We start from the raw sequence: 54,523 nt of genomic DNA, 5'->3' as shown, positions 1-54,523 counted from the left end.
CTGCGATCGTCATCTGCCGCTTGCCGTCGGCCCGGGTCATGGCCAGCGCTCCACCACCCCAGACGGTGCCGCCGTGGCCCCAGAAGGCGCCCTGGCCGGGACCCTCCATCGGGTGGAGGCCGAGGCCGTAGTCGATGGTCCTTCCCTCTTGGGAGACGACCGGGACGGTGCGTTGCATCTGTGCCAGTGACGACGGGCTGACGATCTCGCCGGCCGGCAGCATGCCGTAGAAGCGGTTGAGGTCCGCGACGGTCGATGTCAGCGCGGCCGCCGGTCCCACCCATGACATGTCGTAGACGCTGTAGTCGCGCGGCGGGTCGATCATGCCGAACCACTCCTCGTAGAGCCGGGAGTGCGGCCCGTCGACGTACGGTCCGGCGGGGAATGCGGTGTCCCGGAGCCCGGCGCGCTCGATGACGTTCCGGGTGATGTACCGCTCGGCCGTGGTGCCGGTCACCTGTTCCAGGAGTTGGCCGAGGAGCAGGTAGTTGGTGTTGGAGTACACCCCCGGAGTGCCGCCCGGGGCGCCGACGGCGGGTGCGGTGACGCCCATCCCGATCAGTTCGGTGGGGTGGAACCGCGTGAACCGGTTGTCGTCCAGGCTCTGGGGTCCGGTGTCCGCGAGGGCGGGGAACGCCTTGAGGGAGGGGTAGGCGTACGGGAGGTACTCGGCGAGGCCGCTGGTGTGGTTCATCAGCATCCGGACCGTGATCGCGTCACCGCGTTCTCCGGGGACCAGCTTCGGAAGGTACCGGCCGATCGGTGTGTCGAGACCGATCTGACCGTTCTCGACCTGTTGCAGGACCGCGGCGGCGGTGAAGGTCTTGGTGATGCTGCCGACCCGGTGCCGCATGTCGGCGGTGACGGGGCGACCGGTGGTGACGTCGGCGACCCCGGCGGCGCCGCGCCAGACCTGGTCGCCGTCACGCACCTCGGCGAACAGGCCCGGCATCCCGGCGCGGTGGACATGTCCGATGGCGGCGTTCAGCGCCGTGGGATCGAGTGGGTTCTTCACGTCATGCGTCCTTTCGTATCCTCCGGGGTGAGCTCCCCATCGGTCGCCGGACCCGGATGACAGGGCACGAGCGGCATGTCGGCCCGCCTCCGTCGGGCCGTCCGCATGCCCATGTCCTCACTTGCACGCGGTGCGTGCAACACCAAGCGTCGTCTCGGGCGGGGAGGGGGAAGGGCCGGTCGGGTGGCAGGCCGAATGTCCGGTGGAGGGCTGTCAGGTGTCCGCGGGCGATGCGGGCATGGCGGGCGTGGCGGACGGCCCGGGCGAGCTGTTCGCCGTCCATCGCCCCAAGCCGTTCCCGTGCCCCGGCGGCTGGCCCGGGATCGATGCCCTCAAGCGGTTCCCGGGCCCGGGCGCCTTCGTGCTCCCCGGCCGGGTTCGGCGCGTTGGGCGTTGGTGGTTCCCTGCCGGCCGGCACAGCGTCCGCGACGTCGGGGACGAGCGGCAGGACCGTCCACCCGGACCTGCGCACCCGCCCGACGAGCCCCACCAGTGCCCCGGTGCGCCCGGGGCACCCCTCTACTCCTCCCGGGGCTCGGGAGGGCACCATCGCAGCGACGACAAGGAGGTCGGCATGGACCATGACGGAGGCCACGGCGGCGGAGGATCGGGCGGCGGTGGCGGCGAGGGGGACGGGCACCCGGGCACCCCGTGGACGCCACCGTCCGACCCGCCGTCCCCTGACGGCACCACCCCGCCCGGCGACGGGGGACACCGCAAGTGACGCTCGCACCCGAGCAGGAGGACCGCCCCGCGCCGGGGCGGTCCTTCCCCGTCGCCGACGCGTGGGTGTCGGCCTTCGACGCCGTCCCGCGCTCGCTGTTCCTGCCGGACCTGATCTGGGCCCACGACATGGCCACCGGGAAGAGCCGGCCCGTCGACCGCACCGCCGACGAGGCCGGCTGGTCGGCGGCGGCCGCCGCGGACGTCCCGATCGTCACCCAGTGGGACGACGGCGAGCACCAGGGGGGCGAGCCCGGCACGGTGCCCACCAGCTCCGCCTCGATGCCCTCCCTGGTCGCCTCCATGCTGGACGACCTTCAGGTGGAGCCGGGAATGCGGGTGCTGGAGCAGGGCACCGGCACCGGCTGGAACGCCGCGCTGCTCTCGCACCGGCTCGGCGACGCGAACGTGACCACGGTCGAGATCGACCCGCAGATCTGTGCCCGGGCCCGCACCGCACTCGGGCGGGCCGGCTACCGGCCGACCGTCGTCTGCGCGGACGGTGCGCTCGGCCACCCACCCGGCGCCCCGTACGACCGGATCACCGCGACCTACGGGCTGCGGGAGATCCCGCAGGCGTGGATCGCGCAGACCCGTCCTGGCGGGCTGATCCTGGCGCCGTTCGGCACCCACTACTCCAATGCCGACGCCCTGGTACGCCTCACCGTTCAGGCCGATGGCACCGCGAGCGGCCCGTTCCTCCAGCCGGTGGAGTTCATGAAGATGCGCTCCCAGCGGCTGCGATGGCCGCGGAACCCGGCTGACGGCGGCACGGTCGCCGAGCACACCGCCGCCGCCGTCCTGCCGCCGCACGGCAAGTTCGACCCGTTCCCGTTCGCTGCCGGGCTGCGCCTGCCCGATGTCGTCCACGCCGTCCAGCCGCACGACGACGGCGCCCGCACCCTGTGGCTCTACTCCCTGACCACGCCGGGCTGGTCGGCGACGACCTTCCGAGACGGTGAGGACGAGCACCAGGTCCGTCAGTACGGCGGCCGCCGGCTCTGGGACGACTTCGAGCCGGCCCTCGCCTGGTGGCACCGGGCGGGCGAGCCGGGCGTCGACCGGCTCGGACTCACCGTCACCCCGGACGGCTGGCACGCCTGGCTGGACGACCCTGCCCAGCTGATCTGACCGTCCGGTCCGGCGCCGTGAGCCCACCTCACGGCGCCGGAGCCCTTGCCGAACACCGCCCGCTCCGGCGGGCGCACAACGGGAAGGGGGAGCGTATGGAGCGCCGGCCGATGGAAATGGCCTCCGACGGTGAGCAGTGAGCACGCCGGCACGGGCCCTGTTTCATCTGCCGCCTGCTCCGCGTTCGCCGGCGCCGCCTCGGCACGCACATGGTCCTTGGCGATGCCGGGTGTTGCCGGCGGCTCCCGCTGCCAGGTGATGGCCGTGTCGGTGTCCGTCGCGGGTGCCGGGCCAGGGTGTCCATCGCGGGTGCCGGGCCGGGGCGCTGGTGGTGGGGTGTCACACGGGAGGAGGCGGCAGGACACGGAGCCCGATTGCCTCGGCTGCAATGGTCATGGCGGCGTCGAAGTACGCGGGGTGGTCCGTGATCACCTCGTTCAGGTGGCCGAACAGCTCGAAGCTGATCGTGCCGATCAGGGAGATCCACAGGGTGAGCGACCGTTCCACCAGGTCCGCGTACGGTTCGGCCGGTGCCCCGCCCGCGCTGTCGAGCACCTGCCGGGTGACGAGTCTCGGTCCGGGGAGCGGTTGCGCGGGGGGGCGCAGGAGGCCCGAGGCGTGTGCCTCGACGACGAGACCGGCCATCAGGCGGGTGACCCGGGTGGCGGGGTCGACCGTGTCGGTGGGGGCCTGGTAGCCGGGGACGGGCGAGCCGTAGACCAGGGCGAACTCGTGCGGGTGGGCCAGGGCCCACTGGCGGACCGCCCGGCATGCGGCAAGCCACCGGGTGCCCGGATCGGCGGGAGCGGCGGATGCCGCCCCTGACTCCGCGGCCGCTCCGAGCGCGTTGAACGCGTCGATGATCAGCGCCGTGAGCAGTGCGTCCCGGCTGGGGAAGTAGCGGTACAGCGCCGAGGAGGCCAGGCCCAGGTCACGCGCCACCGCGCGGAGCGACAACGCGGCCGCCCCGGTCCCGGCGAGCTGGCGAGTGGCGGCTTCCTTGATCGCGCGAGTGAGTTCGGCGCGGGCCAGCTGCCGCGCGGTCTGGGATGCCGTCATGCCGTCCATCCTGTCATTCAAGAGCAGTGCACACAAACGAGAGCACTGCTCTTGACTTCTCCCCGCCACTGCGAGAACACTCATCAACGAAGAGAGCACTGCTCTCTCAGTTCTCCGGGAGGACCTGCATGGCACGGCACATCGTCATCGGCAAGGGCCCCGTCGGCGCCACCACGGCCCGACTGCTCGACGAACAGGGTCACGAGGTCGTCGTCCTGAGTCGCTCCGGCGGCGACGGGAGTACGGCGCTCGACGTCACTGACACAGCGTCACTCCGGCAAGCCACCAAGGGCGCCGAGGTGATCTACAACTGCGCGAGCCCGCTGTACCACCGGTGGCCCACCGACTGGCCGCCGATCTCCGACGCCCTCCTCGACGCGGCGGAGGCCGCCGGCTCGGTGCTGGTGACGATGGGCAACCTGTACGGATACGGCCCCGTCGACGCCCCCATCACGGAGGACCTGCCGCTCGCGGGCACCGGTCCCAAGGCCCGGGTCCGCATCGGCATGTGGCGCGACGCGTTGGCCTGGCACCGGGCCGGCCGGATCCGCGTCGCCGAGGCGCGGGCCTCGGACTTCTTCGGGCCCGGCGTCACCGAGGCCGGCCACCTCGCCCAGCGGATGATGCCCGCGCTCCTGGCCGGCCGTGCCGTCAGGCTGATCGGCAACCCGGACGCACCGCACAGCTTCACCTACATCCCCGACATCGCCCGTGCGCTCGTACGGCTCGGTACCGACGAGCGGGCGTGGGGACGCGCCTGGCACGTTCCCACCGCCCCGCCGCTGTCGACCCGGGAGGCGGTCCGGCACCTGTGCCGGCTGGCCGGTCTGCCGCCGGCCAGGGTCGGCCGCATTCCCTGGTGGCCACTCCACCTGGTCGGCCTGGTCAACCCCATGCTCGGGGAACTGCGAGAGGTGCGGTACCAGTTCGACCGGCCGTTCGTGCTCGACTCCCAGGCGTACACCGCGACCTTCGGCGAGGTGTCGACCCCGATCGACGAGGCGCTGGGGGCGACCGTCGAGTGGTGGCGGGCGCGGCTCAGCCGGTAGCGCCACGTGCGCGGCATCGGCCGTCGGGCTGTGCGGACCCTGCCGCGAAGTCAGGAGCGGGCCGAAGCCGCGTGCAGCGAATCGACTCCGAGCACAGCGTGGCGCAGAGCAACGCGGTGCAGTCCACTCCCCGAGGAAACGATGACGATCCGCCTCTGGCACCGCCCGCTGGTACTGCTCGCCGCCGCCATGGCGGCCCTCGCCCTGGCATCCGCCGTCGGCCTCGCGGTCGACGACCGGATCCTGGTCGGGGAGCCGATCTGGCTGAAGCCCTTCAAGTTCTCCCTCTCCATCGCGGTCTACTCGGTGACCCTCGCGTGGATGCTGTCCCTGGGCGGCACGGCCCCCCGCTGGGTCCGGTGGCTCGGGACGACGATCGCCGCCGCCAACGTGATCGAGATGGTGGTCGTCGTCGGCCAGGTGCTCCGCGGCAGACAGAGCCACTTCAACGTCGCCACACCGCTGGACGCCGGCCTCTGGTTCGCGATGGCCGCCTCGATCGTCACCTTGTGGCTGGCCAACCTCTCCATCGCGGCCAGGTTGTTCCGCCAACGGACCGGCGACCGCGCGGCCACCTGGTCCGTCCGGCTCGGCCTGCTCCTCGCACTGGTGGGCATGGCACTCGGCTTCCTCATGACCGGCCCGACCCCTGCCCAACTCGGGGCCATGCGCAGCGGGGCCGCCGTGGGCATCGTGGGGGCACACAGCGTCGGCGTCGCCGACGACTCGCCCGGCATCGCCATCACCGGCTGGAGCAGCACCGGCGGCGACCTGCGCATCCCCCACTTCGTCGGCATGCACGCGCTGCAGGCCCTCCCGCTCTTCGCCTGGCTGCTGATCGCACAGTCCCGCCGGTTCCCGCGGTTGGCCGACGAGCGGACGCGACTGCGCCTGGTCCTGGTGGCGACCGGGACCTACGCGGGCGTGCTGGCGATCCTGACCTGGCAAGCCCTGCGCGGCCAGTCGCTCGTCCACCCCGACGGCGCGACCCTGACGGCCGTGGCCCTGCTGGCCGTCGGCATGGTGGCGTCCGTCGTGGTCTGACGCCCCGGCAGGGGGCCGCCGGATCCCGTTCCGGCTTCAGCGGTGCTGCCGGCTCCTGCGGTGGCGGCGGGCCGTCAGCATCAGGGCGCCCACGACGCCGAGGACGGCGAGGAACCCGGCCGCCTTCCAGCGCAGCCGGACGTGGTGGGCGGCCGGCGCCGCCACCGGTGCGGCGGGCGGCGCGGCAGCTGCGGGTGCCGCCGGGGGTGCCTCCGGGAGCGCGGGCGGTTGGGGGGCCGTCTGCTGTCGGGGGTGGAGGGGGACGGGGCCGAATGCGGCGGGTTCGGGGCCGAGGTCGATGCCGTACTGGAGGAACGTCGCCTTCTTCACCCGTTCGTCCTCGGCGACGGTGAGATGAAACGTGAGGCTGAATTCCTCGCCCGCGTCGATGGACCGGGGGGTCGTGCACAGCGCGCCGATCCGACCGCTGTACATCTCGGTACCCGAGTGGGTGACGCAGTTGTCCGGTACCTCGATCGCTTTCTCCCCGGTCCCGCCCGGGACCCAGATGAAATCGCCGTACTGCTGGGCGGGGCCGCTGGGGTCGTCCACGAACGGAACCGGGCCGAGGTTGCGGTAGGTGACGGTGAGGTCGCCGGTGAGGCCGTCCGGTGACGTGGGCTTCCAGGACGCCTCCATGGTGACATCGGCCTGTCCGCCGGCCACCTGGTAGGTCTTGACGGCGCCGAGGCCCGGCTGTGGGAGCCCGTCGATCCGGGTCAGCCCGAGGGGGCGGCCGGTGCCCTGCCGGAAGGCGTGCAGACTGCGCCAGTTGACGGCCTCCGGGCCCTCCTCGGCGCCGACGGTGAACGCTGCCCGGGAGGAGTCGACGGCAGCCGTCACCTCCAGGGGGAGAGGGTCGACGGTGTAGGCCTCGCCGGTCCGCACCGTCCGCTCGAAGGTGCAGATGGCGTGCATGGCGTCGGGCCGCTCGCCGGAGGCGGATGTGTCGTCGGGGAACGCGGCGTACTCGCAGTTGGAGTAGGTCTCGGCCGGGGCGAGCCCGTCCATGGTGGTGAACGTGAGGACGACCTTCCGCGCCGGGGCGGTGCCGGAGTTCTCGAAGGCGGGCCGCGGGGTGACGGTGCTCCCGGGCACGGCCGCCACCGGGGCCAGGGGGGTGAGCCGCAGGGCCGGACTGCTGTCGGCAGCCGTCAGGACGACGTCCTTGGTCACCGGGGCGAGGCCGTCGGCGACGGCGGTGACGTGAATGGTTCCGGAGAGACCGCTCTGGAGCGGGCTGGTGAGCGCCAGGGCCCGGGTGATCGCTCCGTCGCCGTCTCCCAGCGGGAAGGTCCCGTCGCTGAAGCCGGAGAGGGGTAGTTCCCGTCCGCTGCCCGGGGCGGTGACGGTCACCCCGGTTCCCTTGGTGTCGACGGTGATCCGGGCCTGCTTGAGCGCGCCGCCGCTGCGACTGACCTCGACGGGCAGGAGGGTACGGATGTTCACGCCGCTCGTCACCGCGAGCGTGGACGGCACGGTGAGGACCAGCCCGCCCGCCCCGTCCGCACGGGCGGGGGCGGGGACGACGCCCGGGCCGGCGGCGGCCAGCAGGCCCACCGCGGCGAGCACCCCGGTGACCATCCGGCTGCGCAGGCGGGCGCGCGGACGGGGCCGCCCCTGCCCCGGTGTTCCTCCGTGAACCGACATGTGATGATCACATCCGACCTGACGGGCATACGGGAAGTGAGCACGTCAGTCGTTCCGTGATCGTGACCTACCGTCCGGGGGCTCAGCGCGACGTCACCCGTCCTGCCTGCTCCTGCGGTGGCGGCGGGCCGTCCTGTCGGACCGGGACTGGGCGACGGTGGCGCCGATCCGGGGCCGGTCGGCCGGTGCGACCCCGGCGGGTCCCCGGAGTTTGCCCCCGACACTGCCCCTGCGGTCCTTGCGCGGTGTACGGCGTCCGCCGTAGACCGGCATGGACACACAACGACCGCGGTGCGAACCGCCCGTCCAGGAGGTGGATGTGCACGCGCATGACCCGAAACCGCGGAGCGAGTCCGAGCGCCGCGACCGCGGCCGATCGACCGCACAGCGCCAGTCCGCGCCGCCGGACCCCCGCTCGCTCGCCGCGCTGCAGCGCAGCATCGGCAACGCGGCCGTCGTCCAACTGCTCGGGCGGCAGCTGGAGTCGGAGGAGGCGCAGGTCCAGCGCTCGACGGTCCACCAGGTACTGCGGTCGCCGGGCCGTCCGCTGGCCGACGGCGTGCGGACGGAGATGGAGGCCCGCCTGGGCGCCGACTTCGGCAGCGTGCGGGTCCACGACGGCCCCGCCGCGGCCCGCTCGGCGGCCGAGATGAGCGCCCGCGCCTACACCTCCGGCGAGCACGTCGTGATCGGCCCCGGCGGCGGCGACAAGCACACGCTGGCCCACGAGTTGACCCATGTCATCCAGCAGCGGTCGGGTCCGGTGTCCGGTACCGACCACGGGGACGGGCTGTCGGTCAGCGACCCGGGCGACCGGTTCGAGCGCGCCGCCGAGGCGAACGCCGTCCGGGCGCTGAGCGGGCCCGTGCCCGAAGCCGCCGTCCAACGGACCGCCCTGCGACAGGCGGCCGTCCAGCGGGCCGCCGCCCACTCCCCGTCCGCGGTGCCGGAGCTGCCGGTGCAGCGGGCGTTCACCGGCGCTCCGTACGTCAACTACGGCGGGGTGAACGGCAACGGCGTCGGCACCACCATGCACGCCGAACTCTGGCCGGGGCAGCTCGGGAAGGGCTCGACACCCCAGGAGCAGCCGTCCTGGTGGCCCAAGGGCGGCGCGACCGGCACCTGGTTCCAGAACTTCATGGTGCAGGGACACCTGCTCAACCACAACGTCGGCGGCCCCGGCGTCATGAAGAACATGACTCCGATCACCGCGTCCGCGAACTCGGCGCACCACGCCAAGGTCGAGAAGAGGCTCAAGGACGAGGTGCTGAACAAGGGCCATGTGGTCGAGTACTACGTGGAGGCCGACTACGGCACCCACCCCGCCGCGAAGGACTTCAAGACCGGCGACGCCAACGTGGACGCCGACATCGACGCCAACTACGCCGCCAAGCTCGCCGGCACGATCCATGCCGAGTACACCATCTACGACACCACGGGCAAGGAACTGGGCGACGACGCCTGGCTGATCGAGAACAACCGACTGAAGAACTGACCGCACCCGCTGGCGCCGCCGGAGGCGCCGAAGGAGACGTACGCCCGTGATCGACCCCCGTGCCCGGCTGTCCGCGATGATCAGCGACCTGGAGCGCAACCCCCGCGTGGAGCTCCTGGAGGCCACCGTCGCGCCACCGACCCCGCCCGCCGACCTGGAGCTCGCCCTCCGCCTGGCCGACGGCCCCCTCCCGGCGGGCGTCGAGGCCTTCTACCGCGAGGTCGGCGCGGTCCGCCTGATCTGGCGGCACACCGTTCCCGAGCTCCTCAACCACAACCTCTCGGACCAGGGCCTGATCAACCTGCTGCCGTTGCGCCAGGTCCTCGGCGACTGGGAGGGCATCATCTGGCACTCGGCGGAAGACCAGGAGTTCCGCGCCGTCCGGCCCTTCGACCGGTTCGTCCCCGAGGCCTGCGCGGCGCTCCTCCCGCCGAACGACTCCGTCCACTACCACTACCTCGGCCAGGAGCTGTACGACACCGGGTACTCCTTCGACGCCTACCTGGACCGGCTGATCGCCTCCCGCGGCTTCTGGTACTGGCCGCAGACCCTCTGCCGGGGCCTGGAGGACAGCACGGAGGTCACCGCGTTCCGTCGGGTGATGCCGGCCGTCTTCCCGGACTACGACGACACCCTGTTCCACCCGGCGCAGCACTGAGCCGGCCCCCTTGGGGCCCGCCACGTCGGCCGGGCCCCAAGGGGCTGGCTCGGTCGGCGACATCGACCGGGCCGTCTCCGTCGACTCCACGACCGTGCGGGCCCACCGGCGCGTAGGCACGCCAGACGGAAGCTGAGCACACGCCAGGAGTGCCCCCTGACAGTGCCTTCAGTTCTCCGTACCCTGCGGCCCGTCAGCCGCAGCGAGCAAGAAGTCGGCGAAGTGCTCCGTCAGCGGCATGCCCGTCAGCGGCTCGAGGAACAGAAACTGCCCCTGCGGGTTCACCTCAAGCCAGACCGGTTGCCCTTCCGGCGTCAGCTTGAGGTCCACGACACCCATGCGTAGCCCCAGCCGACTCAGTACGGTGCCCACAAGTCGGCGCAGGTCCTCGGGAACAGGCCATGGGGATATCGGTACTTGGAGGTCGGGGCGCCAGTCGAGTTCGTCGGTCTCGATGAGTGCGGCGTACATGCGCTCGCCGAAGCAGTTGAGCCTGATGTGTCGAGTGCCCTCGATGTACTCCTGGTGGCGGGACACACCTCGAACGACGTCGCCGGGATCGATTCCGGATCGTCGATCCAACGCGTCCAGAGCGAGGGGCCACGGGCGCCGACGACGGGCTTGACGATGGTTCGCCCGACCTGCCGTGTGAACGCGATGACGTCCTCGCGTGACTGCGAGATCAGGGTGCGCGGCACCCTGAAGCCGGCCTCGCGCGCCACCGCGAGTTGGTACACCTTGTCGGCGGCGCGGTCGGTCGCTTCGGGCGGCGAGATCCACTGGCCGTGAAAGGAGGAGGCAAGGATGCCGCCAAGCGCACCACGGCAGTCGTTGTTGACGAGACTGCGCTCATGGGTGCTGCCCGCATGCGCAGCGATCTCCTGATCAGCCCTGGGTCGGCGCCACCACAGGACAACGGCCTCACTGGGAGCGACGACGAAACCCTCGGAGGTCAGGACGGTCGCCGTAGCGGTACCGGAGCCCACGTCCTCGTCGTCGCTGTGTGAGCGCCAGGACAGGGCCTGCCTGCCCCCGATCGTGTCGCACTCCACGATGTGGAACTGGGTGTGGCCTCGGCTACGCGCCGCATGCTGGACGGCAATGACGTGGAGGTCGTCGTGCACCGTGACAGCCAGGATCACGCCAGTCCACAATCGTCGGAGTGGCTTGCCTCGCCGTACGAGCACCCGGTCTCGGAAGCGGCCCCGGCGAGATTGTCGGCCACGATCTCGAGCCCGGTAGTCTGCCGGACCGCTTGTTCCCAGGCCCTGAGTTGTTCAGGGGTCTTCAAACGCACGTAGCTGTCCGGCTGCGCGCGGAACACGACGGGAGGCGGCATCTTGACGACGTCATCCCCATACGCAGCCATCGGATCGCCAAGCTTGAACTCGGCCATCGTTCTCACCTCGGATTGGGAGTGTGACCGGCTCTTATCTCCACGAAACCACCGATGGGAATTCGGCGCACGTCGGCCCGTCGTGAGCCCCTGCCCGTCGTGAGCCCCTGATGGAGCCGGCCGCCGAGGACGGCAACCAGCCGCCGGAGCCGCTGCCGCCAGAGCTGCTGCCGCCCGGATACCGCGAGATCCAGGCCGCCATCGAGAAGGCCACGGACGGGCTCCGCGCCGAAGACGTCTGCCAGGCACTCGGGCTCGGCGCCGAACCACGGCATGCCGAAGGCGCCCGCGCGAAGCTCAAACGCCGGGTGACCCGCGGCATCCTCACCGAGCCCGAGCCCGGCCTGTTCGCCCTCGCCAAGCCGACACCGGGCACCCCGGAGGCCGACTCAGGCTGAGATCCGGCAAAGGCTGACCTCTGACGCAAGACCTCGACCGCTTGCCGAGAGGAGACGCGATCCGCCCGCTGGAAACAGCCCGCACACCCGCTGGATCCTCAGGAACCACGGAATCACCCTCGCCGGCCCCCCGGTTACCGACCTCGTCGACGCAGTGCCGGCCCAGGCCCTGCGCGAATCGATGCGCGAGATGCTGCCGGGCCTCATGGACGACCTCCATCGACAGGCCCACCGAACCTCCTGAGCCGGCACGCTGAACGATGCTCGGCCGCAGCCTCGGGCTCCAGGGCAGTTGCCGCGGCACGGCCGGCTTCATGTCGCTGACCTGAACGTGAGGGCTACGACACCTCACCGCGAGCGGAAATAGGATCGCCACGAGTGGAGTTGATCAGGGAAGTTTGCCGTTTCAGGAGGGGTCATGCGAGCGATTCAGATGTCCGAAGTGGGCGGTCCCGAAGTGCTGCGACTGGTCGATGTCGATCAACCGGCGCCGGGCCCGGGCCAAGCGGTCGTGGAGGTCGCCGCATCCGGGGTCAACTTCCTCGACGTCTACCACCGCGAAGGCCGGTACAGCGTCCCGCTGCCCTTCACCCCGGGCGCTGAGGGCGCCGGCACGGTCGTCGAAGTCGGACCCGGCGTCGCTGACGTCGCGGTAGGGGACCGGGTCGGTTGGGTGGAGATTCCCGGCACGTACGCCGAGCGGGCCGTCGTGGACTCCTCCCGGCTGGTGCCGCTGCCCGACGACATCGGCTTCGAGACAGCCGCCGCCGTGCTCCTCCAAGGCATGACCGCGCACTATCTCGTCAAGGACGCCTACCCGGTTCAGGCGGGCGACACGGTGCTCCTGCATGCGGCCGCCGGTGGCATGGGGCTGCTTTTGACCCAGCTCATCACCCATCTCGGCGGCAGGGTGATCGGCACGACGTCGACCACGGCGAAGGCCGAGCTGGCGAAGCGTGCCGGGGCCGCCGAGGTGATCCTCTACTCCGCGGTCGACGATCTCGCAGCCGAGGTGAGGCGGCTCAACGGCGGTCAGGGACTGCCGGTTGTCTTCGACGGCGTCGGCGCGCACACCTTCGACGCGAGCCTCGCCAGCCTGCGAACCCGCGGCCATCTCGTACTCTTCGGCGCCGCAAGTGGTGCCGTGCCGCCGTTCGATCCGATTCGGCTCGCCCACGGCGGTTCGCTGACCCTGATCCGGCCCAGCCTCGGGGACTTCATCGCCGATCGGTCCGAACTGCTCCGACGCGCCGCCGATGTGTTCGAGTGGGTGCGCTCCAAGGCGCTTGAGGTCACCGTAACGGGCCGCTACGCACTGTCCGAGGCCGCCCGGGCCCACAGCGATCTGGAGGCTCGGCGTACCACCGGCAAGCTGCTCGTCGTACCCGACGCGGCCGCTGTCGGACGCCGCGAGGAGACGCAGAGCTGATCGCGGGTGACGAGGTCGGGGATCTCGGAGACTGAGACCATGTTCGTGCCCAGGGCGAAGGGGGCCGGCAGGAGGCGGCGCCGGAGCCGTAGGACACGGTCTTTCGTCCTGCGCGCATCATGGCGAACAGTCGTACGCGGGTATGGTCTCGCACGTCGCGACGGTCTCCCATCGGCTCGACCTGACTGCGTGTGCGTGTCAGCAGGCCACTATGTGTTCCCAGGCCGGATGCGGCTGTGGCAGATAGCCGCCGACATGACCCGGCCCTGTCGCATTTTTCACGTTCAATGAGAACGTCGAAGGGGACGCGATATCCTCGAACGTCCATGGCGAGAGAAGGCAAATTCTCGCCATGTTTTCGAAGATATTGTAGCCGAGAATGCCATTCTCCGTGGAGATGGCCGTGCTGATGGTTCCATGAGGGATGGCCACGTTCTGTTCCATCGTGGTCACAAGTTGACGCCTGCCTTGAATGTCGGGCTCTACGACGCAGATTTCACCCGGCTGAAATGAGATGTACGCTCCGGTGGGACTCGACAGGAGCAAGGCGTCAGGCACATCTCGACCGGTCTCAGCCCGGACGCCGGCATTGCTGTGGAACACTATTCCGCCCCAGTCGGTGGGCCAGATCCGCTGGTTTTCGAGAGTGCCGTTGTGGCCCAGGACATACACCGTGGTATCGAATCCACCTGGGCTTTCGGAGTCCGATTCCCTCAGCCACGCGAAGCCGTCCGAGAGGCCCACCAGATCGTCTGGTGGCGGGATCTCCACCTCGGACGACCATAGCACGAGCAGTTGTTCGTCAATCAATTGGGCCCTGGTGATCCGGCTCTCCGGCGCGTTCGGTATCGAATTCGGATGACTGCCGGCGAACAACAGGTTTCCGTCACTGTCCGCAGCGGCGCGAGCGTAGCCCACGGGCAACGTGCCAGGGCCGTACTCTCGACCCTCGATAAAGTCGTACCGGTCGTCGATTTGGCCGGTCGCGACCTCTCCCGTGCCGGCATTGTAGAAGACGAGCCAGGCTTTCCCCAGGCTGACCGCGCTGGTGACGACATCCCAGCGGCTGAAGCTGTCGGGGCGGAACTCCTTGCGAATCGTCAGCACGCGTTCTTCGGAAGGCAAACGATCAATCGTCGCAACCATGGCATACGTGGACGACTCGTCGGACCATCCGCTGTAGAAGAACACTTTCGAACTCGGCCGGAAGCGAATCGGTTCGTCGATTGGCGGGTCGAAAACTGGTCGGTGCATGTCGTTCATAGGAATCACGAGAAACCCCGGCTGGGATCAGAACTCCCAGCCTCTGGATCATACGCATGGCTCGGTGCAAAAGGCCCCACCTTTTGCGGCCAACCCGTTCTGGGTCGCTTGGGCCGCCCTGCCGGCCGGGCCCCGGCCCGCCACCTGCTCCACCTGGCCTTCTGCGACCCCACCACCGTCATCACATGACCGATGTCGCAAACGACACTCACCAGGTAGGACAAGGTCCAAGACAGTGCATCACCCGGGTGAGCCCAGTTGCTCGTGGAGGCAGCCGCGAGGCTTGCAGCCGGAGCATCACGTGTAGTGGAAAAAGATCCTGTAGTGCAAGGGATTGGGCCAGGGATTTATGGCGTCCCGCAGGATAGAGATGTGGAAGAGGGCCTCCCCCGGCATCGGGACGGCGTTGTGCATGGTGAAGACGGCGTCTCCGGGCTGGGGGAATCCTGTCTGTGCATTCAGCTCGCAGACAGATGCGACCAGCGCCCTATGCCCCGTCATCTGGCCGTCCGGCACGTGGACCCAGAAGTGTCCGGTTCCAATGCCGTCGTGGGAATTCCAGCTTTCCATGATTATTCCGATCTGGAGAATTCTCCCTCGGAGGGTTGTGGCGTTCCGGTTCGGCCAGTGGATTTGGTTCCGGGTGGCATTCTCACTTTATTCCTCTATTGGATCCTCGTCATCTTCAAGAAAGGGCGTCGAAAGTAATCTGCCCAGACAGCGCTGGAGACGCACGGCACGACATGGCGTCGGCGCAGCGGTGGGGCGTCCCACCAGGCCGACCGTCTCGCCACCGCAGGACCGAGCGCTTGCCACGCCTGCTCCGCGTCCCAGACGTGAGTCGTATGCGGCGTACCAAGCGGCGTACCAAGCGACGCGCATCGGGAGGTCCTCAGGGGGTTGCCCGTCCCAGTCCAGCGCACTGCGTACCGCCTCGTCCTGCTCTGGGGTGACTCCTCTCGCATACTCATCGTGGCTGCCATCCCGGCAACCTCGCTTCCGTCGCCCTGATGCCCTCAGTTCCAGTCAACCGCCGGGAAGTCCGGGCCGCATCCGTGTGGGGTCGGGCAGCTGTTCGTCAGGGTTGTCGTCGATGGTGATGACGCGGGACATCGCGAAGGCGATCGCGCCGACCGTGGCAGGGCGAGGTCCTCTCCTCGGTAAGGCCGTGCTCGTGGACGAGCACCAGCCCGCTGAGGACGAAGGTGAGGTCCTCGTCCACGCCAGCCTCCGAGGACGCCTGGTACGCGCCCGGGTACGGCGGCGACGACGCCCGGCCGCGCCCCGCCGGCAGCTTGAAGGCCGTGATGCGGTGGATCGAGCCGGACTGGACGGTCAGGGGAGGATCGCCTTGCCGCGGGGCACGCGGTGCCTACCTGCCCCGGGCGGGGTCCTGATTCACCCGCCGCGCTCCTGAGGCCGCGCCCGGCCCGCCTGCCGTTTTTGGCCGGCTCGTCGTCACCATCGATCCGGGCGGCGGGCCAGGGGAGCGCGGCGACGGCGAGGCGCCGGTTGCCGCTGTCGAGCAGTGTGAGGTCGCCGCCCCGGTCGCCGGCCTTCCCGGTCATCAGCGCGCAGGCGAAGCGCAGGACGGCCCACTCGGCCGGGAGCCCCGCAGGGACGACGCGTCCGGGCCGCGGGCGGCGAGGGCGTCGGCCAGGGCGTCCCACCGCACTCGGGCCATGTCGAACCCGTCCCCGGAGGCGTCGTCGCGGGCTTCCTCCCGGTCCAGGAAGCCCGCGTGGTCCAGCCGCTCGGGCCAGTGACCGAGGCCGAGCCCGTCCGCGACCGCAGACGGCGACCCCGTCGGGACGGGGCGATGCGCCGAAGACCGGGAATGGCCGCGACGTACAATCGCGGCGAAGGCGAAGCGCCAGGCCGGGACTCCGGCACCGGTGTGAGGGAGGGGCCAGGATGTTCGGTTCGCAGAAGAAGCTCAACGACATGGTGGCGCAGCTCAGGCCCGACCTGAGCCGGGAATCGCTCGGTGTCGGGCCCGACTTCCCGGGCGTCGCCCCGAACCCGTACCTGAGCGGCGAGGCACGGAAGCGCAATGCGGAACTGCGCACGGGGGCGCTCGCGCTCGGCGTTCTCGTCGACTGGCGGGAGGTCGGCGGCGACGGCAGGCCACGCGTGGTCCTGATGTTCGACGTGGAGACCATCGGCGGCATCTCGTTCCGCGGTATCGCTGACGAAAGCCTCACGATCACCGAGCTCACCCGACTCGCCCCAGGACAGACGTTTCCCGTGCGCTACCGGCCGGCCGTCATGGACCACTACGTCGCCCTCGCCCGGGACGCGGACCCTGCCGAGGTGCAGCGGGTCTCCGACGAGATCGCGAGCCGCAAGCGGCCCTGACCCGAAGCCGTCGGCCGGATCTCCGGGGCGTGTCCGGCAAGGGCCGAGCGTTCCGGCTGGAACTCCGGTCCCGTCTCGCGTTTTCAGTTGCTCTCGGATGCGCAGTGGTCTGGCCGGTGCCGGCCTCGCCACAGTGGCTCGGTTGCTTCACGACCCAGCGACCGAGCGGGGCTTCCTCGACACCACTTGCCGGCCCGCCGGCCTCGGCCGGGTCCTCGGTCGGCCCGCGCGGGCTCTACCGCCAGAGCGGTAACAGCAGGCCCAGTTCCGCCGGCCAACGCAGACCGAGCCCGGCACGGCCGTCGTGCGCGCCACGGTGAGCACGTCCGCGTGTACCGGGGGGTGATACCGGTGAGTTCGCGTATTCGACTGTCGCCAGTTCCACGAGGCCATCAGCCCGGTGGTGACTGGAGGGGATACCGGGAGGCGTGTCGGTTCCAGGTCGCTTGGGCCTGAGTGGCGAGCCAGTCCCGCTCGGTCTCGGGCGGCCGCCGTTGCGGAGGTCGGATTCGCTGGGCGGCAGCGGGTAGGCGTCGATGGGTGATCCAGCCTCGGGTGTGCTTGATCAGGTGGCGGTTGCCGACGTGGAACCAGGCAGAGCAGTCGTACCCGGCGGCGAGCGCGCGGTCACCCAGGCGTTCCGGATCCGGGCGCCGCCCTCGGGGCGGTGGGAGACGATCCATACGATCAGGAGCGAGAAAGCATCTTGGATTGAGGCAGCACTTTGGCCGTCTCGTTCGATCTGGTGGTGTGAAGGTCACCTGGGGAAGTCGGATGGGATGGCTGGGCTGGCTGGGGCCGTTGGCCGTGCAGCCCAGCTCATGGGTTGCGCTGTGTCTGATCGCCGCTCTGGCGGCCGTCGGATCATGCCTGGCCGAATGGCAGCGCAGGGTTACGCTGTCGGCCCTGGTGCGCGATGCGCCGGCAGGCACGGTGGTCGTGCAGGGGGAGGGCGGGGGCGGGCCGACCATGAGCGTTCGGATCGGCAGCCCGTCAGAGGTGGAACGGAACGGGGAGAGCGGGTGACACAGCCGCGCATCACGAAAGAGACCGCGGATCACGTGGCGGCCTTGTGGGAACGTGAAGCCGAAGGGCTTCTCCGATACACCACCGTGATCACCAATAGCGCCGAAGAAGCGGGTGACCTGGTCAGCCGCGCCTTCGAGGCGGCCGTACGGGCCTGGGCAAAGGTCGGGCCACGCAGTCCGGACGAACAGCGGGCGTGGCTGCGCCGGACGTCCAAGAACATGTGGATCGACAGCATCCGGCGCTCCATGAATCTCGACAGACTGCAGCCCGAACTGGCCAAGCGCTACCACCGCGCTGAGCTCGGCCCGGCGGATCTGGCTCTGTTGCGGCAAGCAGCGGATCACTGCTTACGCGTGATCAACAGCCTTCCGACGGTGCAGAGACAGGTCGCCGTGTTGTACTTCCTGGAGGAGCATCCCCCGCCGGTGATCGCCGAACTTCTTGAGATCGCGCCGTCCGGCGTCCGCAAGCATGTGGCCAAGGCTCGCCGAAAACTCCAAGAAGAGCTCGGGCCCCTCATGGATGATCGGCACGAGACACATACTGCGCTGCGAGAGGAGGCACGCGCATGAGCAACCAGTCTCGGCACAGCCGCTCCAACGAGCCGGACGCGGTGGTCGGCGATGCCCTGCGGCAGGCCGAGTCCACCGTTGTGGTGAATGGAGCCGACCTCGACCGGCGGCGTGAGGCGCTGCTCAGCTGGATGGCCGACCGCATCGAGACCGATCCCGAGTCGCCCGCAGACGGTGCAACGACAGCGGCGGGTGCCACCCATGGGCCCGGCGCGGAGCTGGGCGCCCTGGTGACCGTGGCGGCCACGGTTGTGGTGCACCTGATGGCGACGAACCATTGGGAGAGGGCGCAACCCGTGATCAGTAGGCTGTGGGGGCGCGGGCATCCGGAGCGGGCGGGCAGGGTGCTCGCCGAACTGGAGGAATCCCGCGTCGAGGTGCTCGAAGCCCGAGAGACCGGAGATGAAGAGGCCGTGCAGGGTCTGGTCTCGGAGTGGCGCACCCGGCTGCGCAGGTTGGTGTCGACATCACCGGAGGCGGCCGACGAACTGCGCCGACTGCTTCAGGAGTTGACGCCCGCAGGTGCGCCGCACCCCACATTGTCCATCACGGGGTCCAGGAGTACGTTGAGCATTGCTCAGGTGTACCAGGGCGGGGTTGGAACAAGCCGTCACTGATGAGGACCCACGGAGGTTCTCGCCCGGACCCCCGCGACTCTCTCTGAGGAGGCGGCTGGTGGTCTTGGCGTGGTAGCCGAGGGCGTCGGCGACGACGGGGGCGGGAAGTTCGAGGAGTTGTTGTCGGATGGCGGCGCCGCGGGCGGCTGCGACCGGAATTCCGATCTCGACCAGGAGCGAGGACATGAGGTCGGGAGGGGCTGGCCGTCCAGCCCGGCGGCCGGGGAAGAGTCAGCGGGATGCCTGGTCGGTGGCGGTGTTCATGGTGTCGCGGTCCGCGATGTATGCCAGGAGCAGGGCCGCGACGGCTGAACCGAGAAGACGTCACGTCTGATCTGTCCTGCCCGCCCGGGCCTGTCCGTCGCTGCCGAGGCCGTCCCGGACTGCCGGTCGCCGCCGGTCGCCGCCGGGCGGCTGTCCGGGATGCCGCCGCCCGGGTCGGCGTCCGTCGGCCTGGGAGTGCTGCGCCCGTCCGTCGTCCCGCTGTCCCGGTCCGGCCTGGGCGTGCCGCCCTTCCCGCCGGCGGCCGGGCGGTCCGGCTGCCGCCTGGCCGAGCCGGGGCTGCAAGGCGTCCTGCCCGCCCGCCGCCCGCTCCTGGCGTCTGCTGTCGGGGTCGTCGCCTTGGTCCTGGCGGTGGGGAATGGGGTGGTCCGGGCCGGTGGCCTGGGGCCTATCATCCGGTCATGCTCATAGGGTTGATGATTGGCTTTCTGATCCTTGGTCTGGGTCTGGCCTCGTACGAGGCCCACAAACGGCGCTGGCTCGATGCCGCCCGGCATCTGGGCGCTACCGCAGTCGCGGTCGCCGGCTATGCGGCGATCCTGCTCCACAAGCCGTGGATCGGCATGGCCGCCCTTCCTGTGGCGGTCACGGCCGCTGTCGCCTATATCGCGATCGCCAGGTCCCAGGCGAGGAAAGCCGCCGCAGCTGACAAGGCCTGAGGAGGCCGGCTCCGGGCCGCCCGGGAGGCGGCCCCGCCGGCCCGGCGTCGGTGTGCCGCGCCCGCCGCCGTCCTGCCCGCCGCTGCCCGTCACGGGGGTGTGACCTGGTGCCGTAGTCACGGTGGGATTCTGCGTGTTTTCGGGGTTTCCGGGCTTCGGACCAGGATTGGTCGGACCGGTGACGGGTGCCCGGCGCCCCGGGGCCGGGTCAGGGTTGGGGGGTCCGGGTTCGTCGCTGTCTGTTGTGTCCTGGCGGATCGCTGGGTGGTGTCGGGTGCCGGTTCGGGTGGCCGGTGCGTCCCGTCTGAAATTCGGGAACGTATTTCCCGTGGAGGTGTTCAGGGGACGGGGTGCGAACGATTCTTGTGGGTCCCCGGGCTTGCGTGCGGGGAGGGTGGTGGAGTGAGCCGGTGTTCGGTTCCGGGAGGGCGCTGCGCGTCCCCGGCGGGCCCGCGTCGGCGCTGACGGCCGACGGCTCCACGCGCCAGCTGGTGTCCGCGTGCTCGTCGTTCCCGGGCGCTTCGGCGGCCGGCCCCAGGTGGCGTGCGGCAGCAGGAAGCGGTGCTGTCGGGGTTTCTGCTCGGAGCCGGGCCGGCCGGCAGTGGCTCGTTGTCATGCTTTGTCGTGCTTGTGGTTCCGGTGCGTTGCGGCGGGGCCGGCGAGCAGGGGCTCGCCTTCGTGCAGGACGACACGAGGTCTTGCAAGGTGGGGGCTCAGCGGGTGGTGAGCCAGTGGCCGAGGAGGGTGGGGGGCAGGGCGCCGACGCCTGCGGCGGCGCCGAGGAGGGCCCGGATGACGAAGGTGCGGGGGGTGGGCCAGGTGCGGCGCCGGCGCCGGTGCGGCTCGCGGTCGGTGATGGGCGTCAACCATCCGCAGCGCCTGCGGAGGGGCCTGCGGTCGGTGGGGAGCGTCATCTCGGGGCCTCCAAGGTAGCGGATTCGGGCATGGCGAATGCCGGCCTGGGCCGGGTGGTTTGCCACGATGCCGGGAAAGGTACCCCCGCGACCCCTTCGCAGCGGGCGTGAGCCGCACGAGAACACTCGAAAGAGACCTGCCGCGCAACGGAGTTGGTGCCCTGACCTGGCACTAATCGCGAGTCGCAAGGTGCAGAAATCGGTGAACCGACGTGGAGTGAAGAACTGGTGGCCACCCCGAACGATCAACTCGGCACAGGCTCCCGCCCGTCTCCCGCCCTGCGGCGCCCGGCCCAAGCCGGCGGGGTGTTCGGCTTGGCGTTGTGGCCGGGTGGTCGTGGTGAGATGCGCTGTGTGGCTTCCTGGATGGTTTCCGACGGCATTGTGTGCTGCGCCTTTTCGGGGCCGTAGGCCATTTTCTGTGGCGCGCACATGGCATTCCTCGTCGTCGTATCGTTCGGCTCTCTCTGTTCCGCCCGGAAAACTGGCATGAATGCAATTCGGCAATCCTCGTCGGAGCGTCCGGTGACGGGCCGTCGGTTGAGCCTCGGACTGTCGGACTGGACGACGACTCCGACGACTCCGACGACCCCGTGGTCGTCACCGGCCGCCGGGCGAGCCGGGCCCATCCGCTCACCGCCGCTCGGAAGGAGCCGAACCGGCCGGTCAGCCGCGAACGCGCGGCCGACGAACGCGCGGCCGACGAACGCGCGGCCGACGAACACGGCTTCGCCGATCCGAAGAACCGGCGCATCCCCACCAAGCCCCGCATAAACTCCCGCCACGCGGCCCGGCTCTTTCGGGCCCTGCTCGTGCTGACGAACACCGACGTGACCCGCTGAGACAGACAGTACGCGGAGGCGCCGGCCCGGTTCCTCCCGCACATCGCGGGAGGTCAGGCAGGAGGCGGTGACACCGCGATGAGGTGCTGCAGCTGCCGCCTGGCCGCCTCCCAGCGCGCTCCTCGAGCTGCCGCCACCGGGTCGGCATGCAGCGCGAGCGCCCGCCTCCCGGCGATTTTCTGCGCCTCCTGCGCGACGTCCACGACGGTCGGTCTGTAGCGGGTGGCACGAATCATGACACCGAGGTGTTCCAGCTGGGGCTTGCACGCCGCCGCGACCGCAATGACGGCAATCCAACTGGTCTCCTGTGCGCTCGCACTGCCCAGCGTATGCGCGGCGAAATAGGCGTCATGCGCGGTCGCCACCAGTGTCGTATCGCCTTCCGCCAGAACCGCGCGTGCGGCTGCGAGGTACGACAGTGCCGCCTCCGCGAGGGCGATATCGCTGCGAGGACCCTCACGGATCGACTGCTCGGCGAAGTCGAGCGCAACAGCACGCGCGGTCTCCTCGTCCAGCTCACGCAGGAGACCGTTCAGGACTCTCGGAATCACGATCACGTCGGCTTGTCCCCCCGCTGCGGCCCCGGTGCCGCAGCTCTACCTGACCACGCTAGCAACCCCGTGGCTCCGACCGCCTCTTGGAGGCCGGGCACCCGACCCGACCGGTGATCATGTGGTCGTCATCAGGAGTCGACCAGTCCGAAGAACCCCGGCTCGACCCACGCCGGCACCACGTGGCGCGCCGACGCCATCGGCGCGCTCGGTGTCGTCAAGGTCGCCATGGCCCCGGCTCGCCGCCCAGGCTTCGCGGGCCAGCGTCGATCATGAGAGTCGTCACGGCCGGGACTTTAGTTCGCACCGATGACATCGCTTCGAGTGGTCGAGCGGTCGAGCGGCTCAGCGCGACGTCACCGGATCCCGGACCCCGGACCGTCGACACGGTGGTCGCCACAGCGTCGAACCGGCGCGCGGCGAAGTGCTCGGGAGTCCCGTCCTACCGGGTGAGGCTGACGGCTGCGAGCGCCGCGTCGGCCTGTACCGCCACCAGGCGCTCCAGCGCGATCGGTGTGGGCCGCAGCTGCTCCGTGCAGCGCCGTGTCCGCTCGGCCAGCAGTTCCTCCAGACGCCCACGAGCAGCGAGGACGGGCGGGTCGGCCGGGGCCCCGTCCGCGGCGCGCAGTGCCATGCCGGCTGACCGCAGGGTCATCATGACGCGCATGCAGTGCGCCTCGGCGAGTTCGGCGCCCGCCACCGGAGCGGGATCGGTGGCCCGCCGCCGCCAGGCACGGGCGACAGCGGCGCTGACCGCCATGGTGTCCCTGGCAGCCCGTGCGAACTGCTCGTCGGGGAGGGCGGCCTGCTCCATCAGCCGCCGGACCTCGCCGGCCTCACCGGTCAGGGCCTTCGCCAAGCCGGCGAGCTCGATGGGCGCGGCGTCGTCGAACCGGGTACCGGTCCGCCAGCGCGGCACCTCCGGCAGTACCGTCACGGTGCCGTACCGCGCGGCGTAGTGGGCAAGGTGCGCGCCGTAGGCCGGCGCCTCCCGGGCGTGGTCGCGGATCACCAGTTCCTCGACCGGCGGCATCCGGTACACGCCCGGGCCGAGCACCGGCCAGCCGACGACGTCGGAAGGCGCTGCCTCGGCGACCGGAAGGCCGTGCCGGGCCGAAACGTCCGCCAGCCGCTCGGCCAGGCCCGGCACGGCGTCACTGAGGACGAAGAACGGGTCACCGAACTCGGCGTTGTGCAGCGACAGGGCAACAGCGGGCCGCAGCTCGTCGACCAGGTCCATCAGTGCCTGGTTCTCGGGAAGCCCGAAGCGGTGGAGCCCGTCCCGCCACGGAACGGGGAACGTCCACTCGGGCTGCTCCGCCATGGCCGGCCGGTAGAAGTGACGGTGCTGCGTGAGGAGGTCGAGCGGCCCGCTCGTCCACCCCGCGTTGAGAGCGGCGGCGTCCGGGTCCACACACGGCAGGAAGTGCCAGGCCACCCCGTCCCGCAGGTCGGCGTGTGCGGTCACCAGATGGGCCAGGACGTTGATGGTGGCATAGCCCACCGGCTCGTTCGGGTGCGGGCCGCCCACCACCAGCACGGACCGGTGACCGGACCCGACCGAGAGCACCTCCAGCGCGCGGCCCTTGCGGGATGTGCCGATCTGCCGCACCCGGGCCAGACCCGGCTCGCTCTCGGCGATGCGGCGCAGCCTCACGGAGAGCTCCTCCACCGAAGGCACCAGCGCCTGCCCCGAAACCCGGCGAGCCGCCTCGGGCAGCGGGTAGTCGAGAACCGACAGGACATCAACCACGGTCGTGAACCATTCGCATGTCGCACACCGTCTCACGCGATCGCGGGGTGCGGACCCCGAATCTCGGAACAGCCCGCCCCGCGAGCGGGGACGGACAGGTGCACCACCGCCCCCACCGCCGGCGAGGCCACCGAGCCGCGGGCCGGCTGGCCGGCTGAGTCGAAGCGCCGGTCGCGAGCCGGACGGCGGCGCGCCGGGTTCGAGGTCGAAAGGGAGGCGACCCAGGAGGGGCGTGTGGACGGCGGCCACTCGTGGATCTCCCGCTACGACGAGGGAGGGCTGGAAGCCCTGGCCGACCGTTCCCGCCGCCCGCACACCTCACCGGCCCAGATCGCCGGGACGTGGAGGCGGCCATCTGCGAGCTGCGGCTGGCCCACCCGCGCTGGGGAGCCCGGCGCATCGTCCACGAGCTTGGGCGCCGCGGCGGAACCACGGTCCCGGGACGCAACACCGTCCACCGGATTCTGGTCCGCAACGGTCTGGTCCGGCACCAGGAGCAGAACCACCGGCGCGTCTACCGCCGCTGGCAGCGCGACGCCCCGATGCAGCTGTGGCAGCTGGACATCATGGGCGGCGTCTTCCTGGCCGGCGGCCGCGAGTGCAAGCTGGTGACCGGAATCGACGACCACTCCCGGTTCATCGTGATCGCGAAGGTGGTGGCCCAGCCCACCGGCCGGGCGGTTGCCACAGCGTTCGCCGAGGCCATGAGCGTCTACGGAGTGCCCTCGGAGGTCCTCACGGACAACGGCAAGCAGTTCACCGGCCGTTTCACCAAGCCGTTCCCCGCGGAGGTGCTCTTCGAGCGGATCTGCCGCGAGAACGGCGTGGCCGCCCGTCTGACCAAGCCCCGATCACCCACCACCGGGAAGATCGAGCGGTTCCACAAGAGTCTGCGACGCGAACTTCTCGACCATGTCGGACCGTTCGCCGCCCAGGCCGCCGCCCAGGCCGGGATCGACGCCTGGGTGCACGCCTACAACCACGACCGCCCACACCAGGCCCTGGACATGGCCGTGCCGGCTGCCGCCTTTCGCCCTGGGCCGCCGGGCAGCCGCATCGCGCTGCCGGCTCCTCCGCAGAGTGATGAGCCCCGCTTGCCGAGCTCGGACTGGTCCCGCTCCGCCTGACAGCGGAACTGCCCTCACCGCGAACGCCTGTCTCCGACGGGGAGATCCGCTCGGTGGAGTGGGAGGCCATCATCTCCGCGATCGCCCGCCTGGTCCTGATCAACAACCAGCAGGTCAAGTTCACCCCGGCACTCGGCGGCAGGGCCGTCACCGTCTGGGCGGACTGCCGAAGCATCCACGTCCTGCTGGGCGGCGAGCTCATCCGAACCCGCTCCTCCCGGCTGACGCCGGCCGATCTGCGCAAGCTCGTCATGCGCGGCGCCCGCATCGCCGGAACCGAACCCGGCCTGCCCTCCGCCGCCCAGGCCGGGCCTCGGCGGGTCATCGAGGTGGACCGAACCGTCAACCGAGACGGGGACATCCAGCTCGCCGGACAGCGGATCCTGCTGGGCGCCCACTTGGCGGGCCAGCAGATCACCCTGCGCTTCGAAGGCCGAGTCCTCCACGTGATCGCAGGCGGCTACCTCGTGAAGACCCTGGCCTGCCCGATCGACGAGGCCAAACGGTCCTCCATCGTCGGCGCCCGCGTGGCCACGGCCCAGCTGCCCCCACCGCCACCCGGGCCGCAACAAGCGGTCAGGAAGGCCCGAAGGACGGTGTCACCATGGTCGCCAACCAGCGTCTGCGTGTCGGGGCCTCTCACGCCGGCAAGACCGTCACCATCGTCATCGAGGACACCGTCTTCCGCGTCCTCGACGGAGACGTCGAGCTGTCGGTTCACCCCCGCAAGACCACCGGCCCGATCTCCCGCTTCCGCCCCCTGCCCGAGCAGCGAGCCGACGGGCACTGAGCTCGGTCAGGCGCATCGAAGATCGACCGAAGCCCGGCCGTGCAGAGTAAGCAAGTCCTACGGCTCAAGCCTCTTCGACCAGCCCGCAGGCGGAGGGGAAGGCCTCCAAGAACTCGCGCCGACCGGGATCGGTCTCGGCTTCGGCCAGATCACCGATCACCAACAGGAACCGGTCGAGCTGCTCGGGTGGCAGACCCTTCAGCGCGGAGGCGGCGCTCTCCAGCACCCTCACCGCAGAGTCGGAATCCACCTCGTCCTCATCACAGCCGTCGAGGAACCAGAGGTTGTCAATGAGAAGTCCAACGAGGGCAGGAACCAGCGGGTCGATGTCGGTCACCCGGAGAATCTAGCCTGAGCCGAGTCGTCCGTTCATCACACCGGCCGCACCTTGGTATGGCCAGACAACCATGTCCTGGGACCGTCAACGATGTCCTGGCGCCAATCTGTCCAAGATCACCTGGGACCTCACATTGACATTGCGGTCCTGGGCCCTCGCTGTCGGTGGAGGCGGTGGCGGTCGGTGTATCGGCTGCTGCGCTGTGGTCGTTGTCCTGGTGTCCGGTTGGGGCCGGGCGTCGGCTGGCCTGCTCGCTGCCGTTCCGGCTGCTGTTTCGGCTGGTCTGTTTGTGCGGCCGGACTCGTCGTTGTCCGGTTGCCCTGGTCGGCCTGTGGCAGGACAGTTCTGGCCGGTGTTCTCCGGCTGCGCCGGGCCGCTGCCGTTCCGTCCTGGTCGGCCCCGCCCCCGCCGTCGCCCCGCCGTCGTGGTCCTGGCCGCTGTCAGGGTGCGCCTGGCCGGCATCCCCTGTTTCGGCCTCCCTCCTTCGGAAACTGTTCGACTGCGGTGGGTGTTTGTGGCAGGGTGCGTCATCCCCGTTCAACGCGTTGATCCGTATCTTCGCCAGCGATCCGATCGACCTGTCGACACCCAAAGAGGACCCTTTCCGACCATGCGTCGCCGCACCTCCGCCACCGCCGCCGTCCCCGTAGCTGTCCCTGCCGCCGTCCTCGTCCTCGCGGTGGCGGCGCTCACCGGTTGCACCTCCTCCGGTTCCGGCGGAACCTCCGCCGCGCGGACCGCCACCAGTGGCGCGCCCGAGGCGGTCGGTGCCCCGGCCGATGCCACCGGTGCCTTCGACCCGGAGCTCGCCCTGGCCCGCCGTACCCGGGAGCCGTACTCCGCCACCGTCCACATGACCGTGGAGACCGGGTCGGGCGACGACCGGACCGAGCACACCGTCGACGGCCGTCTGAACTTCAACACCAAGGCGGCCGGCGGTCACACCGTGGCGCGCACCGAGGGGCCCGGCCTGGTGACGAGCACGGTGGAGGAGATGGATGTCGAGGGGGTCGGCTACGAGCGGCCCGGGGGCGAGGGTGGCTGGCAGCGGTCCGCGAACACCGGTTCGTCCGGGGCCGCCGACAAGGCCGCCGCGTATGCCAGGGCGGTGCTCGACACCGGCACCGACGCGCGCAAGGGCATGGAGACGGTGGCGGGTGTTCCGGTGTTCCACGTGGGTGCCAGGCTGACGGTGGAGCAGGTGCGCACCGCGGACCCGGAGAACGCCGACCGGTTGTCCCGTCAGGGCGTCACGGGGGCCGACTGCCAGCTGTGGTTCGACCGACTGGGCCGGATGGTCCAGGGGGAGCAGTCGCTGACGTTCGCCGGGCAGGTGGTGGTGACCAGGGACCTTTACACCGCGTTCGGGCCGGCGGAGGCCTTCATCGCGCCGCTTCTGGGCTGAGGTTGTTCTCGTCGGCCGGGTTTGCCGTTCCGGCTGCTGGGCTGCTGGGCAGCCGGTCCGCCCGGGCCGGGGGTCGTGTGACGTGGGGTGGTGGCGGAGCCCGGTCGGGGTTCTGGGTGGGTGGGTCGCTTGGGTCGCTCTGCCTGGTCCCGTCCGCCCGTCCGCCCGTCCACCCATCCGCCCGTCGGCGCGGTCGGCTGGCACCACCAGGGCACACTCATCCGGCCGGAAGCGGAGGTGTGGCTGACCCTCGCCGGCCTCCACCACGTCGGAGGCGTCGCAGGCGGGGTCGCCGACAGCCCGTAGGGGCGCAGCCCGGCGCTCGTGCCGCGGCCGGGCACGCGATCCCGTGGCTTGCCCTCAGCTGTCAAAGCAGGGCTACCGCGAAGGTCTCGCGGTGGGCCGCCGTGTGGGCATGCTCCCGCTCGGACCAGCGGATGCGCTCGGCGATCTGGTGATCGTCGGTGACCCGGGGGCCCGGAGCCGTGAGCCAGCCTCGCCACCACCGGGCGTTGCGGGCCTGGCGGTCGAGCATGGCGTCGACGAGGCGGGCGCGGGACGGGGTGTCGAGCTCGTAGGCGTCCGCGAGGAGGCGCACCTGCGCGGCCTGGGCCGAGGCCGGCGGCGCGTCGGGCTTGGAGGAGACGCACCAGGTCCACGCCATGTAGCCGATGTCCTCCAGCGGGTCCCCCGGGGCAGCGGTGTCGAAGTCGATGAAGGCGACCGGTACGTCGCCGCAGAAGACGGCGTTGTTCGGCCCCGGGTCGTGATGGCAGACCACGGGATGGCGGCCCGCGAGACGGCTGCCACGGGTGGAGTCGTGCAGCCCTCGAAGCAGGGCCCCCGCGGCGGCGACCTGAGAATCGGTCCAGCGCTGGAAGCGTGCGGGCACTCGACCTGGCAAGTAGCTGAAGACATCCCGGCCGGCCCCGTCAGAACCGAGGTGCCGCGGGGCCCCCGCGAACCCCTGCCGCTCAAGGTGACCGAGCAGCTCCGCGACGAACGGAGACGACGCGGTGACCGGCCGCCGCACGGTGTTGCCGACCCTGACCACACCGGGGGTGATGCGCCCGCCGGCCAACGGTACTTCGCTCTCCATGACCCCATGCTGCCCGGTCGAGCCCTCTGCTGCGGCGTGCTGGTGCTCCTGGTCGACCTCGGCAACGGCAACGACAACGAGTCCAATCCGGTCGTCGCCAAGCGGATCGACGGCCCCGAGGCGGTAAGCCGGCCCAGCTGCCGGTGCTGCGAGCCGCAGCCCCTCGGCTTCCCACGCCGAGATCCGGGGTCCGGCTCGCTGAAGAGGAACGGTCCATGAGTGTCCGGGCTGTGTCCGGTGGACTCCCCGGGTCAGGCCGCCGGCACTGACACGGCTGGGGCCAGCACTGGTAGGAGTCTGTGATCTGGTGATCTGAGTTCATCTGCCGTCGCGGTCCGATGGTGATCCTGCGTAACCATGGTTCGTGCTTTCTTGCCTGCTGCACTCCGAGCGATCCCACCTGAATCTCTGGGCCGGCAAGGGCACTACTGTTCGGCTGTGATCAACATCGACGGAGCCCGCCTCGGGGCCGAAGCCGCCCGCCGCCTGCGGCAGACCGACTGCTGCACCATTGAACCTGGCCTCAGCGATGGCGAGTTCGAGCGCATCGAGGCCGAGTACGGCATCCAGTTCTCCGACGACCACCGCGCCTTCCTGGCAGCCGGCCTACCCGTCTACTCGCCACCCGAAGAAGGCGCCACCTGGGAGAAGCCCTGGCCGGACTGGCGCAACGGCGACCCCGACGAAGTCCGCTCCCACCTCGCCTGGCCGATCGATGGGGTGCTGTCAGCGGTCGAGCACGGGTACTGGCACGCCTCGTGGGGCCCGCGCCTCGCAGAACCGCAGGATGCCCGGGCCGCAGCAGTGAAGCACCTGGCGCTGGTGCCCCAACTGGTGCCTCTCTATGCGCACCGGTTCCTTCCCGCAGGTGGCGGAACCTATGGGCACCCGGTCCTGTCGATCTGGGGCACGGACATCATCTACTATGGCGAAGACCTTGCCGACTACATCAGCCACGAGTTCGAGGAAGGGTACGAGTACCCCGAGACCTGGAATCCGCGGGCCACCGTCGCCTTCTGGCAGGACTTCGTTCAGTAGTCCGTCTGCCCCCCGCTGTAGATCTCACACACGGTCTGACGGCCGGTGAGGTCACCGTGTGTGGTCACCGGGGGCGTACTTCTTCCAGGTTCCTCCTGCTTGAGCGGCAACGGCCTCGGTGTGGACGGCGTGGTAGCCGAGCATCCCAGCGACAACCGAGGGCGGAGCTTGAAGGACGAGCTGTTGCAGGGTCGCGGTCCGGCCGTGGAGAGTGGGGATGCCCGCGACGGAGAGCCGCCTGCCGAGGCTCGCGGGGTCCATCGGCTGCCCGGTTCCGCGCCCGGGGAAGAGCCAGTCACTGGCCGGAGCGGTGCCGTTCGGCCGGTTCGGCCGTGCGGTGTGGATGTAGTTGAGGAGTATGTCGGCGAAGGGCTCGGGGACTGGTGTGGGTGGATCGCCGAGCCGGAGTGCGACCTTGATCGGCTTCGTGCTGGACGCCGTGGGGATGGTGAGCCGGGCCAGTCGCCGCACGGGCTGGGCGTAGAGCAGGATCAGTCCGGCGGCGACCCGCTCCATGGGCGGGAGCTCGTCGCTGATCATGACCTTGCGGATCAGGGCGATGCGCCGGTGTTGGCTGATCGGGGCCGGGTTCTCGGTGCGGACCGTGGGCACTTTCAGACGGGGCATCGCGTGGTGGTCCATGGACCAGCGCAGGAACGGTTGGACGTGGCGGCGGCTGATGGCGTTCTCGGCATACCAGGCGTACAGATCGGCCTGGGTGCAGCCGTCGATGGTCCGGCCGCGTTCGGCGAGCCAGGCCAAGAACGCGGCCGCTTGGGAAAGTTGGGCTCGGGCGGAGGTGACCACGCCTGCTCCGAGGGCCTGCTTGTCCGCAGCGGTTCGGAGCTTGCGCAGCATGCGCCAGGTCGCAAAGCGGTGCAGCAGGGTGCGGTGTTCCGGGTTCTCGACGACGTCGAGCCATTCGGGCAGCCGACGTTCGAACAGCAGCAGGTGGCGGTCCCGGTGCGGGAGCACGCCGGAATGCATGAGAAGGTCCCGGACATAGGCGACCGAGCGCCAAGGCGACAGTGTGCCCAATCCCTCGTGGCTGAGCGGCACTTGTCCTTGGGCGAGGGCTTGCAGGATCTGCTGAACGTGGGGCTTGCCGACCCAGGTGAGCATCCCTTTGGGCCGGGGAACGTTCCTCACCTCGTCGTGGAACGGGACGAGTTCACCCCGGATGCGGCCGGTGCCGTCGTCCAGGAACCCTCCGAGACGTTCGGCCAGGACACAGTTTCCGCAGACTCCGCGCCGGTAGCGGGCGGCTTCGCGCCCGCAGCGTTCGCAGAAGAAATCGCCCAAGCCGCCGGCGCAGTCGGTGCACCACCGCCCGCCGTCGGGTGCGATGCCGGGGGTGAGCCGGTCGATGCCGCAGCCGGCGCATCGGCCGTAGGTTTCCAGCGCGTGGTCGCGGCAGGAGGCGCAGATGTAGCCCTCGGGCCAGTGGGCCGCGCCGATCCGGACGGGGCGGCGGCAGCGCGCGCAGAACAGGTCCTCGACCCGGACCCGGGTGCGGCTCATTCCTTCGGCCGGACCCGGGTCCGCTTCGGACGGATCGTGGCGGCCAGGTCGACCACGTCGGCACCGCCCGAGGCGGCGGTGCGGCGCGGGGCCGTGTTCTCGGCCCGGGTGGCGATCAGCTCGGCGGGGGTGACGTCGAGGATGTCGCAGAGCGCGGCCAGCACCGGCAGCGAAAGGCGTTCTGGGGGCTGGGTGACCAGCCGCCAGACCTGGACCGAGGACAGCTCGATGCCGCGGTCGGCCAGCAACGGGGACAGGTCGGAGGCGGCGAAGATGCCTCGCTGGGCCGTCACCTCGCGCAGCCGCCACTGGTAGCTGACCTGGCGCTTCATCATGCCCTCCTTGCCGGCCGCAGAGCGGCGGCCATCGTCGAGTCCAGCGCCCGTCGCAGCATGCGGGTGCGGAAGTCGGGGGACACGCAGCTGTAGATCGCGGTCGTGGACGCGTATTCGTGGCCGGCCTGCTGCTGGATTATCTTGAGTCCGGACCAGCCCCGTCCCTGTGGCCTTGGCGTTCGCGTTGACGACGTTGTTGTCCAGGCAGAGTCGACCGTGCCGTGGGCATGAAGGGCAGCTGACTGATCGTTATCAGGGCGAGACGCACCGCAGTGGCTTCTGGTGGGCTGTCTCGTCTGCGTGCGGAGGGTGCCGAGTGTCACGAGGTTGCCGGTCCTGACGCAGAGGGGCGGGTCGCCCGGTCGACTTCCTGAGCTCGCTCGCCAGCCGCGATCTGCTGCAGCGCGCCGTAGCGGTGGAGCGCCTGCGGATCGCCGATGTGTTCGGCGGCCGCGATGGCGGCGTCGAGGACGCCGTCCATCCAGAGTCGGGGAATCCCCTGCAGATCCTGCTCACTCGCAGCGAGGAGACGCTGCGCAGTGGAGGTGTCAGGTGCGATCGGGACGAGAAGGAAGCACTCCTTGACGAAGTGTCTCCATTTGCCCTGCTCACAGCCGTTCTTGTCGGGCGGCAGGACGCTCTGGACCTCCTGAAGCGTCTGCCAGGCGCCCGCGAAGTCGTCGGTTCGTCGTTGCAGCCGGGCGAGGGCCAGCAGTTTGCTTCCCTTCGCCCCTGACCACGAATCCTTGAGCGCGACGGCTTCCTTCTGCACGTCCACGGCCTCGGCGAGATAGCCGAGGTGAGCGAGGTGGAACTGCAGTGTGTCGAGCGTGCTGTCGGTTCGCGGCTCGCCGGCCGCCCACTCGGTCATGAACAGGCGCGAGGCCTCGCGCTCGCCAAAGCGGGCGGCGTGGTGGGCCCACTCCTTGAGCCCTTCGTCGGCCGGGTCGGCGGGGAATCGTGTGCGTTGCCGGTCCAGCCATTCTTCGACGGCGGCGTCGGTATGGTGGGTCGATGTGATGTCTCGCAGGATGCGGTCGCGGTCAGGGTGGCAGCTGGTCTCTACTGCCTCGGTGCTGGCAGGGATGCCTGCGGTGAGGAGGTGGTAGAGGTGGTAGCCCACGGCCGTGTCGAAGCTGATGTTCTTGGCGTCCCAGTGCAGCCACAGGTCCTGGACCTGGCGGTGCTCGGCGACTAGGAACCCGGCCAGGGTCAGGTCGGGGGCCATGCCCGAGACGACGGCCTCGCGGTAGTAGGTGGTCTGCTGCCGGAGGAGGAAGCGCAGGAGCGGTAGATCGTGGGGGCGGCGGTCGTATTGCAGTGCCCACAGCACCGCGAAGCGGGCGGCACGGTTGCGATCGGTCACGCGACCTTCACCGGCGTCCTGAACGCCGCAGTAGGCGAGGTCTGTCCATGTCGCCTGGTCCCGCCGCGCTCGTTCGAGAGCGGTTCGGGGTCCCCGCAGTAGTCGGTCCTGCTCGTCGGCGGCGCTCATCGTTGTCCCCTCGCTTGGTTGCTGGTGATTCTCTCGGCTCGCTGTTCGCCCAGTGCGCCGGCCAGTTGGTCGCGGAGGCGGCGGTTCTCCTCAGTGAGTTGCCGGACGCGGGTATTCGCTGCTTCGAGTCGCCGCAGCAGGGAGGCGTCGGAGGTCCGCTGGCGCGCGGGAACCGGGGACGTGGGTGCTCGGCGGTGTGCCGCCCGCAGGCGTTCGACTTCGGCCCGCAGGTCCGGCTGGCCGTAGAGCCAGGACCGTGAGACGCCCGCCTGCTTGGCGACGGCATCGAAGGTGACCGGCTCTCCGGCCGAGTCGAGGGAGCGCAGTGCCTGGCCGGGGATGACCCGCCGGACGGGGCCGGTTGGGGCGAACTCGCCATGGTCCGCGTCCGGTCGTGTCTGCGGTCGCCGTCCGTCCGGACGGGGGGTGTGTCTTGGTTCAGCGGGGGAGGGAGGTGAGCCAGGTGGTGAGGAGGTGGTTGACCTCGTCGGGGCGTTCCTGTTGGGTCCAGTGTCCGCAGTCGTCGAGGATGTGGGTGGCGGTGAGGGCGGGGAGGGTGGTCGGGTAGGCGTCGATCGCGTGGGTCATCCAGGTGGTGGAGGCGTCGAGGGCGCCGGCGATGAACAGGGACGGCTGGGTGATCGGGGCTCCGTTGTACGGGGTGAGGTCTTCCCAGTCGCGGTCCATGGAGCGGTAGCGGTTGAGGGCTCCGGTCATGCCGGTGCGTTCGAATTCTGCGGCGTACACGTCGAGGTCGTCCTCGGTCAGCCAGGCGGGCAGTGTGCCGTGGGGGAAGCGGTCGCGCAGGCGGCCGCCGGTGCGGGTCACGAAGTGGGGGTCGGGTTCGTCCGGGGCGGGCATGGTGTCGGCGGACATGGCCGCGTAGAAGCCCGCGAGCCAGCCGCGGAGGTCGGGTTCCATCTCTGCTTCGGCCCGGCCGGGTTCCTGGAAGTAGGAGACGTAGAATTCCTGGTCGCCGCCCATCTGTGCGAAGACGTCGGTGGGGCGGGGGCCGCCGGGTGGGCTGTAGGGGACGCTCAGCAGTGCGACGGCGCGGAAGACCTCGGGGTGGAGCAGGGCACAGGCCGCCGCGATGGGGGAGCCCCAGTCGTGTCCGATGACGACCGCGCTGTCCTCGCCGAGGGCGCGGACCAGGGCGACGTTGTCCTCCACGAGGTCGAGCATCCGGTAGGCGTCTGTCGCGGCGGGTTTGGAGGAGCGGCCGTAGCCGCGCACGTCGGGTGCCACGGCCCGGTAACCCGCTGCTGCGAGGGCGGGGAGTTGGCGGCGCCAGGAGTACCAGGTCTCGGGGAAGCCGTGGATGAGCAGGACGAGTGGTCCGGTGCCCTGTTCGACCAGGTGCAGGCGTCCGGCAGGTCCGTCGATGGTGCGGTGGCGCAGGTCGGTGGTGGGCGCGGGTCGGTGCATGGTCTGTCCTCGGTCCGGGGTGGGCGCGGTTGTCCACCGATCATGCGGCGTGGTGGCGGTGCGGCGCGAAAACCCTTGTCATCGTGGCAAACTGGCAGGACAAGGCGGTGGAGCGGCGTGGCCGCGGGGAGCGGGGCGAGGGTGACGGACGAGGGCATGGCCGGCACGCTGGCGGGCATGGGCCCGCGGCTGCGGACCGCGCGCGAGCGCCACGGTGCCACGCTCACCGGTGTCAGCGGTGCGACCGGCATCTCGCTGAGCACGCTGTCGCGGATCGAGACCGGGCGGCGCAGGCCGACCCTGGAGGTACTGCTGCGGTTGGCGAAGGTGTACGGCGCCTCCCTGGACGAGCTGGCCGGCACCGCACCCGCCGCGGCTGCCGGACCGCGTACCGAGGTGCCGCGGCGTTTCGGTGACGACAAGGCGGTGCTGCCGCTGACCCGGTACGTCGGGGGCCTGCATGTCCACAAGCACGTCCTGCCTGCCGTCGACGGGCCGGCGGCGCGGCCGCGGCAGGTCTCCCACGACGGGTACGAGTGGTTGTGCGTCCTGTACGGGCGGCTGTGGCTGGCGCTCGGCGAGCAGGACCTCGTCCTGGGCGCCGGGGACGTGGCCGAGTTCGACACCCGCACCCCCCACGCGGTCGCGAACGCCGGGCCCGGCGGGCCGGTCGAGTACCTGGTCGTGTTCGGGCCGCAGGGAGAGCGCCTGCGACCGTGCACCCCGGCCCCCGACCGCTGGGCCCGGTAGTACGGGGCACGGCGTCCGGGCCCCGGCCCGGCCCGGCGTCGATGTACCGCGTGTCGGACAGCACGAGGGCGTCGAGGACCGGCTCTGGCCCCGGTACCCCCGGCCCGGCCCGGTCCGGTCCGGTCCGAACCGGCCCGGTGTGAGGGCGCGGTGTGGGCGGGGGCCGCGTGGGTCGCTGAACGCGGCGCTCGGAGATGGTGGGGTCGTCAGAGTGCCAGGGAGTGTCGTACCGCTGGGTCCTGTCAGGCCGCCTGTGACAAAGCGCCCGGGAGCAGGCGAGAATCCGGTGCATGGATGACGCGTTCACACTTCTTCAGCGCGCTGCCGGCCTGCTGCCCGAGGACGCCGCGGCGGAGAACGGCCAGACGGTCGGGAATGTCCGCGAGGAGATCGCGTTCCAGGAATGGGAGATGGCGCTCGATGTGCTGATCGAGATCGCCGATGTCCATCCCGTGTCCGCCGTCTTCTGGGAGATGCTGGCCGAGGCCGCCCGGCAGATGATGCTCGACCGCAGCCGCCGTTGGTGCGAGTGGCGGGGTTGGGAGGTCGGGCACGGTACCGTTCGTGCCACTTTGACCTTGCTGGGCGCCGACGAGGGTGGACGTGACAGTGCCTTCTCGGGGGACGGCCGGCTCAGGCCGCTGTGGGACATCGGCAACAGCACCGCAGAGGGGCAGCGAGTGCTGGACATCGCAAGGCTCTGGGTGGAGTTCGCGCCGCAACTCGGCCCCGGGGAGACGGCCGACGTCCGCCTGGCTCCCTTGCGGCCGGAGCGGTGGCGGCATCTGAAGCCCGGTGACGTGATAGCCATGCACGAGGCCCGACCCCTCGTCGGCATCGCCGAGATCATCGAGGTGCTGCCGCCTTGCGTCTGAAGGCAGCCGAGCGTGCCCGGCACGAGGGACCGGTAGTCGGACGGCGGCCTGTGGCCTGTGGCCTGTGGCCATCGGATTCGAATTGAAGGCCACCGGCCGTAGGTCGAGTGGTGCGCCTGGGGGTTCCGGGAGTTCGCCCGCAAGCAGTCTCCCCGGCCGCGGGCAGACGGCGGCGTGGTCACCGTGCTGCCCGTCGGCCCGTACCGTCAGTCTTTGCCCGGTAGTGTCATCCCGTCCTGCGGGTACGGTCCTGTCTCGGTGCCCGGGGCGCAGATCGCGAAGGCCCTCAGGTTCTCATCGGAGGTACCCCAGTTCTTCGCCCGCACAATCCACTGCCGGCCGACGGCGTACTGGAAGTCGGGGTTGACGTTGCCTGTTGTGCCGGTTCCGAAGCCGCCACCGGTGGGTACCTGGCCTTCCGGGCAGTAGACGTCGGCACCTGATTCCTGCCCAGGGGAAAGCGTGATGTTGTTGCCGAACACGTACTGGTAGTTGACGCCCGCCTGAGCGGCCCTCCTTTCGGTGGCGGCTTCGTGGTCGTTCTGGGCGAAGGCCAGGGTGGAGCCGAGCGCGAGAGCGCCCAGCACCAACGCGGGAGTGCGGAGTCTTTTCATGATGACCTTTCGAACGGCCGGTGTGCCGGATGTCCGATTTCCTTCGGCCGGCTCATGTATCCCCTGGTTCACACGAACGTTGCAAGCAGAAACGATCGCTCACCGCCTGCCCGAGTGAGCGGGCGGCGCGAGTGGTCCGAGCGAGCGGGTCGGCCGGCATCGCCGTCCCCGGTACCCACCTCGGTGGACCCGATCTCGAACCCGTGTGATTGCACTCGGACCCTTTACTCACTCCTGGGCTCCGGCGCCGCCCTCGATGACGCGGAAGATCCGGTCGTAGGAGGGCAGCGCGCGTTCCTCGACCTCGATCGCCGCCGCGCCCGCAGGACCGGCGGCGGCGCGGTGGTGCTCGTCGGCCCTGGCGGACGTCACCAACAACTTCCTGATGCCGGTGGCACTGGGCATTCTCGCGGAGCGCTCCTTGGGCCGGGCACTGGGCGGAGCAGTCGCCTACCTGACACCGCAGTCATGGACGTTCTGGCAGGGCCCGCCCTGCTCGGCCGGCGACTCGATCCGCCCGCCCGTGGCGGATAGCCCGACCACCCGGAAGCGGTCCGGGTTACGCAGCACCATGTCGATGGCCTGCGTCCCGATGGAGCCGGTGGATCCGAGGATCACCAACTCCCTCGGGGCGTCGGGATCGGCCGCGATCGTCGGCTCGAAGCGCAGGTGGGCTTCGGCCATGGTGGTGCCGAGGGCCACGGTGTCCCAGTCGTCCCAGGGGAGCCGCGCTTCCTGGACCGCGGCGCAGAAGCGGCGCCATTCGGCCGACTGGGGGTGCGCACCGTCCAGGAAGTCGAGCAGGAAGTCCCGGCGTTCGCGGGAATCGGCGGTGTCGGCGGGGAGTCGGCCGATGTCCGCACTCCAGGCGTCGAGCTCCTGGAAGGGGAACTGGTACGTGTTGCCCGCCAGTTCGACGGTGAATCGGGAGTGGGCCACGACGAAGCAGGCCTGGCGGCAGATTCGACGAGAAGGGCCATGTCGGGCTGCCGGCCCTGGACCGGGGACTCGCGATAGAAGCTGTGGGCGCGGGGCAGTTGGGTGCCGAGAGCCTGCCGCGCGGGTTGCTGCCGCGCACACGACAAAAGGGTGGTTCGCCACCATCTGCGGGTGGACGGGAGGGGGTGCCGGTCGTCCACCCGGGGGTGGTGGTGGGGAGTTCGGGGGCGGCGGAGCCTGGAGGTATGGATTCTCTGCATTCGGCAACCGTTCTGCTCGTCTATGTCTGTGTCGCCGTCTTCTGTGCGGCTTGGATCGCGGGCGTCCTGTACTTCGCGGTGGTGGGGCATTCCGGTCCTGGTGGCTGGCTGCGCGGGTTGCGCCGGTCGTTGCTGCGCCGGGTCCTGCTCGGCGTCGGCGTCTACGTTCTGCTCGTGCTGTTGGATCGGACCCAGGGGTTCTGGCGCCATCTGCGGTTCTGGCAGCCCGAACTCGCTTTGGTGGGGGTGGTGTTGGCGGTCTGTTCCACTGCCCTGCTGCTGTGGTCCCGGTGGGTGCTGGGCACGATGTGGGCCAGTGTCCCGGCTGTCCAGGAGCATCACGAACTGCGGACCGACGGTCCGTACCGGATGGTCCGGCACCCCATCTACACCGGCCTGCTCGGTCTGATCGGCGGGGGCATGCTGGCCAACGGCTTCGGCGTGTGGATCGCCTACGTCGCGGCGGCGGTGCCGTGGCTGCTGCTGAGGGTGCGGGCCGAGGACGGCATGATGGCCGGGCAGTTCGGTGCGGCGTACGAGGCCTACCGGGCCGGCGTTCCGGCGCTGATCCCGCGGAGCCTGCCCCGGTCGGGGCGTGCGCGGTGATCCGACCGGTCGTCCATGCCCGATACCCGATACCCGATGTCCGACGCCCGGTACCCGGTGGGCGGGGGCGATGGCGGCGTCGGGCCGAAGGCAGGGCGAGGCGTGTGCCGCCGGGGCCGGGCGGCCGTCGTCGGCCGTCGGCGGCCCGCGGCGGTGGCAGGCCTGCCAGTGCGGTCCGTGGCCGTTCGTCGTCGGGGCAGCCCGTGCTCGCACGGCACGCCCTGCTCCACCGGACCCACGATCGCGGTCTTCGCGTCAAGTCCTGTATCTCTTGGCCGGGTTCAGGGTGAGGCGAAGGCCGTACCGCCGTCCCGGGAGCACTCGGGGGATTGGTCGTCGTGGCCTGGCGCCAGGGTGTCCGCCCGGGTCATGCCCCCGGGGCCTCCGTCGCGGGCAGGCACTCGGCGAGCAGGTTGACGACGTCGCGCCAGGCTCGCTGTGCGTGCTGTGGGTGGTAGCCGACGCCGGGGACCGTGGGGTGGTCGACCGGGGGGTGGTGGAAGGCGTGCAAGGCACCGCCGTAGACCGTGAGGCGCCAGTCGACTCCTGCGGCCTGCATCTCGGCGGTGAACGCGTTCCGTTGCGCGGGCGGCATGATCGGGTCTTCCGATCCGACCCCGGCCCACACCGGGCAGCGGATGCGCGCCGCCTCGCCCGGCCGGCCCGTGGTCAGTGCGTTGACTGTCCCGATGGCGCGCAGGTCGGCGCCGTCGCGTCCGAGTTCGAGCCCGATGGCGCCCCCGGTGCCGTAGCCGACGGCGGCGATCCGGTCGGGGTCGGTCCGCGGTTCGGCGCGCAGCACGTCGAGCGCGGCACGGCCGATGTCCCGCATCCGGTCCGGATCGGCGAGCAGCGGTATGCACCGGGCCAGCATCTCCTCGGGGGCGCCCAGGTAGCGTCCGCCGTGAAGGTCGAAGGCCAGCGCTGTGTATCCCAGCTCGGCGAGAGCGTCGGCCCGGCGGCGCTCGACGTCGCTGAGCCCCATGCCCTCCGGTCCGAGCAGCACCGCGGGCCGGCGGTCGACGCCCGCCGGGACGGCGAGGTAGCCGGTCATCGTCAGACCGTCCGCCGGGTACTGGACCGTGCGTGTCGTAATCGTCCTCATGGGACCGGACTGTAGTGATTGTCGGGCCCGGTCCGGCCGGTGTTCTGCCGCGGGCAGAACAGTGCGCATGTCCCTCCGGAATGCGGGGGCTGGGCTCGGGGCTTCGGGATCGTTCCGTTGCCCCTCGGGCGGGTGTCTCGATCACACCTCCGGTAGCCGTGCCGCCGTTCCGGCGAGCCGGTGTGCTGCGGCAGCCGGCGCCCCGGCCGTCACCGGTGCTGCGGTGACGGCCCATCAGGGATGGTGCTCATACGGTCGGGCCGACCAGGCCGGTCAGGGCCAGGTGTGCGCGTCGGGCGGTGCGCTCGGCGCGGCTCCTGAGGCGGAGCGCGCGCAGGAGGCGGTGCTTCTCGGCCTCCCGCAGGCGCTCGTCGATCGTCGCCCGCGCTACCTCGAGGTGGTAGGTCATGGTGCTCCCCCTGTCTGCGGGTGATCCGTCGGTATCACCGCGATACCGACCCTTCGGGCCACCCTCTGTGCTTCAGACTCTACACCCAAGTACGAGGCAAGGCCTTGTATTTAACGTTCTGTTCAAGAAGATGCCTTCTGATCGAAGGCTTTGATGTCGATCGGCCCCCAGGTTCCGCGTTGCGGTATGTCGGTGTCGGGATCCCTGCCGGGGATGCTCGTCGAGATCGACGCGGTCGCCGTCCGGCCGACGGCGGCAGCAGCGGGCTGACCCACCCACGCGCAAAGGCCCCACCGGCCGACGGGATCCCTCGCCGTACCGCCTTCTCCGGATCCGCGTCCTCACCAACGCCGTTGTGTTCGGCTGTTCGGCGGCTGGTCAAGTCCCTGACGACGAGGAACGGGGGCCTCTGGTGGATCACTTGTGCCGAGCAAGATGATCAAGACCCAGGGGTCCCGTCGCAGGAGACATCCGTCATCACCCGGACCTGCGCCCTCTCCGTCGGGATCCACGTCATGGAGGACGGACGCGCATCACGCCGCCGCCGGTCGACGCCACGGCGTTGAAGTCCTAGTTGTATTCGAACCAGGTCAGGATGGCCTTCACCCGGCGGTTGTCCTCGCCGGAGGGCATGCCGAGTTTCAGGAAGACGTTCCCCACGTGTTTGGCCACGGCGGCGCCCGAGAGGAACAGCTCTGCCTCGATCTCCGCGTTGGAGCGGCCTTCGGCCATGAGGGCGAGTACCTCCTGTTCGCGGGCCGTGAGCCGGGCGAGCGGGCCCCGTGGCGGGTCGGCGCGGGTGACGTGGCGGACCACCTCGGGGTCGATCACCACTCCGCCGTGGGAGACCGTCTCGACGGCCCGCAGGAAGTCCGCCACTCTGCCCACCTTCTCCTTGAGCAGGTAGCCGACTGCCCCGTCGGCGCCCGGGCCGTTCAGGAGTTCGCGCACATACGGGCCCGTGACGTAGGCGGAGAGGACCAGGACCGGCAGGTCCTGGTGCCGCGACCGAATGTCGATCGCGGCCCGGAGTCCGTCGTCGGTGTTCCCGGGCGGCATGCGGACATCCGTGATCACCAGGTCGGGGGCGGCTCCGGCTGCGGCGAGATCGTCGACAGCGGCGACCAGTTCGTCGGCGTCCTCGCATTCGCGGATCACGTCGTGGGCACTGGAAACGAGGATCTCCCGGATTCCGGCGCGTATCAGCAGACTGTCGTCCGCCAGGATGATTCTCACAATCGATTTCCCATCGCTTTTCCCTGTCGAATTCCGTCACCACGGGGGTTGGGCCGGGGCGGATGCCACGACCTCCGTTCCGCCGCCCGGCGGGCTGATGATTTCGAGGTTCCCACCGACGCTTCGCATCCGCTCACGCAGCCCGGAGAGCCCGGATCCGGTGCTGATCCGCGCGCCGCCGGCGCCGTCGTCGCCCACCCGGACGCGGACGCCGCCCTCGGTGCACCGCATCTCGATCCGGGCGCTCCCGACGCCCGCGTGCTTGGCGATGTTCGTCAGGGCCTCGGAGACCGTGAAGTACACGGCCGTGGCGATCGGCGAGGACAGCCAGGCGTCCGTACCGGTGCTGGTCAGTTCGACCTGCAACGGTGATCTGGCCACCAGTTCCCGGACGGCGGCGACGAGACCGAGATCGCTCAGTTCGCTGGGGTGGATGTCGCGCACCGTCTCCCTCAGCCGTTCGAGCGCGCGTTCCGCCTGGGCCTGGGCCTGGCGGGCCAGCCGGACGATCCGTTCCTGGTCGGTGGCCGTCGCCGCGGCTTCCAGGATTCCCAGGCGCATGACGAGGGCGACGAGTTCCTGCTGGGCGCCGTCGTGCAGGTCGCGCTCGATGCGCCGGCGTTCGTTCTCGAAGGCCGCCGTCAGTGAGGCCCGGCTGGAGCGGAGTTCCTCCAGTTTCGCGAGCAGGTCGGGGTTCCGGCTCCCGGAGAAGGCCCGCAGGAGCAGGTCGCGGAGCAGGGAGACGCCGGCCAGCGCGCCCACGGTGACCGCACCGAGGGCGATTCCCGCGGGCACCGCCACGAGGGTTTCCCACAGGGCGGCCGGGGTGAACGGGCCGACTTTCGCGGCGATGCCGAAACCCCAGAAGACGGGGGAGAAAACCAGCGCCAGGGCGCCGACGAATCCGAAGAAGCCCACCAGCAGTGAGAGCGCGGACAGGAGCGCGGCGGTGACGAACACGGGGAGGTCGGTCCTCCATACCGACCGTGCCCGCAGCCGACCGGCCACCCACTGCGGCCAGCTGCGGTCGGCGGGTCGCAGCGGCATCGTCCGGACTCCGCACCACTGCGCCCTGGAGCGGTCCAGTTCGGCCACCACCGGAACCGAGACCGGCGCGGCGAGAACGGAAATCAGGAGAATCGGAAAGGCGGCCGCTGCGACGAATTCGGTCAGCAGCCTCCGGGCAACACGAATCTGCGCCATGATCAATATTTTCGCACAGTTCGGTCCGGTCGGGCGGTAGAGCCAAGTCTACCTTCGACAGCAGATCAGGCACCCGTGCACTCCACCGGCCGGCCCTGCTTTCCTGGATTCATGCCATTTTCCACTGCCGCTCCCGTGCCGTGCATTCGTTTGCGCGGCCTTCGGACGGAATTCCCCATTCCCGGCCGCCGGGGCGAGACGATGCGCGTCCTGCACGACATCGACCTGGATATTCCCGAAGGCCGGCTGACCGCCGTCGTCGGCCCCTCCGGTTCGGGCAAGTCGACGCTCCTGCTCTGCACGGCCGGGCTGGAGCGGGCGACCGCGGGGTCCGTCGAGATCCTCGGGACGGACGTCCGCTCACTCAGCCCCCGCAAGCAGGCCGCGTTCCGCAGCGAGAACATCGGCTTCGTCTTCCAGGAGTACAACCTCGTCAGCTCGCTGACGGTCGAGGACAACATCGCCCTGCCCGCGCGGCTCGCCGGCCGCCCGGTGCCCAGGGCGCGGGTCGAGGACGCCATGGCGCGGCTCGGCATCGCCAAGCACGCGCGGCGACGCCCCGACCGCCTCTCCGGTGGCGAGCGCCAGCGCGTCGCGGTGGCCCGGGTGGTGGCGAACCAGCCGCGGATCGTCTTCGCCGACGAGCCGACGGGTGCGCTCGACCTCAAGTCGGGTCATGTGGTGCTCGACTGGCTGCAGGCGCTTCCCGCGCAGGGGAGCACGGTGCTCATGGTCACCCACGACCCCCATGCGGCCGCGCGGGCCGATCAGGTCGTGGTGATGGGGTCCGGGCGGGTGCACGCCGTCATCCCCGGTGGCGACTCCCGCGCGGTGGGCGACGCCGTCCTCGCGGCGCAGTCGGCGGACGAAGCGGGCGGGGAGGAGTCGTGATCCGGCTCGTACTGTCGGACATCCGCCTGCAGGCGTCGATGTGGTGCTGGACGCTCCTGTGCGCCACGGTCGGCGCGGCGTGCTCGGCGGGCTCGGCCATCGCGATGTTCACCGCCGTCTCGGCGGCGCGGGCGGCGGGTGACGCACGGATGGTCTCCGCGTCGACCGCCCTCGGCGGCAACATCGTCTTCTTCACCGTGCTCGCCGCCGTGGGCATCGTCGCCTCCGCGGTCGGCCTGACGCTGACGACCCAGCGGCGCGAGCACGCCCTGTGGGTGATCCTCGGGATTCCGCGCCACCGGGTCAGGCGCATCCTGCGGACGGAGATGGTGGTGCTGGGCGCGGTGGCCGGCGCGCTGGCCGCACCGCTCGCCCTGCTGGTCGCGGGTGTCACCCTCGCGCAGTGGAAGGGGACGGGCCTCGAACTGCACGGGGCCTCGGCCGGGTTCCGGTTCTGGTACGTCGGCGTGAGCGTGCTGTTCGGACTGGTTCCGTGCCTGCTCGGGGGCTGGGGCGTCACCCGGCGGGCCGCCAGGACGCCGGAGATGCACGCCTTCCGGGACGTCTCCGATCCTCCGGCGCGGCCGGGCGTGGCCCGCGGTGGCCTCGCCCTGTGCCTGCTCGCCGGCGTGGTCGGGATGTGGGTCCCCGGCCTGGGCCTCGAACTCAAGGGCGGGCTCGCCCAGCGGACGGCCTTCGCGTTCGCCGGGAACCTCTTCCTCGTCTGCCTGCTGCTGCTGATGGGGCCGTGGGTGCTCACCCCGCTGATGAAGCTCTGGACGGCGCTGGTGCCCTCGCGCGGCGTCGCCTGGCACCTTGCCGTGCGGTCGTGCCGGGCCCGCGCGACGAGGAGCGTCACCACGGTGCTGCCCTTCGCGCTCTCCCTGTCGTTCGTCGGCCTCTTCATGGTGATGGGGAAGGCCATGCCCGGAGGCAGCGCCGGGCTGGACAACATCCTGGTCGTGCTGGGCTGGGTCTTCGTCGTGTCCTGGGTCGGGGGCCTCGCCGTGATCGCCCTCGTCGGGCGGGAGCGCGCCCGTGACTCCGCCGTCGTGACGGTGGCCGGCGCGCGGCCGGGCGTGGTCACCCGGTCGATGGTCTACGAGGGGGCGATCTACGCGGGGACGGCGATCGTCTTCGGCGCGCTGTTCCTCGCCGTATCCGGTCTCACCATCGCCCTGGGAGCCCGGACCGACGTCGTCCGGGTCCTGGCGGGCCTCCCCTGGGCCACGCTCGGGGCGCTCGCCGCCGGGACGCTGGTCACCACCTGCCTCGCGCTGGTCCTGCAGGCGGCCCGGGTGTCGCGCACGGTCGCGGTCCGGGCACTGCGCCCGTGAACCGCGGGGCTGCAACGTCCACCTGCGCCTGGCCGCCGTGCCCGACCTGGTCGACGTGCAGAGCAGGGACGGCAACGTCGAACCGGGCCTGCCGGAATCGACGTACACGGTCCGCACGGCCGCGAAGAAGGGCGACGTCACCGTGAACGTCGCGAAGGACAACGCTGGCGGCCATTCCGTGGCCGTCCGGACCCGCAACGGAAGCATCGCCATCGGCAAGGGCGGAAAGTCCTAGCCACCGCGCAGCAACCAGGCCGCAAGCGTTCGATCGAGCGCGAAAGTCGAAGTCGAACAGGAAAGAACGAATGTCAAGCAACTCCCTCGCCGGAACCAGGACACCTCGGGTGCGGCGGCGTACAGCCCTGGCGCTCGCCGCTTCGATCACGGCCGCCGTGGCGATGACGGCGTGCTCCCACGACTCCACGGACAACTCGGCCTCTCCGGCACCGGGCGCCACCCGGGTGAGCGCCGACCTGCAGAAGCTCATGAGCACCGAGCCGTGGTCGTCGGGCCAGTGGGGCCTGCAGGTCGCCGACCTGCAGACGGGGAAGGTCGTCCAATCCAAGGGCGCCGATTCGCAGTTCATGACCGGTTCGACGGCCAAGACCTTCGCGGTCAGTGCCGCGCTCGACGTCCTGGGTGACGACCACCGCTTCCGTACGCCCGTGGTGCACTCGGGCACGGTCTCCGCGGACGGGCGGCTCTCCGGCGATCTCATCCTGGTCGGGAGCGGCGATCTGGCACTCGGCGGTCGGACCACCGCGTCAGGCGGACTGGACGTCCCCGACTTCGACCACTACGACGCCAACGCCGTACCCGGCATGGCGACCATCACCGAAGAGGATCCGCTGGCGGGTGTCGACGAGCTGGCTCGACAGGTCGCGGCCAGTGGAGTCCGCCACGTCGACGGCGACGTGGTGATCGACAACCGGCTCTGGGATCCGGTGTCGATCGGCGGGGTGCCGGTCACTCCGACCATCGTCAACGACAACCTGATCGACGTGCTCATCACGCCGGGCGCACCCGGCGAGCCGGCCAAGGTCGACTGGCGCCCGAAGACGGCCGCGTTCGCCGTCGACGCGCAGGTGACGACCACACCCGCCGGAAGCAAGCCGGCGGTGACGACCGAAAGCGTGAGCCCTGGTCACATACGGGTCCGGGGTTCCGTGCCGGCGGACGTGAAGGCTCCCTTCGTGACGACCTACCAGGTTCCCGACCCGGCGGCGTTCGCCCGCACAGTCCTCATCGAGGCACTCGCCAGAAACGGCGTCAGCGTCTCCGCCCCCTCGCTGGGAGCGAACCCCGACAGCAGGCTTCCCCCGTCGGCGGAAGTGAACTCGCTGCCCGTATCGGCGACCTACACTTCCCCGCCCTTCAAGGAGTACGCGAAGCTGATCAACAAGGTCAGCCACAATCTCGGGGCGAACCTTCTGCCGCCGCTGATGGCAGCACACAACGGGCAACGAACCTATGCGGACGGCATGAAGACCGAGAAGGAGTTCCTCGCCCACGCGGGTGTGGATCCGAATTCGGTGAGCCTCGTCGATGCCCAGGGCCTCCCCGGCGACAAGGCGACGCCGACTGCCCAGGTGGCGCTGCTGCGGCACCTGGCACGACAGGACGACTTCGACGTCTTCTACGACTCCATGCCGAGCATGGGCGTCGACGGTTCGCTCGCCGACGTCATCGCGCGCACCGATCCCGCCGCAGGACACATCCGGGCGAAGACCGGCACCCTGGTCAGTTCCTACCAGGGCAAGCTCGCTCTCGGCACGAAGGCCCTCGCGGGCTACATCGACGCGAAGGACGGCCGCCGCTACGCCTTCGCGATCTACGTGAACAACATTCCGGTGCCCAGTGACTCCGTGAGCGATGCCATCGACCTCGCGCTCAAGGCCAACAAGCAACTGGGAGCGATGGCCGCCACCCTCTACAAGTCGCCCAAGGCGTGATGGGCAGCCCCAGCAGGTGATCGATCCGGCAGCCGGAGACCAAGGCCGTCGCGTCTACCGGCGGCGTGACGCGCGTCCTCGGGCGCGCCGTGCGTCCGAAGGGCCTCCCGGTGCCGGGTGTGCGCCCTGTCGGCCATCGGGGTCGGCGGGCCGGATCCGGGGGTACGGCCCGTACGAGGACGAGCGGAAGCGGTCGGCACGAAGCCCCGGGACCGCCCTTGGCGGCGTTTCCGGGGCTTCCGGGGCTTCGTCGTGCTCAGCGGGTGGCAGTGGGCTCCGGGAGCCGTCGCGACATGTTCATCTCCTCGACGGTGGCGACCAGCGGGGCCAGCTCGGGGTTCTTGGCGGCCTCGTCCAGGGCCTTCCGGAGGGCGGCGTCGTTGGTCGGCCTGGCCGCTTCCAGGAGTTCCAGGCCGGGCCCGGTCACGTCGGTGTAGATGCCGCGGCGATCGGTCGCGCAGAGGTAGCGCGAGAGCAGGCCGCGGTCCTCCAGCCGGGTGACGAGGCGGGTGGTGGCGCTCTGGCTGAGCACCACGGCGTCGGCGACCTGCTTCATCTGCAGGTGCCCGCCCTCCCCGTCGTGCTGGCGGCTGAGTACGTCGAGCAGCGAGTACTCGCGCAAGCTCAGGTCGTGCTCGGCCTGGAGGGTGCGCTCGATGTGCGCCTCGATCCGGCCGGCCAGGAGGTAGAGGGCGGCCCAGCCGTTGGCGAGGGCGGTCAGCGCGGGGTCCGTGGCGGTCATGGGTGCGGCTCTCCTTCCAGGTGCTTGCTCTCCAGGATAAACCCTTGCGCATAATATCTGCTAACGCACATATCCAGCCTTTGCAAATATCTGCAGGGTGGGCCCGGCCGGGCTCACCGTCGCCAACATCGTCGGCGTGCCGCTGGGAACCTTCGTCGGCCAGACCGTCCCGGACCTCACCGACCACGCACGCCTCGCCCGGCCCGTCCGATCCGGCTCGGCCTCAGCATCGGGCGCAACGCCCTGATCGAGCACCTGGAGACCACGGGCACTGTTCGGGGTCTCGCACGTCCCCTTCAGCCTGCGGCCCGACGACCGGCCGGTGGGGGAGCTGCTGCAGGAACTGGCGGAGCCCGTCCTGCCGTGCTTCCCCGCATCCGACGCATAGCGCTCTTTCGTTAGCCAGCGTCTGCAATTATTGGTAAGGCATATGCATATAAGGTGCGCTCGCATCAACTGAGTGGCCCTTGCCCCCCGCACCCCGTTTCAATATCGCGGACACGGACCCGGCCGCCACGAGATCAATCTCCCTCTCAGAGAACGCTACCCGGAAGCCTTGAAAAAGCCAGGATTGCCTCATTCAGCTCAGACGCAAGAAGTCCCCGATTCTCCTGCACGAGTCGGCGAACTTCATCGGCGGGCCCCTCCCGTTCCGCGCTCATCCTAAACCTCTCCCAGGCTTCGAACGTGCGACGCGTATGCCTGGTCAAGACATCGGAAACAAGAGATTGCTCGCGAAACGTCAAGCCCCTTCCTGGGGAACGGAGATAGAGCTGTGCGTTCTCGGCAATAAATCTCCCCACCAGTACGCAAAGCTCATGCCCAAGGAAGTCGCAGGACAGCATGGTGATAGCCAGATTCAATGGGGCCGAGGCTGCCGGCTCCCGCAGAGAATCCGGAACCTCCCACCTTTCCCTCTGCTCATCCAACCACTCCCACCCCTCGGGCCAGTTCATCTTCCATCCTTCTCGCTGTCAGCCGAAGCGGGCCAGTAGCCACGCTCGCACCTCGTCATTATGCGTCGGGATTTCACTTGTGCCGCCCGCCCGCAGTAAGATATTCAACCTTGCCCCGGCAAACCATGGGCGGGATAGGCACCTCTTTCCGTTTTGTACATAGCGCTCTCAACGGCCGCCCGCCCGGCCGTCTTGCCCCGCCCCGCCCTGCAGCGCCGGGCCCCGGCGGGTGGTGACGGAACCCGAGTGTCGCGGTGCCCGCCCCGGCTTGATTCGTGGTGGGAGGTGCGGGTCCTGCACGTGAGGCTCTATCCGGCGCGGGGCCCTGTGAGCGTCACGAGGCGACTATTCGGACCAGCCGGGCCGCCTCCTTCCGGACGCGACGGGGTGCGGTCGAGGCCGTGAGGGCGTCGAGGCCAGGCAGACGGAGGACATCTGCCGGCCGCCCGTTGCCCACGTGACGTAGCCGTGCTGGGCGGAGGCGGATGCGGTGCCGGCCGTACTGAGGATGAGACAGGAGCAGCGGCTGCTGCCGCGAGCGACTTCTTGAGACGGCTGATCATGGTTCCCCCCTGCGTCAGCGGTTAAAGGCAGCGCCGTCGTGCGGCTCGGAGGTCATCTCCCGTGTCGTCCCAGCCGGATGGCACCCGACCTGTCCGGAAGGGGTCGTCCAGGTTGTTCTGGCGCTTCTCGGGATTCCTTACCGGAGTGCTCGTTGGCGCGGCCCTCACTGTATGCGGGCAGTCCGCCGGGACAATCTGCAATGCGGCGGCAGTTATCCGATCTGCGTCGCCCCGTCCGCGGCTTTGGAAAGTGTCTGCCGGCGGTGCTCCCGAGGCGAGAGCCCATGGGCCGCTTTGAATGCCCGGCTGAACTCGGAGGCGCCAGGAATGCCGCAACGGACACCGATGCCGTGGATCGGCACGCTGTGCAGGGCGGGGTCGGCGAGGTCGCGGTGCGCCTTCCGGAGCCGCTGGCGGCGGATGAACGCGGAGACGGTCTCCCCGTCGGAGTAGCGTGTGAAGAGGCGGTGCAGGTAGCTGACCGAGATGCTGTGCGCGGCGGCGACCGTGGGCGGGGTCAGCTCGGGATCGTGCAGGTTGGCCCGGATGAATGCCCGAATGCTCTCTACCATGGCCTGCTGCCGCGCCTCCGGGTGCAGCGTGTTCTCGACGTCGAGCTCCCGGGCGATCCACGCCGACACCAAGTCGACCACGACCATGCCGAGCCGGGACGCCTCGGCGGGCTGCAGCGACGCGGCCCGGCGCTCCAGGCTAAGGAGGAAGTCCGCCAGCACCGCACCCGTGCCATCCCGGCCGGAGAGCCTGCGACCGAGGAGGTCACGCACCCGGTCCGGCGATACGGGTAGCTGCGAGATGGGCAGGTCGACGCTGATCCCGGCGGCCCGGGGGGCCTCTTGACCGGGGACTTGGGCCCCGCAGAATCGGCCATCGTAGGGGTGCGAGCTGTCGATGAGCCACAGATCTCCGACGCCGTGCGTCTCCCGCTGGTCGTCGCCACCAGCGAGAGCGTGGCTTCCGGCTGTCAGCAGGGTCAGGTGGTACAGCTCTTTGTCCGAGCTTCGGATCATGCGCTCGCTCCGCCTGAACCGCGCGGACGGGAACGACGTTGCCATCAGCTGTGCCGGCCCCATGTCGAACAGCCGCAACTCCGCCGTGAAGGCCTCGACATGGGCACTGGTCGTCTCAGTCACCCGCGTTCGCCCCACCAGGTCCCGCCAACGCTCGAAACGGCAAGATGCTGACAAGCCGTCATCCTGGAGCGCGCTCTGCTCTTGCACGGACATCCCGCCCCCTCCGGACATACCGTCCTTGCCGAACCGGCAAGGCCCTCCCCGATGCCATTGTCACGCCATCCTCAAGGCCTGCGACAGCCCAGCAGGGGGCTACCAGGGTCAACACGCGGGACGGGGAGGACCGGATCGGCGTGCCGCTCACCGGCATCCCGAGACCGTCACCGGCTGTCGGGAGCGCCGGATATCCCGGAGAGGCGGCAGCTGACCACGACCGACGTCCGTGAGCACCCGCCAGAGCCTTGCCCAGCCCGACGACAACGACGACCAGGCCGACGCCGTCGAACCACCGCAGTCGTCCCGGCCGGGCCGGAGCGCGAACCGACGTGGCGCTGCCAACCCGAACGGCTCGACCACCGCACTGCGGGCCGATGTCCTCGGCGTGCTCAGTGTCCTCAAGGTCGTACGGCCATGGCCACGGCCCGCCCCACCCGCGTAGGCCGCGGGAACGGCCGCCGGGGCCGGGGGTCCCGCAGAGGGCGTGGCGGGTCGGGGCCGGAAATCTGTTCGGTCACGGACCGGATGGTGTGTCAGGATGCCCCCGTCCCGTCGCTGCCCTGGGGGTTGGTCCTGATCATGCGTCGCTCAACCGTGCTCGCCGTCGCCCTCGCGGCGCTCTCCATCGCCGGCCTGGCAGGCTGCGGGGAGGACCCGGCACCGGCCGCCGTCTCGACCGCCAGCCCGGTCGCACGCACCGCCACCGCCGCGCCGACGTCCCAAGGCGCGACCACCACGACCCCCTCGTTCCCGGCCCCCACCACGGCGGGCGGGGCGATCGACCCCGCGCAAGCGCTCGCGCTGGCGGGGGAGACGCCGTACGCGGCCACCCAGGACTTCACATCGGGGGGCGGCCCGGTCACCACGACCGTGAAGGGCCGGGTCAACCTCAACGGCCCCGTCCGCACCGGCCGGCTCGACGAGAAGGTGAAGTCCGGCCCCGTCGGCGTCCTCGGGGGCGACAGCGACGGCCCCACGGTCATCGTCGGCGACGACGGCAAGACCTACACCAAGGGCGACAACGGCTGGAGCATCTCCCCGCGTGGAGACCGGATCGCGGACTACCACGCCTATGCCACGCTGCTGCTCTCCTTCGGCCCCTCCGCTCGCAAGGGTATGGAGGACTGCGCCGGCACGCCGTGCTTCCATCTCTCCGGCAGGGTGGACCTGGAGCAGATCAGGGCCGTAGAGGCCTCGCTCTACCAGACCCTGAAGGCCAAGAACGCCAAGGAATTCCAGCTCGACCAGTGGATCGACGCCCAGGGCCGCACTGTCCGCTACGACCGGCTGGTCGAGTTCGAGGGGCTTCAGGTGCGCACCTCGGGCGCCTTCCGGGACTTCGGCCCGGTCGAGAAGGTCGACGCCCCGCCCCTGGGCGGAGCGGCCGGCCCGGGCACCTGACGGACCGTCTCAGAATCGGGATTCCCTGATGGTCACCTTGGAGGCTGTCCCGCAGCCGGTCCCGGAAGGCTTGGAGTCCGGGTGAGCCGGCAGGTCAGAGCATTGGTGGCGGCCGATCCGGATGCCTTGATGCCCCGCCCCGCCCGGGCTGGGCATCGGGGTGCGGGTGCCGGTCAGGGCTGCAGCCGCATCCATCCGCCCGCCCGCCCCGGGTACTGAGCGGGTGCCACACCGGGGCAGCCGGGCCGTGCTGAGGCAGGTTCCCGATGCGGGCGGCGCCGGCCGGGACGGCGGCGAGCATCTCGGCGGTGGCCGGGTTCTCCTCGGCGGCCGGGCGCAGGTCCGCCACCGCCGAACGGACCCCAGCGGCCGGAGTGCCGACCAGGACCACCAGTAGTCGGGGGAAAGATCGCCGGCGCCGCTCCCTCGCCCGGCCCAGGGCCCTCCGGGCCCGCCCGCTCCCTCCACGTCGGCAAGGTCGAGCGCTCCTACGGCTTCACCCGCCGGGGCGTAGGGCCACGCGACAAGCGGGTGGCCGGGATCCCAACTCCCGCCATCCATCCCTCGGCGGATGGTTAATCCCTCTCAACCCCGGGTACCTGAGCAGGGCGCTCGGCCAGTACGAGGAATTCCCGCCCCGGCCTGGCTGGTGGCTGTACGTGCCCCTGCTGGAGTGCCCCTGCCGCGAGATCCTCGGCGCGGCCGACGAGATCGAGGCGATGCTCCCCGCCCTGCCACCGCGCGCCCGTCGCGAATTGGGGCGGGTCGCCGCCGGGCTCGGCACAGAGTTCGAACGGCGCACGCTGCCGGACCCGTACGCCGCCTGGCGCCCGTCCTCCGCCCGGCCCGACACGTCGAGGCGGTCATGGTGGTACCGGTGGCTGACCGGGCTGTGAGGGGCTGTCACCCCGGTGGGAGTCGGTCGTTGCTGGTCCTGCCACAGAAACCGAGGAGTGCCGGGAGAAGGTCGCCGTCAAGGCCCTCAAGCGCCTGGAGCGCTCTCGTAGGCGCCGTTCCTGACTTTCCCTCACCCGCTCGTCACGCCCGTTCCTGACCCGCCCTCATCCTGTTCCTCATCCTGTTCCTCATCCTTTCCTGATCCGTTTCGGCCCAGGTTCGCAGCGGTGGGCCGGCGCTGGTCTTGCCTGTCGCTGGAGCGGCCGGCGGTAGCTGGCCTGTCCGGTCCGAGGGGGAACTCATGGCACACCGTCATATACGTTTACTGGCTTCGGCCGTCACAGCCGGGATCCTCCTGGCCGCTCCTGTGCTGGCCGCCAGCCGCTCGGCGAGGTCGAGTGGGCCGGCGGGTGCGTCGGGCAGCGCGGCCTGGCCCGTGGGCGGTGCGACGGCGTGCGGTTCGGCGGCGTCCTTCTCCGCGGGCACTTGGATGGCCAGCAAACTCTGGGCCTCGGGCCGCAGTGCCGGGCCGAGGGCGGCGGCGGCGCTGCGCACGGCCTCGGCGGTGGCCGGTGCGACGTGCGACAGGTGCTGGGCGGTGAGGCGCAGGGCGCGTCCCTGGACGGCCGGAGCCGGGTGGGCGAAGGCCGCGCTGACGGCGGGCAGCAGTCCGTCCGCCCTGGTGGGGTCGCGGCGCAGGGCGGCGGCGGCGCGGCTCAGCTGGACGGTGGCGAGGGTCTTCTCCGGGCGGGCCAGAACTGCGGCCGTCAGCTCGGTGAACAGCTCGGCGGGGAGCCGGTCGTCCACGGGTACCAGGGCCGCCTGGGCGGTCTTGGCGGCGGTCGGTGCGCCGTCGGCAGCCAGCCGGACGTGATCGCGGGCCCGGGTGAGGACTTCCTCGGGGCCGAGCGTCAGAGCCGCGTACAGCCGGAGGAAGCCTCGCAGGTTGCCGGGCCGGTCGCCGCGCAGGAGTTTTCCGGGGCAGAGGTCGATCAGCTCGGCGCGGTCGAGCTCGCACTCGCCCGCCAGGGTGGTGAGGGCCTTGGGCCACTCGTTGTCCGGCCCGAAGCCGGCGGCGTGGGGATCGTTGAACTCGGTTCCGACGTCCGGGACTTCGAATAGGCGGGGGACGAACTCGGCCAGTCCGGGCTGGGCGCGCAGCCAGGAGAGCAGGGTGTCGTGGTGCGGTACCGGCTCGTGCAGGCCCTGTTCGGCGAGCCATTCGCCGATCTCGCGGTGGTAGGGGTAGCGGATCGAGCTTCCCTGACGCACCCAGCCGACCAGGTAGCCGTCGGTGACGGGGGAGTGCGGCGCCTGACCGGACGGCGAGGCCGTGGGTGATCAGCCACCGGCCGTGGTTGCCCCGTGCGGGCAGCCACTCGGCGAGCCGGACCGCGAGTTCACGGTGGAACGCCTGGTCGCGGTGCGGTGAGAGCAGCGCCATCAGCAGGACGTGGTGGTCCGGGTTGGTGGAACCACCGCCGGGCAGGGGCCAGGTGATGTCGAGGAGCGGGCGGGCCGTCAGCCACTCCAGGGCCTGGGCGGCAGTGGCGGAGCAGTGGATCCCGGCGAACTGCAGTGCGGCGAGCTGGTCGTAGGCGGCGGAGTACCGGTTCATGTCGCCCGAGGAGAGTTCGCGCGCGAGCTCGGCGCGGAGCTTGCGCAGCGGAGTACGCAGATGGCTCAGCTCGGCGGCGGGCACGGGGGAGAGCCGCTTGGTCACCCCCTGCGGAACCCGCGCGGCGATGAGGCCGCGCACCTCTTCCCAGCTGATCGTCCCGCTCTTGGGATCCGCCACGATGCCCCCGTCCACCAGGTCCAATCGACGTTCGTGAACATAGCGCTCCCCACTGACAACCGACGACCGCGTCCGCCGCGCCACGGGAGAAGCGCATGAACTGAGAAGCGCATGAACAACGCCTTCAGAGACAGAGCTTCGGCTCGAAGGTCCGGTCCGCGAACGCGGCGCGGCGCCGGCCACCGTGGTGGTGGGGGGGGGGGCGCGGCCGCGGCGCGCGGGGAGGGGGGGGCCCCGACCGGAGTCGGGGGGTGGGGGCGGGCGGGCGGCGGGGGGCGGG

The 54,523-nt window shown here is 70.4% G+C and carries 56 protein-coding genes and 2 pseudogenes (1 of these 58 only partly in view); 29 read left to right on the top strand and 29 right to left on the bottom strand.

Annotation, left to right across the window (positions count from 1 at the left end; genetic code table 11):
• On the bottom strand, positions 1–1,015 hold the 5' portion of the coding sequence (locus ACFQ6N_RS17375) for a serine hydrolase domain-containing protein (RefSeq protein ID WP_380649884.1). The gene continues 104 nt to the left of window position 1, outside the view; only the first 1,015 of its 1,119 coding nucleotides appear in the window; its start codon is at positions 1,013–1,015; its stop codon lies off the left edge, out of view.
• A gap of 574 nt (positions 1,016–1,589) precedes the next feature.
• Here ACFQ6N_RS17375 and ACFQ6N_RS17370 point away from each other — a divergent pair.
• The gene (locus ACFQ6N_RS17370) at positions 1,590–1,739 is read left to right on the top strand and encodes a hypothetical protein (protein WP_380649883.1); all 150 of its coding nucleotides are present in this window, start codon (positions 1,590–1,592) and stop codon (positions 1,737–1,739) included.
• A complete protein-coding gene (locus tag ACFQ6N_RS17365) occupies positions 1,736–2,869 on the top strand; it encodes a methyltransferase domain-containing protein (protein ID WP_380649882.1) in 1,134 nt (377 codons plus the stop codon). Before ACFQ6N_RS17370 ends, ACFQ6N_RS17365 begins: the two co-directional genes overlap by 4 nt.
• Before the next feature lie 339 nt (positions 2,870–3,208).
• Here the strand turns inward: ACFQ6N_RS17365 and ACFQ6N_RS17360 are convergent, their stop codons facing one another.
• Positions 3,209–3,928 carry a TetR/AcrR family transcriptional regulator gene (locus ACFQ6N_RS17360; protein ID WP_380649881.1) on the bottom strand — a complete coding sequence of 240 codons (720 nt, stop codon included), beginning with the start codon at positions 3,926–3,928 and terminating at the stop codon, positions 3,209–3,211.
• A gap of 128 nt (positions 3,929–4,056) precedes the next feature.
• Between ACFQ6N_RS17360 and ACFQ6N_RS17355 the strand changes: the two genes are divergently transcribed.
• Together ACFQ6N_RS17355 and ACFQ6N_RS17350 are read left to right on the top strand one after the other, a co-directional pair.
• Positions 4,057–4,977, top strand: a complete 921-nt coding sequence (locus ACFQ6N_RS17355) for an NAD-dependent epimerase/dehydratase family protein (RefSeq protein WP_380649880.1) — start codon at positions 4,057–4,059, stop codon at positions 4,975–4,977.
• A gap of 141 nt (positions 4,978–5,118) precedes the next feature.
• Positions 5,119–6,021, top strand: coding sequence for a hypothetical protein (locus ACFQ6N_RS17350; protein ID WP_380649879.1), 903 nt, complete (start codon positions 5,119–5,121; stop codon positions 6,019–6,021).
• Positions 6,022–6,057: 36 nt separating this feature from the next.
• Here the strand turns inward: ACFQ6N_RS17350 and ACFQ6N_RS17345 are convergent, their stop codons facing one another.
• Positions 6,058–7,671 carry a hypothetical protein gene (locus tag ACFQ6N_RS17345; protein ID WP_380649878.1) on the bottom strand — a complete coding sequence of 538 codons (1,614 nt, stop codon included), beginning with the start codon at positions 7,669–7,671 and terminating at the stop codon, positions 6,058–6,060.
• A 319-nt stretch (positions 7,672–7,990) separates the two neighbouring features.
• Between ACFQ6N_RS17345 and ACFQ6N_RS17340 the strand changes: the two genes are divergently transcribed.
• Together ACFQ6N_RS17340 and ACFQ6N_RS17335 are read left to right on the top strand one after the other, a co-directional pair.
• Positions 7,991–9,166, top strand: coding sequence for a DUF4157 domain-containing protein (locus tag ACFQ6N_RS17340; RefSeq protein WP_380649877.1), 1,176 nt, complete (start codon positions 7,991–7,993; stop codon positions 9,164–9,166).
• Positions 9,167–9,212: 46 nt separating this feature from the next.
• On the top strand, positions 9,213–9,824 hold the full coding sequence (locus ACFQ6N_RS17335; RefSeq protein ID WP_380649876.1) for a hypothetical protein: 612 nt from the start codon (positions 9,213–9,215) through the stop codon (positions 9,822–9,824).
• A 168-nt stretch (positions 9,825–9,992) separates the two neighbouring features.
• On the opposite strand, the gene ACFQ6N_RS17330 is transcribed toward ACFQ6N_RS17335, so the two are convergent.
• The 3 genes from ACFQ6N_RS17330 to ACFQ6N_RS17320 are packed head-to-tail and all read right to left on the bottom strand — an operon-like array spanning position 9,993 to position 11,220.
• Positions 9,993–10,154 carry a hypothetical protein gene (locus ACFQ6N_RS17330; RefSeq protein ID WP_380649875.1) on the bottom strand — a complete coding sequence of 54 codons (162 nt, stop codon included), beginning with the start codon at positions 10,152–10,154 and terminating at the stop codon, positions 9,993–9,995.
• A gap of 26 nt (positions 10,155–10,180) precedes the next feature.
• Positions 10,181–10,966 carry a hypothetical protein gene (locus tag ACFQ6N_RS17325; protein ID WP_380649874.1) on the bottom strand — a complete coding sequence of 262 codons (786 nt, stop codon included), beginning with the start codon at positions 10,964–10,966 and terminating at the stop codon, positions 10,181–10,183.
• On the bottom strand, positions 10,963–11,220 hold the full coding sequence (locus ACFQ6N_RS17320) for a hypothetical protein (RefSeq protein ID WP_380649873.1): 258 nt from the start codon (positions 11,218–11,220) through the stop codon (positions 10,963–10,965). Before ACFQ6N_RS17320 ends, ACFQ6N_RS17325 begins: the two co-directional genes overlap by 4 nt.
• 110 nt (positions 11,221–11,330) lie before the next feature.
• Between ACFQ6N_RS17320 and ACFQ6N_RS17315 the strand changes: the two genes are divergently transcribed.
• The gene (locus tag ACFQ6N_RS17315) at positions 11,331–11,618 is read left to right on the top strand and encodes a hypothetical protein (protein ID WP_380649872.1); all 288 of its coding nucleotides are present in this window, start codon (positions 11,331–11,333) and stop codon (positions 11,616–11,618) included.
• A 418-nt stretch (positions 11,619–12,036) separates the two neighbouring features.
• A complete protein-coding gene (locus ACFQ6N_RS17310; RefSeq protein WP_380649871.1) occupies positions 12,037–13,047 on the top strand; it encodes a quinone oxidoreductase family protein in 1,011 nt (336 codons plus the stop codon).
• A gap of 198 nt (positions 13,048–13,245) precedes the next feature.
• On the opposite strand, the gene ACFQ6N_RS17305 is transcribed toward ACFQ6N_RS17310, so the two are convergent.
• Complete coding sequence (locus ACFQ6N_RS17305) at positions 13,246–14,310, bottom strand: hypothetical protein (RefSeq protein WP_380649870.1); 1,065 nt, start codon at positions 14,308–14,310, stop codon at positions 13,246–13,248.
• Positions 14,311–14,607: 297 nt separating this feature from the next.
• Positions 14,608–14,880 (bottom strand): hypothetical protein, encoded by a 273-nt coding sequence (locus ACFQ6N_RS17300; RefSeq protein ID WP_380649869.1) that lies wholly within the window; start codon positions 14,878–14,880, stop codon positions 14,608–14,610.
• Between the two features lie 1,344 nt (positions 14,881–16,224).
• On the opposite strand from ACFQ6N_RS17300, the gene ACFQ6N_RS17295 reads away from it, so the two are divergent.
• The 6 genes and pseudogenes from ACFQ6N_RS17295 (at position 16,225) to ACFQ6N_RS17270 (ending at position 19,827) form a co-directional block, all read left to right on the top strand.
• Positions 16,225–16,668 (top strand): hypothetical protein, encoded by a 444-nt coding sequence (locus ACFQ6N_RS17295; RefSeq protein ID WP_380649868.1) that lies wholly within the window; start codon positions 16,225–16,227, stop codon positions 16,666–16,668.
• Positions 16,669–16,777: 109 nt separating this feature from the next.
• Positions 16,778–16,872 (top strand): annotated as a pseudogene (locus ACFQ6N_RS17290) (SAM-dependent methyltransferase); the annotation flags it as partial.
• Positions 16,873–17,418: 546 nt separating this feature from the next.
• Positions 17,419–17,694: a hypothetical protein gene (locus ACFQ6N_RS17285; protein WP_380649867.1), complete on the top strand. Its 276-nt coding sequence runs from the start codon at positions 17,419–17,421 to the stop codon at positions 17,692–17,694.
• Positions 17,691–18,269, top strand: a complete 579-nt coding sequence (locus ACFQ6N_RS17280) for an RNA polymerase sigma factor (RefSeq protein WP_380649866.1) — start codon at positions 17,691–17,693, stop codon at positions 18,267–18,269. The genes ACFQ6N_RS17285 and ACFQ6N_RS17280 overlap by 4 nt, the downstream gene beginning before the upstream one ends.
• Complete coding sequence (locus ACFQ6N_RS17275) at positions 18,266–18,886, top strand: hypothetical protein (protein WP_380649865.1); 621 nt, start codon at positions 18,266–18,268, stop codon at positions 18,884–18,886. Before ACFQ6N_RS17280 ends, ACFQ6N_RS17275 begins: the two co-directional genes overlap by 4 nt.
• Positions 18,887–19,569: 683 nt before the next feature.
• Positions 19,570–19,827, top strand: coding sequence for a hypothetical protein (locus ACFQ6N_RS17270; RefSeq protein ID WP_380649864.1), 258 nt, complete (start codon positions 19,570–19,572; stop codon positions 19,825–19,827).
• A 713-nt stretch (positions 19,828–20,540) separates the two neighbouring features.
• Here ACFQ6N_RS17270 and ACFQ6N_RS17265 read toward each other — a convergent pair.
• Positions 20,541–20,693: a hypothetical protein gene (locus ACFQ6N_RS17265; protein WP_380649863.1), complete on the bottom strand. Its 153-nt coding sequence runs from the start codon at positions 20,691–20,693 to the stop codon at positions 20,541–20,543.
• A gap of 434 nt (positions 20,694–21,127) precedes the next feature.
• Between ACFQ6N_RS17265 and ACFQ6N_RS17260 the strand changes: the two genes are divergently transcribed.
• On the top strand, positions 21,128–21,583 hold the full coding sequence (locus tag ACFQ6N_RS17260; protein WP_380649862.1) for a hypothetical protein: 456 nt from the start codon (positions 21,128–21,130) through the stop codon (positions 21,581–21,583).
• Between the two features lie 53 nt (positions 21,584–21,636).
• On the opposite strand, the gene ACFQ6N_RS17255 is transcribed toward ACFQ6N_RS17260, so the two are convergent.
• Positions 21,637–22,140 (bottom strand): hypothetical protein, encoded by a 504-nt coding sequence (locus ACFQ6N_RS17255; RefSeq protein WP_380649861.1) that lies wholly within the window; start codon positions 22,138–22,140, stop codon positions 21,637–21,639.
• A gap of 436 nt (positions 22,141–22,576) precedes the next feature.
• Positions 22,577–23,887: a M14 family zinc carboxypeptidase gene (locus ACFQ6N_RS17250; protein ID WP_380649860.1), complete on the bottom strand. Its 1,311-nt coding sequence runs from the start codon at positions 23,885–23,887 to the stop codon at positions 22,577–22,579.
• Between the two features lie 341 nt (positions 23,888–24,228).
• On the opposite strand from ACFQ6N_RS17250, the gene ACFQ6N_RS17245 reads away from it, so the two are divergent.
• Positions 24,229–25,014 carry a DDE-type integrase/transposase/recombinase gene (locus ACFQ6N_RS17245; RefSeq protein ID WP_380649859.1) on the top strand — a complete coding sequence of 262 codons (786 nt, stop codon included), beginning with the start codon at positions 24,229–24,231 and terminating at the stop codon, positions 25,012–25,014.
• Positions 25,015–25,028: 14 nt separating this feature from the next.
• Here the strand turns inward: ACFQ6N_RS17245 and ACFQ6N_RS17240 are convergent, their stop codons facing one another.
• The gene (locus ACFQ6N_RS17240) at positions 25,029–25,460 is read right to left on the bottom strand and encodes a hypothetical protein (protein WP_380649858.1); all 432 of its coding nucleotides are present in this window, start codon (positions 25,458–25,460) and stop codon (positions 25,029–25,031) included.
• 158 nt (positions 25,461–25,618) lie between these two features.
• Here ACFQ6N_RS17240 and ACFQ6N_RS17235 point away from each other — a divergent pair, with 158 nt between their 5' ends.
• Positions 25,619–25,804, top strand: a complete 186-nt coding sequence (locus tag ACFQ6N_RS17235; RefSeq protein ID WP_380649857.1) for a hypothetical protein — start codon at positions 25,619–25,621, stop codon at positions 25,802–25,804.
• 64 nt (positions 25,805–25,868) lie between these two features.
• Here the strand turns inward: ACFQ6N_RS17235 and ACFQ6N_RS17230 are convergent, their stop codons facing one another.
• Complete coding sequence (locus tag ACFQ6N_RS17230; RefSeq protein WP_380649856.1) at positions 25,869–26,141, bottom strand: hypothetical protein; 273 nt, start codon at positions 26,139–26,141, stop codon at positions 25,869–25,871.
• Between the two features lie 610 nt (positions 26,142–26,751).
• Here ACFQ6N_RS17230 and ACFQ6N_RS17225 point away from each other — a divergent pair.
• On the top strand, positions 26,752–27,546 hold the full coding sequence (locus ACFQ6N_RS17225; protein WP_380649855.1) for a hypothetical protein: 795 nt from the start codon (positions 26,752–26,754) through the stop codon (positions 27,544–27,546).
• Between the two features lie 367 nt (positions 27,547–27,913).
• Here ACFQ6N_RS17225 and ACFQ6N_RS17220 read toward each other — a convergent pair whose 3' ends face one another.
• The gene (locus tag ACFQ6N_RS17220) at positions 27,914–28,438 is read right to left on the bottom strand and encodes a phosphotransferase family protein (protein WP_380649854.1); all 525 of its coding nucleotides are present in this window, start codon (positions 28,436–28,438) and stop codon (positions 27,914–27,916) included.
• A 213-nt stretch (positions 28,439–28,651) separates the two neighbouring features.
• On the opposite strand from ACFQ6N_RS17220, the gene ACFQ6N_RS17215 reads away from it, so the two are divergent.
• Both ACFQ6N_RS17215 and ACFQ6N_RS17210 read left to right on the top strand, forming a co-directional pair.
• Positions 28,652–28,864, top strand: a complete 213-nt coding sequence (locus ACFQ6N_RS17215; protein ID WP_380649853.1) for a hypothetical protein — start codon at positions 28,652–28,654, stop codon at positions 28,862–28,864.
• 219 nt (positions 28,865–29,083) lie between these two features.
• Entirely contained in the window at positions 29,084–29,683 is a 600-nt protein-coding gene (locus ACFQ6N_RS17210; RefSeq protein WP_380649852.1) for a hypothetical protein, read from the top strand.
• Positions 29,684–29,734: 51 nt separating this feature from the next.
• Here ACFQ6N_RS17210 and ACFQ6N_RS17205 read toward each other — a convergent pair whose 3' ends face one another.
• The 5 genes from ACFQ6N_RS17205 to ACFQ6N_RS17185 all read right to left on the bottom strand — a co-directional run bounded on the left by ACFQ6N_RS17205 (position 29,735) and on the right by ACFQ6N_RS17185 (position 34,462).
• The gene (locus ACFQ6N_RS17205; protein ID WP_380649851.1) at positions 29,735–31,204 is read right to left on the bottom strand and encodes a hypothetical protein; all 1,470 of its coding nucleotides are present in this window, start codon (positions 31,202–31,204) and stop codon (positions 29,735–29,737) included.
• On the bottom strand, positions 31,201–31,536 hold the full coding sequence (locus ACFQ6N_RS17200) for a helix-turn-helix domain-containing protein (protein WP_380649850.1): 336 nt from the start codon (positions 31,534–31,536) through the stop codon (positions 31,201–31,203). The genes ACFQ6N_RS17205 and ACFQ6N_RS17200 overlap by 4 nt, the downstream gene beginning before the upstream one ends.
• A 322-nt stretch (positions 31,537–31,858) precedes the next feature.
• Complete coding sequence (locus ACFQ6N_RS17195) at positions 31,859–32,905, bottom strand: hypothetical protein (protein ID WP_380649849.1); 1,047 nt, start codon at positions 32,903–32,905, stop codon at positions 31,859–31,861.
• Positions 32,906–33,030: 125 nt separating this feature from the next.
• Entirely contained in the window at positions 33,031–33,360 is a 330-nt protein-coding gene (locus ACFQ6N_RS17190; RefSeq protein WP_380649945.1) for a DUF6262 family protein, read from the bottom strand.
• 112 nt (positions 33,361–33,472) lie between these two features.
• Positions 33,473–34,462: an alpha/beta hydrolase gene (locus tag ACFQ6N_RS17185; RefSeq protein ID WP_380649848.1), complete on the bottom strand. Its 990-nt coding sequence runs from the start codon at positions 34,460–34,462 to the stop codon at positions 33,473–33,475.
• Positions 34,463–34,618: 156 nt separating this feature from the next.
• Here ACFQ6N_RS17185 and ACFQ6N_RS17180 point away from each other — a divergent pair, with 156 nt between their 5' ends.
• Together ACFQ6N_RS17180 and ACFQ6N_RS17175 are read left to right on the top strand one after the other, a co-directional pair.
• Positions 34,619–35,212: a helix-turn-helix domain-containing protein gene (locus ACFQ6N_RS17180; RefSeq protein WP_380649944.1), complete on the top strand. Its 594-nt coding sequence runs from the start codon at positions 34,619–34,621 to the stop codon at positions 35,210–35,212.
• 290 nt (positions 35,213–35,502) lie between these two features.
• Positions 35,503–36,087 carry a hypothetical protein gene (locus tag ACFQ6N_RS17175; protein WP_380649847.1) on the top strand — a complete coding sequence of 195 codons (585 nt, stop codon included), beginning with the start codon at positions 35,503–35,505 and terminating at the stop codon, positions 36,085–36,087.
• A gap of 206 nt (positions 36,088–36,293) precedes the next feature.
• Here ACFQ6N_RS17175 and ACFQ6N_RS17170 read toward each other — a convergent pair whose 3' ends face one another.
• The 3 genes and pseudogenes from ACFQ6N_RS17170 to ACFQ6N_RS17160 form a co-directional block, all read right to left on the bottom strand.
• Entirely contained in the window at positions 36,294–36,701 is a 408-nt protein-coding gene (locus ACFQ6N_RS17170) for a hypothetical protein (protein ID WP_380649846.1), read from the bottom strand.
• Between the two features lie 228 nt (positions 36,702–36,929).
• Positions 36,930–37,106 (bottom strand): hypothetical protein, encoded by a 177-nt coding sequence (locus ACFQ6N_RS17165; protein WP_380649845.1) that lies wholly within the window; start codon positions 37,104–37,106, stop codon positions 36,930–36,932.
• Between the two features lie 87 nt (positions 37,107–37,193).
• Positions 37,194–37,385, bottom strand: a pseudogene (locus ACFQ6N_RS17160) (1-deoxy-D-xylulose-5-phosphate reductoisomerase); the annotation flags it as partial.
• A 500-nt stretch (positions 37,386–37,885) separates the two neighbouring features.
• Between ACFQ6N_RS17160 and ACFQ6N_RS17155 the strand changes: the two are divergent.
• Positions 37,886–38,506, top strand: coding sequence for a methyltransferase family protein (locus ACFQ6N_RS17155; protein ID WP_380649844.1), 621 nt, complete (start codon positions 37,886–37,888; stop codon positions 38,504–38,506).
• Between the two features lie 367 nt (positions 38,507–38,873).
• Here ACFQ6N_RS17155 and ACFQ6N_RS17150 read toward each other — a convergent pair whose 3' ends face one another.
• From ACFQ6N_RS17150 to ACFQ6N_RS17135, 4 genes are all read right to left on the bottom strand, one after another.
• Positions 38,874–39,611 (bottom strand): dienelactone hydrolase family protein, encoded by a 738-nt coding sequence (locus ACFQ6N_RS17150; RefSeq protein WP_380649843.1) that lies wholly within the window; start codon positions 39,609–39,611, stop codon positions 38,874–38,876.
• A gap of 247 nt (positions 39,612–39,858) precedes the next feature.
• A complete protein-coding gene (locus tag ACFQ6N_RS17145) occupies positions 39,859–40,020 on the bottom strand; it encodes a hypothetical protein (protein WP_380649841.1) in 162 nt (53 codons plus the stop codon).
• A gap of 570 nt (positions 40,021–40,590) precedes the next feature.
• Positions 40,591–41,256, bottom strand: coding sequence for a response regulator (locus ACFQ6N_RS17140; protein ID WP_380649840.1), 666 nt, complete (start codon positions 41,254–41,256; stop codon positions 40,591–40,593).
• Positions 41,257–41,292: 36 nt separating this feature from the next.
• A complete protein-coding gene (locus tag ACFQ6N_RS17135; RefSeq protein WP_380649839.1) occupies positions 41,293–42,303 on the bottom strand; it encodes a sensor histidine kinase in 1,011 nt (336 codons plus the stop codon).
• A gap of 357 nt (positions 42,304–42,660) precedes the next feature.
• Here ACFQ6N_RS17135 and ACFQ6N_RS17130 point away from each other — a divergent pair, with 357 nt between their 5' ends.
• From ACFQ6N_RS17130 to dacB, 4 genes are all read left to right on the top strand, one after another.
• Positions 42,661–43,350 carry an ABC transporter ATP-binding protein gene (locus ACFQ6N_RS17130; RefSeq protein WP_380649837.1) on the top strand — a complete coding sequence of 230 codons (690 nt, stop codon included), beginning with the start codon at positions 42,661–42,663 and terminating at the stop codon, positions 43,348–43,350.
• Positions 43,347–44,687 carry an FtsX-like permease family protein gene (locus tag ACFQ6N_RS17125; protein ID WP_380649836.1) on the top strand — a complete coding sequence of 447 codons (1,341 nt, stop codon included), beginning with the start codon at positions 43,347–43,349 and terminating at the stop codon, positions 44,685–44,687. Before ACFQ6N_RS17130 ends, ACFQ6N_RS17125 begins: the two co-directional genes overlap by 4 nt.
• 37 nt (positions 44,688–44,724) lie before the next feature.
• Positions 44,725–44,922 (top strand): hypothetical protein, encoded by a 198-nt coding sequence (locus ACFQ6N_RS17120; protein WP_380649835.1) that lies wholly within the window; start codon positions 44,725–44,727, stop codon positions 44,920–44,922.
• Positions 44,923–44,992: 70 nt separating this feature from the next.
• The gene (gene dacB, locus ACFQ6N_RS17115) at positions 44,993–46,639 is read left to right on the top strand and encodes a D-alanyl-D-alanine carboxypeptidase/D-alanyl-D-alanine-endopeptidase (RefSeq protein WP_380649834.1); all 1,647 of its coding nucleotides are present in this window, start codon (positions 44,993–44,995) and stop codon (positions 46,637–46,639) included.
• Positions 46,640–46,895: 256 nt separating this feature from the next.
• Here dacB and ACFQ6N_RS17110 read toward each other — a convergent pair whose 3' ends face one another.
• Entirely contained in the window at positions 46,896–47,381 is a 486-nt protein-coding gene (locus tag ACFQ6N_RS17110) for a MarR family winged helix-turn-helix transcriptional regulator (RefSeq protein WP_380649833.1), read from the bottom strand.
• A 1,731-nt stretch (positions 47,382–49,112) separates the two neighbouring features.
• Complete coding sequence (locus ACFQ6N_RS17105; protein WP_380649832.1) at positions 49,113–50,144, bottom strand: helix-turn-helix domain-containing protein; 1,032 nt, start codon at positions 50,142–50,144, stop codon at positions 49,113–49,115.
• Positions 50,145–50,726: 582 nt separating this feature from the next.
• Here ACFQ6N_RS17105 and ACFQ6N_RS17100 point away from each other — a divergent pair.
• Both ACFQ6N_RS17100 and ACFQ6N_RS17095 read left to right on the top strand, forming a co-directional pair.
• Positions 50,727–51,548, top strand: coding sequence for a hypothetical protein (locus ACFQ6N_RS17100; protein WP_380649831.1), 822 nt, complete (start codon positions 50,727–50,729; stop codon positions 51,546–51,548).
• Between the two features lie 659 nt (positions 51,549–52,207).
• Positions 52,208–52,444 (top strand): hypothetical protein, encoded by a 237-nt coding sequence (locus ACFQ6N_RS17095; protein ID WP_380649829.1) that lies wholly within the window; start codon positions 52,208–52,210, stop codon positions 52,442–52,444.
• Positions 52,445–52,757: 313 nt separating this feature from the next.
• On the opposite strand, the gene ACFQ6N_RS17090 is transcribed toward ACFQ6N_RS17095, so the two are convergent.
• The gene (locus tag ACFQ6N_RS17090) at positions 52,758–53,717 is read right to left on the bottom strand and encodes a hypothetical protein (protein WP_380649828.1); all 960 of its coding nucleotides are present in this window, start codon (positions 53,715–53,717) and stop codon (positions 52,758–52,760) included.
• Positions 53,718–54,523 lie beyond the last annotated feature (806 nt).

The sequence above is a fragment of the Kitasatospora sp. NPDC056446 genome (genome assembly GCF_042796115.1).
Classification (GTDB): domain Bacteria; phylum Actinomycetota; class Actinomycetes; order Streptomycetales; family Streptomycetaceae; genus Kitasatospora.
The sequence above is the reverse complement of the archived record's forward strand: the minus strand, read 5'-3'. Positions and strand labels throughout refer to the sequence as shown.

Excerpts from the sequence above, each read along its gene's own strand:
- ACFQ6N_RS17360 (WP_380649881.1), bottom strand. The coding sequence starts at position 3,928 with ATGACGGCATCCCAGACCGCGCGGCAGCTGGCCCGCGCCGAACTCACT.
- ACFQ6N_RS17185 (WP_380649848.1), bottom strand. The coding sequence starts at position 34,462 with ATGCACCGACCCGCGCCCACCACCGACCTGCGCCACCGCACCATCGAC.
- ACFQ6N_RS17235 (WP_380649857.1), top strand. The coding sequence starts at position 25,619 with ATGGTCGCCAACCAGCGTCTGCGTGTCGGGGCCTCTCACGCCGGCAAG.
- ACFQ6N_RS17150 (WP_380649843.1), bottom strand. The coding sequence starts at position 39,611 with ATGAGGACGATTACGACACGCACGGTCCAGTACCCGGCGGACGGTCTG.
- ACFQ6N_RS17300 (WP_380649869.1), bottom strand. The coding sequence starts at position 14,880 with ATGGAAAGCTGGAATTCCCACGACGGCATTGGAACCGGACACTTCTGG.
- ACFQ6N_RS17105 (WP_380649832.1), bottom strand. The coding sequence starts at position 50,144 with ATGTCCGTGCAAGAGCAGAGCGCGCTCCAGGATGACGGCTTGTCAGCA.
- ACFQ6N_RS17155 (WP_380649844.1), top strand. The coding sequence starts at position 37,886 with ATGGATTCTCTGCATTCGGCAACCGTTCTGCTCGTCTATGTCTGTGTC.
- ACFQ6N_RS17370 (WP_380649883.1), top strand. The coding sequence starts at position 1,590 with ATGGACCATGACGGAGGCCACGGCGGCGGAGGATCGGGCGGCGGTGGC.
- ACFQ6N_RS17130 (WP_380649837.1), top strand. The coding sequence starts at position 42,661 with ATGCGCGTCCTGCACGACATCGACCTGGATATTCCCGAAGGCCGGCTG.
- dacB (WP_380649834.1), top strand. The coding sequence starts at position 44,993 with ATGTCAAGCAACTCCCTCGCCGGAACCAGGACACCTCGGGTGCGGCGG.
- ACFQ6N_RS17215 (WP_380649853.1), top strand. The coding sequence starts at position 28,652 with ATGCTGCCCGGTCGAGCCCTCTGCTGCGGCGTGCTGGTGCTCCTGGTC.
- ACFQ6N_RS17320 (WP_380649873.1), bottom strand. The coding sequence starts at position 11,220 with ATGGCCGAGTTCAAGCTTGGCGATCCGATGGCTGCGTATGGGGATGAC.
- ACFQ6N_RS17270 (WP_380649864.1), top strand. The coding sequence starts at position 19,570 with ATGCTCATAGGGTTGATGATTGGCTTTCTGATCCTTGGTCTGGGTCTG.
- ACFQ6N_RS17100 (WP_380649831.1), top strand. The coding sequence starts at position 50,727 with ATGCGTCGCTCAACCGTGCTCGCCGTCGCCCTCGCGGCGCTCTCCATC.
- ACFQ6N_RS17350 (WP_380649879.1), top strand. The coding sequence starts at position 5,119 with ATGACGATCCGCCTCTGGCACCGCCCGCTGGTACTGCTCGCCGCCGCC.
- ACFQ6N_RS17175 (WP_380649847.1), top strand. The coding sequence starts at position 35,503 with ATGGATGACGCGTTCACACTTCTTCAGCGCGCTGCCGGCCTGCTGCCC.
- ACFQ6N_RS17310 (WP_380649871.1), top strand. The coding sequence starts at position 12,037 with ATGCGAGCGATTCAGATGTCCGAAGTGGGCGGTCCCGAAGTGCTGCGA.
- ACFQ6N_RS17135 (WP_380649839.1), bottom strand. The coding sequence starts at position 42,303 with ATGCCGCTGCGACCCGCCGACCGCAGCTGGCCGCAGTGGGTGGCCGGT.
- ACFQ6N_RS17145 (WP_380649841.1), bottom strand. The coding sequence starts at position 40,020 with ATGACCTACCACCTCGAGGTAGCGCGGGCGACGATCGACGAGCGCCTG.
- ACFQ6N_RS17200 (WP_380649850.1), bottom strand. The coding sequence starts at position 31,536 with ATGAAGCGCCAGGTCAGCTACCAGTGGCGGCTGCGCGAGGTGACGGCC.
- ACFQ6N_RS17110 (WP_380649833.1), bottom strand. The coding sequence starts at position 47,381 with ATGACCGCCACGGACCCCGCGCTGACCGCCCTCGCCAACGGCTGGGCC.
- ACFQ6N_RS17225 (WP_380649855.1), top strand. The coding sequence starts at position 26,752 with ATGCGTCGCCGCACCTCCGCCACCGCCGCCGTCCCCGTAGCTGTCCCT.
- ACFQ6N_RS17165 (WP_380649845.1), bottom strand. The coding sequence starts at position 37,106 with ATGCCCAGTGCCACCGGCATCAGGAAGTTGTTGGTGACGTCCGCCAGG.
- ACFQ6N_RS17305 (WP_380649870.1), bottom strand. The coding sequence starts at position 14,310 with ATGAACGACATGCACCGACCAGTTTTCGACCCGCCAATCGACGAACCG.
- ACFQ6N_RS17275 (WP_380649865.1), top strand. The coding sequence starts at position 18,266 with ATGAGCAACCAGTCTCGGCACAGCCGCTCCAACGAGCCGGACGCGGTG.
- ACFQ6N_RS17295 (WP_380649868.1), top strand. The coding sequence starts at position 16,225 with ATGTTCGGTTCGCAGAAGAAGCTCAACGACATGGTGGCGCAGCTCAGG.
- ACFQ6N_RS17170 (WP_380649846.1), bottom strand. The coding sequence starts at position 36,701 with ATGAAAAGACTCCGCACTCCCGCGTTGGTGCTGGGCGCTCTCGCGCTC.
- ACFQ6N_RS17205 (WP_380649851.1), bottom strand. The coding sequence starts at position 31,204 with ATGAGCCGCACCCGGGTCCGGGTCGAGGACCTGTTCTGCGCGCGCTGC.
- ACFQ6N_RS17355 (WP_380649880.1), top strand. The coding sequence starts at position 4,057 with ATGGCACGGCACATCGTCATCGGCAAGGGCCCCGTCGGCGCCACCACG.
- ACFQ6N_RS17345 (WP_380649878.1), bottom strand. The coding sequence starts at position 7,671 with ATGTCGGTTCACGGAGGAACACCGGGGCAGGGGCGGCCCCGTCCGCGC.
- ACFQ6N_RS17180 (WP_380649944.1), top strand. The coding sequence starts at position 34,619 with ATGGCCGGCACGCTGGCGGGCATGGGCCCGCGGCTGCGGACCGCGCGC.
- ACFQ6N_RS17315 (WP_380649872.1), top strand. The coding sequence starts at position 11,331 with ATGGAGCCGGCCGCCGAGGACGGCAACCAGCCGCCGGAGCCGCTGCCG.